62 protein-coding genes (2 of these 62 cut by a window edge) are annotated in these 54,678 nt (G+C 63.3%); 31 read left to right on the top strand and 31 right to left on the bottom strand.

What is annotated here, in order from left to right; all coding sequences use genetic code 11:
* From M2427_RS31700 to M2427_RS31710, 3 genes are all read right to left on the bottom strand, one after another.
* Positions 1-666, bottom strand: the 5' end (the start) of a protein-coding gene (locus M2427_RS31700; protein WP_280710798.1) for an RNA degradosome polyphosphate kinase. 1,524 nt of this gene lie to the left of the window's left edge; the window shows 666 of its 2,190 coding nt (coding positions 1-666); its start codon is at positions 664-666; its stop codon lies off the left edge, out of view.
* Positions 667-798: 132 nt separating this feature from the next.
* Positions 799-1,476 carry a DnaA/Hda family protein gene (locus tag M2427_RS31705; protein ID WP_280710799.1) on the bottom strand — a complete coding sequence of 226 codons (678 nt, stop codon included), beginning with the start codon at positions 1,474-1,476 and terminating at the stop codon, positions 799-801.
* Between the two features lie 158 nt (positions 1,477-1,634).
* Positions 1,635-2,177 carry a CDP-alcohol phosphatidyltransferase family protein gene (locus tag M2427_RS31710; RefSeq protein WP_280710738.1) on the bottom strand — a complete coding sequence of 181 codons (543 nt, stop codon included), beginning with the start codon at positions 2,175-2,177 and terminating at the stop codon, positions 1,635-1,637.
* A gap of 154 nt (positions 2,178-2,331) precedes the next feature.
* Here M2427_RS31710 and purM point away from each other — a divergent pair, with 154 nt between their 5' ends.
* Together purM and purN are read left to right on the top strand one after the other, a co-directional pair.
* On the top strand, positions 2,332-3,405 hold the full coding sequence (purM, locus tag M2427_RS31715; protein ID WP_280710739.1) for a phosphoribosylformylglycinamidine cyclo-ligase: 1,074 nt from the start codon (positions 2,332-2,334) through the stop codon (positions 3,403-3,405).
* The gene (gene purN / locus M2427_RS31720) at positions 3,405-4,058 is read left to right on the top strand and encodes a phosphoribosylglycinamide formyltransferase (RefSeq protein ID WP_280710740.1); all 654 of its coding nucleotides are present in this window, start codon (positions 3,405-3,407) and stop codon (positions 4,056-4,058) included. Before purM ends, purN begins: the two co-directional genes overlap by 1 nt.
* Positions 4,059-4,073: 15 nt before the next feature.
* Here the strand turns inward: purN and M2427_RS31725 are convergent, their stop codons facing one another.
* Entirely contained in the window at positions 4,074-4,415 is a 342-nt protein-coding gene (locus M2427_RS31725) for a DUF6678 family protein (RefSeq protein WP_280710741.1), read from the bottom strand.
* A gap of 77 nt (positions 4,416-4,492) precedes the next feature.
* Positions 4,493-4,699, bottom strand: coding sequence for a cold-shock protein (locus M2427_RS31730; protein WP_007591938.1), 207 nt, complete (start codon positions 4,697-4,699; stop codon positions 4,493-4,495).
* A gap of 376 nt (positions 4,700-5,075) precedes the next feature.
* Here M2427_RS31730 and M2427_RS31735 point away from each other — a divergent pair, with 376 nt between their 5' ends.
* Positions 5,076-6,236, top strand: a complete 1,161-nt coding sequence (locus M2427_RS31735) for an autotransporter outer membrane beta-barrel domain-containing protein (protein WP_280710742.1) — start codon at positions 5,076-5,078, stop codon at positions 6,234-6,236.
* A 7-nt stretch (positions 6,237-6,243) separates the two neighbouring features.
* Here the strand turns inward: M2427_RS31735 and M2427_RS31740 are convergent, their stop codons facing one another.
* The gene (locus tag M2427_RS31740; RefSeq protein ID WP_280710743.1) at positions 6,244-7,284 is read right to left on the bottom strand and encodes a LysR family transcriptional regulator; all 1,041 of its coding nucleotides are present in this window, start codon (positions 7,282-7,284) and stop codon (positions 6,244-6,246) included.
* Between the two features lie 71 nt (positions 7,285-7,355).
* Between M2427_RS31740 and M2427_RS31745 the strand changes: the two genes are divergently transcribed.
* From M2427_RS31745 to M2427_RS31765, 5 genes are all read left to right on the top strand, one after another.
* Positions 7,356-7,973 (top strand): hypothetical protein, encoded by a 618-nt coding sequence (locus M2427_RS31745; RefSeq protein WP_280710744.1) that lies wholly within the window; start codon positions 7,356-7,358, stop codon positions 7,971-7,973.
* Positions 7,960-8,580 carry a GNAT family N-acetyltransferase gene (locus tag M2427_RS31750; RefSeq protein WP_188096077.1) on the top strand — a complete coding sequence of 207 codons (621 nt, stop codon included), beginning with the start codon at positions 7,960-7,962 and terminating at the stop codon, positions 8,578-8,580. The genes M2427_RS31745 and M2427_RS31750 overlap by 14 nt, the downstream gene beginning before the upstream one ends.
* 25 nt (positions 8,581-8,605) lie before the next feature.
* Positions 8,606-9,160, top strand: a complete 555-nt coding sequence (locus tag M2427_RS31755) for an isochorismatase family protein (protein ID WP_280710745.1) — start codon at positions 8,606-8,608, stop codon at positions 9,158-9,160.
* Between the two features lie 34 nt (positions 9,161-9,194).
* Entirely contained in the window at positions 9,195-9,362 is a 168-nt protein-coding gene (locus M2427_RS31760) for a hypothetical protein (protein WP_280710746.1), read from the top strand.
* A gap of 157 nt (positions 9,363-9,519) precedes the next feature.
* Positions 9,520-10,902 carry an aspartate aminotransferase family protein gene (locus M2427_RS31765; protein WP_280710747.1) on the top strand — a complete coding sequence of 461 codons (1,383 nt, stop codon included), beginning with the start codon at positions 9,520-9,522 and terminating at the stop codon, positions 10,900-10,902.
* 44 nt (positions 10,903-10,946) lie between these two features.
* On the opposite strand, the gene rnd is transcribed toward M2427_RS31765, so the two are convergent.
* The 7 genes from rnd to M2427_RS31800 all read right to left on the bottom strand — a co-directional run bounded on the left by rnd (position 10,947) and on the right by M2427_RS31800 (position 19,799).
* Positions 10,947-12,095, bottom strand: a complete 1,149-nt coding sequence (rnd, locus tag M2427_RS31770; protein WP_280710748.1) for a ribonuclease D — start codon at positions 12,093-12,095, stop codon at positions 10,947-10,949.
* A gap of 726 nt (positions 12,096-12,821) precedes the next feature.
* Positions 12,822-13,739, bottom strand: a complete 918-nt coding sequence (locus tag M2427_RS31775) for a hypothetical protein (RefSeq protein ID WP_280710749.1) — start codon at positions 13,737-13,739, stop codon at positions 12,822-12,824.
* A gap of 95 nt (positions 13,740-13,834) precedes the next feature.
* Positions 13,835-15,271, bottom strand: a complete 1,437-nt coding sequence (locus M2427_RS31780) for an MBOAT family O-acyltransferase (RefSeq protein WP_280710750.1) — start codon at positions 15,269-15,271, stop codon at positions 13,835-13,837.
* A gap of 518 nt (positions 15,272-15,789) precedes the next feature.
* A complete protein-coding gene (locus M2427_RS31785; protein WP_280710751.1) occupies positions 15,790-17,121 on the bottom strand; it encodes an ABC transporter substrate-binding protein in 1,332 nt (443 codons plus the stop codon).
* Positions 17,122-17,132: 11 nt separating this feature from the next.
* Complete coding sequence (locus tag M2427_RS31790; RefSeq protein WP_280710752.1) at positions 17,133-18,002, bottom strand: carbohydrate ABC transporter permease; 870 nt, start codon at positions 18,000-18,002, stop codon at positions 17,133-17,135.
* On the bottom strand, positions 17,999-18,949 hold the full coding sequence (locus tag M2427_RS31795; protein ID WP_280710753.1) for a sugar ABC transporter permease: 951 nt from the start codon (positions 18,947-18,949) through the stop codon (positions 17,999-18,001). Before M2427_RS31795 ends, M2427_RS31790 begins: the two co-directional genes overlap by 4 nt.
* A 1-nt stretch (position 18,950) precedes the next feature.
* Positions 18,951-19,799 (bottom strand): phosphodiesterase, encoded by an 849-nt coding sequence (locus M2427_RS31800; protein WP_280710754.1) that lies wholly within the window; start codon positions 19,797-19,799, stop codon positions 18,951-18,953.
* Between the two features lie 265 nt (positions 19,800-20,064).
* Between M2427_RS31800 and M2427_RS31805 the strand changes: the two genes are divergently transcribed.
* Together M2427_RS31805 and M2427_RS31810 are read left to right on the top strand one after the other, a co-directional pair.
* The gene (locus M2427_RS31805; protein WP_280710755.1) at positions 20,065-21,075 is read left to right on the top strand and encodes a M23 family metallopeptidase; all 1,011 of its coding nucleotides are present in this window, start codon (positions 20,065-20,067) and stop codon (positions 21,073-21,075) included.
* 9 nt (positions 21,076-21,084) lie between these two features.
* Positions 21,085-21,399, top strand: a complete 315-nt coding sequence (locus M2427_RS31810; protein WP_280710756.1) for a DUF805 domain-containing protein — start codon at positions 21,085-21,087, stop codon at positions 21,397-21,399.
* 15 nt (positions 21,400-21,414) lie between these two features.
* Here M2427_RS31810 and M2427_RS31815 read toward each other — a convergent pair whose 3' ends face one another.
* Together M2427_RS31815 and M2427_RS31820 are read right to left on the bottom strand one after the other, a co-directional pair.
* Complete coding sequence (locus tag M2427_RS31815; protein ID WP_280710757.1) at positions 21,415-21,672, bottom strand: hypothetical protein; 258 nt, start codon at positions 21,670-21,672, stop codon at positions 21,415-21,417.
* 13 nt (positions 21,673-21,685) lie between these two features.
* Positions 21,686-23,158, bottom strand: coding sequence for a protein adenylyltransferase SelO family protein (locus M2427_RS31820; RefSeq protein WP_280710758.1), 1,473 nt, complete (start codon positions 23,156-23,158; stop codon positions 21,686-21,688).
* A 195-nt stretch (positions 23,159-23,353) separates the two neighbouring features.
* On the opposite strand from M2427_RS31820, the gene aspS reads away from it, so the two are divergent.
* Entirely contained in the window at positions 23,354-25,126 is a 1,773-nt protein-coding gene (gene aspS, locus M2427_RS31825; RefSeq protein WP_280710759.1) for an aspartate--tRNA ligase, read from the top strand.
* Between the two features lie 159 nt (positions 25,127-25,285).
* Here aspS and M2427_RS31830 read toward each other — a convergent pair whose 3' ends face one another.
* Positions 25,286-27,259, bottom strand: a complete 1,974-nt coding sequence (locus M2427_RS31830; RefSeq protein ID WP_280710760.1) for a hypothetical protein — start codon at positions 27,257-27,259, stop codon at positions 25,286-25,288.
* 246 nt (positions 27,260-27,505) lie between these two features.
* On the opposite strand from M2427_RS31830, the gene M2427_RS31835 reads away from it, so the two are divergent.
* Together M2427_RS31835 and M2427_RS31840 are read left to right on the top strand one after the other, a co-directional pair.
* Positions 27,506-29,815: an NADP-dependent malic enzyme gene (locus M2427_RS31835; RefSeq protein WP_280710761.1), complete on the top strand. Its 2,310-nt coding sequence runs from the start codon at positions 27,506-27,508 to the stop codon at positions 29,813-29,815.
* Positions 29,816-29,994: 179 nt separating this feature from the next.
* Entirely contained in the window at positions 29,995-30,447 is a 453-nt protein-coding gene (locus M2427_RS31840) for a DoxX family membrane protein (RefSeq protein WP_280710762.1), read from the top strand.
* A 3-nt stretch (positions 30,448-30,450) separates the two neighbouring features.
* Here M2427_RS31840 and M2427_RS31845 read toward each other — a convergent pair whose 3' ends face one another.
* The 4 genes from M2427_RS31845 to M2427_RS31860 all read right to left on the bottom strand — a co-directional run bounded on the left by M2427_RS31845 (position 30,451) and on the right by M2427_RS31860 (position 34,583).
* Entirely contained in the window at positions 30,451-31,005 is a 555-nt protein-coding gene (locus M2427_RS31845; protein ID WP_280710763.1) for a dihydrofolate reductase, read from the bottom strand.
* 7 nt (positions 31,006-31,012) lie between these two features.
* The gene (locus M2427_RS31850) at positions 31,013-32,014 is read right to left on the bottom strand and encodes a polysaccharide deacetylase family protein (RefSeq protein WP_280710800.1); all 1,002 of its coding nucleotides are present in this window, start codon (positions 32,012-32,014) and stop codon (positions 31,013-31,015) included.
* A gap of 165 nt (positions 32,015-32,179) precedes the next feature.
* Positions 32,180-32,746 (bottom strand): glutathione peroxidase, encoded by a 567-nt coding sequence (locus tag M2427_RS31855; protein WP_280710764.1) that lies wholly within the window; start codon positions 32,744-32,746, stop codon positions 32,180-32,182.
* Between the two features lie 91 nt (positions 32,747-32,837).
* Positions 32,838-34,583 carry a L,D-transpeptidase gene (locus M2427_RS31860; protein WP_280710765.1) on the bottom strand — a complete coding sequence of 582 codons (1,746 nt, stop codon included), beginning with the start codon at positions 34,581-34,583 and terminating at the stop codon, positions 32,838-32,840.
* Positions 34,584-34,790: 207 nt separating this feature from the next.
* Between M2427_RS31860 and M2427_RS31865 the strand changes: the two genes are divergently transcribed.
* The gene (locus M2427_RS31865; protein WP_280710766.1) at positions 34,791-35,339 is read left to right on the top strand and encodes a CreA family protein; all 549 of its coding nucleotides are present in this window, start codon (positions 34,791-34,793) and stop codon (positions 35,337-35,339) included.
* On the opposite strand, the gene M2427_RS31870 is transcribed toward M2427_RS31865, so the two are convergent.
* Both M2427_RS31870 and M2427_RS31875 read right to left on the bottom strand, forming a co-directional pair.
* Positions 35,329-35,523: a hypothetical protein gene (locus M2427_RS31870; protein ID WP_280710767.1), complete on the bottom strand. Its 195-nt coding sequence runs from the start codon at positions 35,521-35,523 to the stop codon at positions 35,329-35,331. The genes M2427_RS31865 and M2427_RS31870 overlap by 11 nt on opposite strands.
* A gap of 230 nt (positions 35,524-35,753) precedes the next feature.
* Positions 35,754-35,942 (bottom strand): hypothetical protein, encoded by a 189-nt coding sequence (locus M2427_RS31875; RefSeq protein ID WP_280710768.1) that lies wholly within the window; start codon positions 35,940-35,942, stop codon positions 35,754-35,756.
* Between M2427_RS31875 and M2427_RS31880 the strand changes: the two genes are divergently transcribed.
* Together M2427_RS31880 and M2427_RS31885 are read left to right on the top strand one after the other, a co-directional pair.
* The gene (locus M2427_RS31880; RefSeq protein ID WP_280710769.1) at positions 35,941-36,105 is read left to right on the top strand and encodes a hypothetical protein; all 165 of its coding nucleotides are present in this window, start codon (positions 35,941-35,943) and stop codon (positions 36,103-36,105) included. The two genes, M2427_RS31875 and M2427_RS31880, sit on opposite strands and share 2 nt — an antisense overlap.
* Before the next feature lie 33 nt (positions 36,106-36,138).
* Positions 36,139-36,504 (top strand): hypothetical protein, encoded by a 366-nt coding sequence (locus M2427_RS31885; protein WP_280710770.1) that lies wholly within the window; start codon positions 36,139-36,141, stop codon positions 36,502-36,504.
* A gap of 15 nt (positions 36,505-36,519) precedes the next feature.
* On the opposite strand, the gene M2427_RS31890 is transcribed toward M2427_RS31885, so the two are convergent.
* Positions 36,520-36,777: a DUF6719 family protein gene (locus M2427_RS31890; RefSeq protein WP_280710771.1), complete on the bottom strand. Its 258-nt coding sequence runs from the start codon at positions 36,775-36,777 to the stop codon at positions 36,520-36,522.
* 68 nt (positions 36,778-36,845) lie between these two features.
* On the bottom strand, positions 36,846-38,303 hold the full coding sequence (locus M2427_RS31895) for a PLP-dependent aminotransferase family protein (RefSeq protein WP_280710772.1): 1,458 nt from the start codon (positions 38,301-38,303) through the stop codon (positions 36,846-36,848).
* 76 nt (positions 38,304-38,379) lie between these two features.
* Between M2427_RS31895 and M2427_RS31900 the strand changes: the two genes are divergently transcribed.
* The 7 genes from M2427_RS31900 to M2427_RS31930 all read left to right on the top strand — a co-directional run bounded on the left by M2427_RS31900 (position 38,380) and on the right by M2427_RS31930 (position 44,883).
* Complete coding sequence (locus M2427_RS31900) at positions 38,380-39,105, top strand: pyridoxamine 5'-phosphate oxidase family protein (RefSeq protein WP_280710773.1); 726 nt, start codon at positions 38,380-38,382, stop codon at positions 39,103-39,105.
* A 52-nt stretch (positions 39,106-39,157) separates the two neighbouring features.
* Positions 39,158-40,435: an ArgE/DapE family deacylase gene (locus M2427_RS31905; protein ID WP_280710774.1), complete on the top strand. Its 1,278-nt coding sequence runs from the start codon at positions 39,158-39,160 to the stop codon at positions 40,433-40,435.
* Positions 40,436-40,704: 269 nt separating this feature from the next.
* Complete coding sequence (locus tag M2427_RS31910) at positions 40,705-41,514, top strand: alpha/beta hydrolase (RefSeq protein ID WP_280710775.1); 810 nt, start codon at positions 40,705-40,707, stop codon at positions 41,512-41,514.
* A 34-nt stretch (positions 41,515-41,548) separates the two neighbouring features.
* On the top strand, positions 41,549-42,388 hold the full coding sequence (kynA, locus tag M2427_RS31915; RefSeq protein ID WP_280710776.1) for a tryptophan 2,3-dioxygenase: 840 nt from the start codon (positions 41,549-41,551) through the stop codon (positions 42,386-42,388).
* Positions 42,389-42,397: 9 nt separating this feature from the next.
* Entirely contained in the window at positions 42,398-43,600 is a 1,203-nt protein-coding gene (kynU, locus tag M2427_RS31920) for a kynureninase (RefSeq protein ID WP_280710777.1), read from the top strand.
* Positions 43,601-43,720: 120 nt separating this feature from the next.
* Positions 43,721-44,119, top strand: coding sequence for a PaaI family thioesterase (locus tag M2427_RS31925; protein WP_280710778.1), 399 nt, complete (start codon positions 43,721-43,723; stop codon positions 44,117-44,119).
* Positions 44,120-44,271: 152 nt separating this feature from the next.
* On the top strand, positions 44,272-44,883 hold the full coding sequence (locus M2427_RS31930; RefSeq protein ID WP_280710779.1) for a GNAT family N-acetyltransferase: 612 nt from the start codon (positions 44,272-44,274) through the stop codon (positions 44,881-44,883).
* A gap of 88 nt (positions 44,884-44,971) precedes the next feature.
* Here M2427_RS31930 and M2427_RS31935 read toward each other — a convergent pair whose 3' ends face one another.
* From M2427_RS31935 to M2427_RS31945, 3 genes are all read right to left on the bottom strand, one after another.
* Positions 44,972-45,277, bottom strand: a complete 306-nt coding sequence (locus M2427_RS31935; protein ID WP_280710780.1) for a hypothetical protein — start codon at positions 45,275-45,277, stop codon at positions 44,972-44,974.
* Positions 45,278-45,362: 85 nt separating this feature from the next.
* Positions 45,363-45,662 carry a putative quinol monooxygenase gene (locus M2427_RS31940; RefSeq protein ID WP_280710781.1) on the bottom strand — a complete coding sequence of 100 codons (300 nt, stop codon included), beginning with the start codon at positions 45,660-45,662 and terminating at the stop codon, positions 45,363-45,365.
* Positions 45,663-45,687: 25 nt separating this feature from the next.
* Positions 45,688-46,374, bottom strand: a complete 687-nt coding sequence (locus tag M2427_RS31945; protein ID WP_280710782.1) for a DUF2161 family putative PD-(D/E)XK-type phosphodiesterase — start codon at positions 46,372-46,374, stop codon at positions 45,688-45,690.
* A 131-nt stretch (positions 46,375-46,505) separates the two neighbouring features.
* Between M2427_RS31945 and M2427_RS31950 the strand changes: the two genes are divergently transcribed.
* A complete protein-coding gene (locus tag M2427_RS31950; protein ID WP_280710783.1) occupies positions 46,506-46,853 on the top strand; it encodes a GrlR family regulatory protein in 348 nt (115 codons plus the stop codon).
* Here M2427_RS31950 and M2427_RS31955 read toward each other — a convergent pair whose 3' ends face one another.
* Positions 46,854-47,534 carry an SDR family oxidoreductase gene (locus M2427_RS31955; protein WP_280710801.1) on the bottom strand — a complete coding sequence of 227 codons (681 nt, stop codon included), beginning with the start codon at positions 47,532-47,534 and terminating at the stop codon, positions 46,854-46,856.
* 24 nt (positions 47,535-47,558) lie between these two features.
* Entirely contained in the window at positions 47,559-48,302 is a 744-nt protein-coding gene (locus tag M2427_RS31960; RefSeq protein WP_280710784.1) for a tyrosine-protein phosphatase, read from the bottom strand.
* Positions 48,303-48,350: 48 nt separating this feature from the next.
* On the opposite strand from M2427_RS31960, the gene M2427_RS31965 reads away from it, so the two are divergent.
* A complete protein-coding gene (locus tag M2427_RS31965) occupies positions 48,351-48,677 on the top strand; it encodes an MliC family protein (protein ID WP_280710785.1) in 327 nt (108 codons plus the stop codon).
* A 111-nt stretch (positions 48,678-48,788) separates the two neighbouring features.
* Here M2427_RS31965 and M2427_RS31970 read toward each other — a convergent pair whose 3' ends face one another.
* The gene (locus M2427_RS31970; protein ID WP_280710786.1) at positions 48,789-48,992 is read right to left on the bottom strand and encodes a DUF2735 domain-containing protein; all 204 of its coding nucleotides are present in this window, start codon (positions 48,990-48,992) and stop codon (positions 48,789-48,791) included.
* A 534-nt stretch (positions 48,993-49,526) separates the two neighbouring features.
* On the opposite strand from M2427_RS31970, the gene M2427_RS31975 reads away from it, so the two are divergent.
* From M2427_RS31975 to M2427_RS32000, 6 genes are all read left to right on the top strand, one after another.
* Entirely contained in the window at positions 49,527-50,561 is a 1,035-nt protein-coding gene (locus M2427_RS31975; protein ID WP_280710787.1) for a glutamine synthetase beta-grasp domain-containing protein, read from the top strand.
* A 198-nt stretch (positions 50,562-50,759) separates the two neighbouring features.
* On the top strand, positions 50,760-51,461 hold the full coding sequence (locus M2427_RS31980; protein ID WP_280710788.1) for a GrlR family regulatory protein: 702 nt from the start codon (positions 50,760-50,762) through the stop codon (positions 51,459-51,461).
* Positions 51,462-51,479: 18 nt separating this feature from the next.
* Positions 51,480-52,163 (top strand): substrate-binding domain-containing protein, encoded by a 684-nt coding sequence (locus M2427_RS31985; protein ID WP_280710789.1) that lies wholly within the window; start codon positions 51,480-51,482, stop codon positions 52,161-52,163.
* Positions 52,164-52,195: 32 nt separating this feature from the next.
* Positions 52,196-53,017: a tetratricopeptide repeat protein gene (locus M2427_RS31990; RefSeq protein WP_280710802.1), complete on the top strand. Its 822-nt coding sequence runs from the start codon at positions 52,196-52,198 to the stop codon at positions 53,015-53,017.
* Positions 53,018-53,097: 80 nt separating this feature from the next.
* On the top strand, positions 53,098-53,565 hold the full coding sequence (locus M2427_RS31995) for a hypothetical protein (protein ID WP_280710790.1): 468 nt from the start codon (positions 53,098-53,100) through the stop codon (positions 53,563-53,565).
* A gap of 72 nt (positions 53,566-53,637) precedes the next feature.
* Positions 53,638-53,787 (top strand): hypothetical protein, encoded by a 150-nt coding sequence (locus M2427_RS32000; RefSeq protein WP_084292415.1) that lies wholly within the window; start codon positions 53,638-53,640, stop codon positions 53,785-53,787.
* 572 nt (positions 53,788-54,359) lie between these two features.
* Here the strand turns inward: M2427_RS32000 and M2427_RS32005 are convergent.
* Positions 54,360-54,678: the 3' portion of a hypothetical protein gene (locus tag M2427_RS32005; RefSeq protein WP_280710791.1), read on the bottom strand. 104 nt of this gene lie beyond the right edge of the window; 319 of the gene's 423 nt are visible here — the last part of the coding sequence; its start codon lies off the right edge, out of view — the gene reads right to left on this strand; it ends in the stop codon at positions 54,360-54,362.

The raw sequence follows: 54,678 nt of genomic DNA on the forward strand, positions 1-54,678 counted from the left end.
TTGCTCCAGCGAGATCAGGCGGACCTTGCCCTCGGCCGGCAGGCGGATGAAGCGATCGATCTTGCCGGGCATGCGGATCAGCGCATTCATCGGCTTGCCGTCGGCCTCGCGCGTGAGCTGAAGCGCGATGGTGAAGCCGAGGCTCGGGATGAACGGGAAGGGGTGGGCCGGATCGATCGCCAACGGCGTCAGCAGCGGGAACACGTTGTTGAGGAAATAATCCTCGAGCCAGGTCCGCTCCGCCTTGGTGACGTCCTTGCCGTCGACCAGCACGATGCCGACGCCGGCGAGCGTGCCACGCAAATCGCCCCAGATCGCCTGCTGATCGCTGGCGAGCTGGGAGACGGTGCGGTTGATCAACGCGAGCTGCTCCGAGGGCGTCAGGCCGTCCGGCGCGCGTTCGGCAATGCCCTCGCGCACCTGTGCCTTGATGCCGGCAACGCGGACCATGAAGAACTCGTCGAGGTTATTTGCCGAAATCGACAGGAAGCGCACCCGCTCCAGCACCGGATGGTTGGTGTTGACCGATTCCTCCAGGACGCGGCGGTTGAAGTGCAGCCAGGACAGCTCACGATTGATGAATCGCTCGGGGCTCGAGGCGATCGCCGGCAGACCCTCGGTCTCTGTGGCTTTCTCTTTACTTTCAACAGCTTGCACGGAGTCCATGAGAAGTCGGTCCATCCAGTTCGCCCCAATTTGCGACTTATGCGCAAAATCGGCCGGAGCATGTGTTAATGCGATGACGTTTCGATGACATTCATGTTCCACCACCGCCCCGCGTCAAGCGGAGCGTGAGGATCAGGCATCGCGAAGCAGCTCTGCGGCGAGCGCCCGGGTAACGGGGCGGCCGAGCCGCAGCGCCTCGCTGTCGAGCTGCTCCACCGCGCGGCGGGCGGCGGCTGACGAGCGCTCCAGCCGGGTTGCGAGGTAGCTGACCACGCTTTCATCGACGTTGAGCTGGCGGTCGGCGCAGAACTTGACGATCAGGCCGCGGAACAGCTGGTCGTCCGGCTGGGCGAGCGAGATCACGGGAATGGTCCGAAGCCGCGAGCGCAGGTCGCGGAGTTCGACCTCGATCGCAGCCGGCGCCTCGCGGCCGGTGAACAGCACATAAGCCCCGTCCTCGCGGGCGAGGTTCATCAGGTGGAAGAGGGCGCGCTCGTCAAAATCGCCCGCCTTGAGATCCTCGACCACCAATGCGCCGGTTGCGAGCGCGCCAGGGACGTCGGCTGCGGTCAGCGCATTGGCGGTGGTCGAGCGGGCGCCGGCCTCCTCGGCCCAGATCGCGGCCAGATGGCTCTTGCCGGAGCCTTCGGGGCCGGCGAGCCACATGATCCGGTTCGGCCATTCCGGCCAGCCGTCGACCAGGGCGAGACCGGCGGCATTGGCAGGGCCCTCCAGGAAATTGTCCCGGCTGAGGCTCTCCGCATGCGGAAGCGAAAATGCCAATTGTCGGGGGTGAACGCGGCCTGCCACGCTTGCTTTGCTCCGTGCCGGCGCGCCGGCCTTGTCTGAAGACATTCGATTTATTCGATCGAGACTTGTTATGCGATCGGGACTTGGCCTTTTGCGGGGCCGTCTCCCGGTTCATTTGGCTTCGATCGTGCAACTTGGCTTCAGCAACTTGGCTTCAGCTACTTGGCTTCAATAGTACTCATGTGCCGCAGCCACTCGACCAGGTAGAGCGACACGGAAGACAGGGTGAACACGGTGACGAGGCCCATCAGAATTATATCATAGGGCGCCGGCTTGAAGCCGAAGGCGAGGGCGGCCAGCACCAGCGCCGCATAGGCGACCTGGGCCGCTGTGTTTAGCTTGGATACCTTCGAGGGCCTCATCTTGACCGGCTTGTCGAACAGCCAGGACACGATCACCGCGGTGACGATCATGATGTCGCGGGAGACCACCAGGATCACGATCCAGCGCGGGATATCGCCCCAGATGCCGAGCGACAGGTAGATCGACACCAGCAGCGCCTTGTCGGCCAGCGGATCGAGCAGGGCGCCGAGCTCGCTGGTCATGTTGAAGCGCTTGGCCAGGAAGCCGTCGACGGCGTCGCTGATGCCTGCGATCAGGAAGACGGCGAACGCCACCTCCATTTGGCTCGATACGATGGCCCAGACGATGATCGGGACCAGCATGATGCGGCCCAGGGTAATGATGTTCGGAATACTCACGCGGCGCTTCCCGGCACCCGGCCTGACCTTGAAACCCGGCCCTTTGGGGGCTGAACCGGTTGATATCTACATAGTATAGGCAGGCGCGCCACGCTTGCCATTGCGCGTCCCCGGAATTCGACGTAACCAGCCGCAAACCCACTGGAAATCGGGCATGACCCTCCGCAAAAACGGCCTCACTTACGCCGATTCAGGCGTTGATATCGACGCCGGCAACCGCCTGGTCGACCTGATCAAGCCGATGGTGCGCGCCACCGCACGGCCCGGGGCAGACGCCGAGATCGGCGGCTTTGGCGGGCTGTTCGACCTCAAGGCGGCCGGCTTCAAGGACCCCGTCCTGGTTGCGGCCACGGATGGCGTCGGAACCAAGGTCAAGATCGCGATCGAGACCGGCCTGCATGGCGGGATCGGCATCGACCTCGTTGCCATGAGCGTCAACGACCTCGTCGTGCAGGGCGCCGAGCCGCTGTTCTTCCTGGACTATTTCGCCTGCGGCAAGCTTGATCCGGAGGCCACCGCCTCGATCGTCGCCGGCGTTGCCGAAGGTTGCCGGGAATCCGGCTGCGCCCTGATCGGCGGCGAGACCGCCGAGATGCCCGGCCTCTATAAGGACGGCGACTACGACCTTGGTGGCTTTGCCGTCGGCGCCGCCGAGCGTGGCACGCTGCTGCCGCGCAAGGACATCGCCGCGGGCGACGCGGTGATTGGCCTTGCCTCATCCGGGGTGCATTCCAACGGCTTCTCGCTGGTGCGCAAGATCGTGGAACAGTCCGGCCTCGGCTTTGAGGCGCAGGCGCCGTTCGCGCCGGTCATGACACTCGGTGGCGCGCTGCTGACGCCGACGCGGCTCTACGTCAAATCGTGCCTGCGCGCGATCCGCGAGACCGGCGCGGTGAAGGGCCTCGCCCACATTACCGGCGGCGGCTTCACCGATAACATTCCGCGCGTGCTGCCTGATCATCTCGGCGTCGGCATTGACCTCGCGCGCCTGCCGGTTTTGCCGGTGTTCAAATGGTTGGCGGCGCAAGCCGGCATCGCCGAGCTCGAAATGCTCAGGACCTTCAACTGCGGTATCGGCATGGTTGCGATTGTCGAGCCCGACAAGGTCGATGAGGTCGCGCGGGTCTTCACCGACGCCGGCGAGACCGTCGCGCAGCTTGGCACCGTGATACCGGCCGAGGGCGAACATCGCGTTGTCTATAACGGCCAGCTCGACCTGGCGCTGTGATGAAGCGCCGCGTCGCCATCCTGATCTCCGGCCGCGGTTCCAACATGTCCGCGCTGATCAAGGCAGCCACCGCGCCGGATTTCCCGGCGGAGATTTCGCTCGTCATCTCGAACAAGGCCGACGCATTCGGGCTCGAACGAGCCAAGGCGGCTGGCGTGACCACGCTGGTGATCGAAAGCAAGCCGTTCGGCAAGGATCGCGCCGGCTTCGAGAAAGTGCTGCAAGACGCGCTCGACCAGCACGGCATCGAGCTGATCTGTCTCGGCGGCTTCATGCGCCTGTTCACCGCGGAATTCGCGAGGGCTTGGTACGGGCGGATGCTCAACATCCACCCGTCGCTGCTGCCGTCATTCCCGGGCCTGGATCCGCACGGCCAGGCTTTGCGCGCCGGTGTGAAACTGTCTGGTGCGACAGTGCATTTCGTGATCCCCGAGACCGATGCGGGCCCGATCGTGATGCAGGGCGCGGTGCCGGTCAGCGATCACGACACGGCGGAGACGCTGTCGGAGCGCATCCTCGAAGTCGAGCACCGCATCTATCCCGCGGCGCTGAGCCTGCTTGCGAACGGCAAGGTCAAGATCGAGGGCGACGTCTGCACGACGGCGGGCAGCGGGAGCCTGGAGAACTATCTGGTCTCGCCGGTGCTGTCGTAGGCCCAAGCCGAGGATTCACTCAAGGTAGTCCGCGGCTTCACCGTTGCGAAGATAACCATAGATGCGGAAACCCTCGGCGGTCTCCTCGCCTGCAAATCGGATGCGCTTCAGGATTGCTCGGACGACATCACGCCGTAAGGCCTCCTTTGCCGACAATTCGACCCATTCGATCCGGTCCCAGCCGATTTCCAGCCAATGGTAGAACCATTCGCCATCCCACTGGTCGACCTGGGAGCATTCCAAGCTCTTGCACCGAAACTTGGGACGAACAGCATTATCTAGGTCGAGCATCGCGGCCCGCAGTTCGCGCCATTTCGTGTCATTAGCGGCTGAGTAATAGTTGGACTGCTCGGCCAAGCGTTCCCCCCAAACAAAATCCCCCGGCAGAGCCGGGGGCCAACGTCATGTTCTCTCGCGCTGAGCTTTGAGAGAAATCAGGAGACCTTGAGGTTTTCCGCGGACGCTTTGCCGCGGTTCTCCACGAGGTCGTATTCAACCACCTGGTTCTCGTTGAGGGTCGAGAGTCCGGCACGCTCGACGGCCGAGATGTGGACGAACACGTCCTTATCGCTGCCGTTCGGCTTGATGAACCCATAACCCTTGGTCGGGTTGAACCATTTGACGGTGCCCTTTTGTGGCATCGTTAGTCTCCTCCGCTAGATACTAAAAAGACGCGGCCGCTTTTCGCGCGCCACGTCACAAACGGGCTTCCGGAAGTCTGTTCGAGTCTTGAGTCTGTCGCGAAACGCACAGCCGAGCGGCCAATTCCGATTGTGTACGATATTCCAACACGAAAATCGCGCGGTAGCAAGCCGCGTACGAATTTCAAGATCAGGCCGGAGATATTCCGCTGCTATTTGCGACCTGTGGCATTGGAACCACAGCCCGCCGCAATCGCCTGCGCGATAGCGTGTCAAACGGTTGACCCTCTGTGGCAGTTCGGCACAAATCGTCGCACTTGCTCGCTGTGCGTGGTGTATTTTTGCGGGCTGCCTTTTTTCTTCAGGATGTGTCGTCATGCGCTGCGCCTCGCAGCCCACCGGGATACGGCAGACCATCGGGCTGGACCGCGTCCACCGGATCGTGACTGCGATTGCCATGACACTCGCAATCGTCATGATGATGCCGGCGACATCAGGCTTTGCGCAGACCCCGACGCCGGCTGCGTCTCCGAGGCCCAGGCCGTCGCCGACCCCGACCCCGAGCCCGAGCCCGACATCGACCAACGTCGACCAATCGGCTGGCAACGGCACGCTCAACCTCGGCTCGAATTTTCTCGAGCGGCTGGGCAACCAGGCCTCGAGCGGCATAAACCGGGCATCACGCACCAACGCTGGTGGCGGCGGCGCGTCGGAGAGCGCAGAGGATCCCCGCTATCGCACCTGGTACGAGGGCTATGGCATCTCGGTCCGGACCGATGCGCAGGGCGACTTCGTCGGCGACAAGCGGAAGACCTTCGGGGGCGTTGCCGGCTTCGGTGCGCGGATCGTGCCTGACGTCAATCTCGGTTTCTCGGTCGATCAGAGCCATACCGACGTCGACGTGCCACTCGCGCTGCAATCGGCGACGCTCGATCTGACCCAGATCGGCTTCAACGGCTCCGTCGACAAGGGACCTTGGACCTGGGCCTTCGCTCTGGTGCACGGTTTCGGCAAGGTGCATTCCAGCCGTGACACCGGCTTTGGCCTGGCGGTCGCGGGCTATCACGCCACGGTCGACGGCGCGCTGACCGAGATCAGCTATTACTGGACCAAGGACCAGATGCGTATCGTGCCCAAGGGGGCGCTCGAATATGTGCGCGCCACCAGCGCTTCATTCCAGGAGGCCGGCGGACTCGATCCGCTCAACGTCGGCTCGAGCGCGCTCTCTCGCGCGCGTGTCATGATCGGCGCCGAGGTCGGGCGCTATTTCATCTTCGACCAGAAGATCCTGGACCTCTCGGCCTACGGCAAGTTCGTCGACAATTTTTATCAGGATCTGGGCGCGGTCCAGGTCAGCCTGGGGGCCCAGAATATCATCGTCCCCGGCATCGGCGAGAGCCGCTATGGCATGGACGCCGGCGCCTCGGCGTCGCTCAGCCTGACCAACACCGCGCGGCTCTACGTCAATTACGACGGCAAGTTCCGCAACGAGCTGACCTCGCACCAGGGCACGGTCGGTTTCGAATATCGGTGGTGACGCCCACTTACGTCGGCGTCGCCGCAACGTAGCCGGACAATCCAAAGCCCTCGCGTGCGGCCGTCATCATCGGCACAAGCGCGTTCGGATGGATGAATTCGTCGCGGAAGCAGGGATAGGTCTTGGGATCGAAGATCTTCTTCAGCCAGTCGACCACGATCTTGTGCCGCTCGGAGGCGCGGAACTCCTTGTGATAGGTGAGCCAGAGATCGGCGTGGTGGCTGACGCCGAGGTCGACGGCGACAAGCGGCGCACCGAGCGCGATCGATACCGTCGGCAGGAAGCCGATGCCGGCGCCGCGCTCGACCGCATAGAGCACGCCCACGGACGAGTTGGTCTTGATCCCGACGATGCCTTCGAGCGACTTGAGCCCCAGGATGCGCGCATAGGCGCTGTCGTCGACCTGCGGCGCACTCTGCTTGACGATGCGATGGTTCGGCAATTCGGCAAGCGTGGCAGGCACGCCGTAGAGGTTTGCATAGTCCCTGGCGACGAACGGATAGATGTGCAGCCGGCCGAGCTTGGCGACGATGAGGTCGGGATTGGTCGGCGGCTCGAGCTGGATCGCGATGTCGGATTCCAGCCGTGCGACGTCGGCCTGCTCCATCGCGCAACGCAGGTCGACGGTGATCTTGCGATAGGTTTTCTGGAAGTCGATCAGCCGCGGCAGGATCCAGAAATTGCCGGGACCTTCCGTCACCGCGACGCGCACCGTGCCTGTCGTGTCGCTGGACGTGCGCGATGCGCGACGGAAGACGTTGAAGGCGTGACGCTCCATATGCGCGACGTCGGCAATCATCGCGGTGCCTTCGTCGCTGAGCGTGAGCCCGCTCTGGTCACGCAGGAAAAGCTTGCAACCGATACTCTCCTCGAGCCGGTCGATCCGGCGCATCAATGTGGTGGAGGTGAGCCCGAGCTCCTCGGCCGCGTTGCGAAAACTTTTAAATTTTGCGCAAGCTAAAAACAGCTTCAAATCGTCCCAGGACGCATTTAGCGGATCTTCATGGTGCTGCATCATTGCAGCACCCCGGTGCAATACTTGCTGCATACTCCTGATCTCCAGCCGCTAAGCTTCTGCTCGTAACGGCGTACAAAACTCCTGAATGGTAGAGGGACGACATGAGTATGGAAAGGGGCTCGTTTGCCGCAAGGCATGATTTCGACGCCTTGCCGCTGAGCCCCGACGTGGATGTCCGTTGCGCGCAATTTTCCGAAATCGCCGCGCTTTCGGAGATGGCGCACCGGCTGGTGCCGGGAGTGCAGATCGGAGCAACCGAGCTTGCGAACTATCTCGCCTTCGATCCCGAGAGCATCCTGACTTTCGCACGGAAAGGCCATCTGCTCGGCGGCATGGCCTTCCTGTTTCTCAACGAGCGCGGGCATGATGCATTGCTGCTCGACGATATCTGCCTGACCGCGCCCGAGAGGCACTATCTCGCTTCTGCCAATGATGACGTCGCAGCCATCTACATCTGGGCGATCGCAACGACTGGCCGCGGTATTGCCGGTCTTGGCAAGGCTGCGGCTCATTTGCGGCAGATAAGATTTCGCGGCGCGGATTGCTACGCGCAGCCGTCAACCGTGGCCGGACGCGAGATCATGAGGGCAACGGGATTTGTGCCCGTTTCGAGCTTCCAGCCCGACCTCTGGTGCTACGAGCGCCCATGGCATCGGCAGCCCATGCGCATGCCGGGTGCGATCATCCAAGCAAGGAGTTACGCAGATGCACGGCACTAGGATTCCCCTCGCCAAGCCCGACTCCCGCGCCATCACCATCCGCCTTGCGCGCAATCCGAGTGACCTCATGCTGGTCACGGCGATTCGCTCGGCGGTCTATCTTGCCGAGCAGGATTGCCCGTTTGACGAGGAGTTCGACGGCAACGACATGGTTGCCGCACATTTCATTGGCTACATCGGCAACGAGCCGGCGGGATGTCTGCGCGTGCGCTTCTTCGGCGACTTCGCCAAGGTGGAGCGGCTCGCGGTGCGTCACCAATATCGGCGCTCGCGCCTCTCGTTCAAGCTGGTGCAGGCGAGCATCGACTTCGTGAAGCGCAAGGGGTTCCGCAAGATCTATGGCCAGGCCCAGGATCGGCTGGTCGATTTCTGGGCTCATTTCGGCGCCAAGCCGCTCGGCCATAACCGCAAGATCACCTTCTCGGATTTCTCCTACACGGAAATGCTGCTGGAGATCGAACCGGGGCCGGACGCCATCACGCTGGACAGCGATCCCTACGTGATCATCCGTCCAGAGGGCGACTGGGACCGTCCGGGCGTGCTCGATGCCTCGTCGGGGCGGGCGGTGACATCGCCGCTTCGGGACCTCGCACTCGCTGACCGCTGAAACGAGTGCAGGTCCGCGCAAGAAAATGCCGGTCTCCGTCAACGACGATCCGCTGGTGCTGGTCTGCGCGGACCTCCAGGTCGAATATCTGCCCGCCGGGGGGTGTCACGACGGCGACGCCGCCATGATGCGCTGCCTGGAGCTGCTCGCGGTGTGGCGCAATCGTCGCTGGCCGGTGATGCATTTCAAGCGCATCGCGCAGGCAGCCTGGTTCAATCCGTCATCCAGGTTGACCGATTGGATCCCGGAGGCGAAGCCACAGCCGGGCGAGATGACGTTCGAGCATCCGTTGCCGTCGGCCTACAGCTCGTCGCGGTTTGCGGACCATATGTCGAGCATCCGCAATGTGCGCTGCGTGGTGGCAGGCTTTTCCCTCGACGAGACCATTATCGCCACTGTCGTCGATGGGTTTCACCGGAGCCATCGCTACCAGGTCGTCGGCGATGCCGTGGCCTGCCGGCAGCCGGCCACGGGCGACGTGGCCGACTACAAGCCGTCGGTGATGAATGTCATCGCCAATTTTGCTACACTTCGGTCCAGCGCCGAACTGATCAGGGCCAGTGGCGCCATCGCGGTCTGAGCAAACGCGGTCGGCGGATGGACGGGGTGAGACATTGTCTCGGGAGGACGAACTCAAGGAGCTGGCGAGCGACCTCTCGCGCGCCGTCGAGACGGCGCGCAGGGTCGGCTTGCCCACGACTGTCTATTTGCTCTCGATGGCGCTGGTCGAGGTGAGGGAAGCCGCCGCCGACCAGGACGGGAATAACAACGGGGCGGCCTGAGCACCATCTTGTGTGCGGCTTTGTGCAACGCTGCCGAGCGCTTGTTGCCGACGAATTAGCGTTGCAAGTTCGGTCCCGTCGCAATAGCCAAGTAGCTCGATGATAGAACGGCGACGCTGGCCGCGCCGGCGACGTGATGACTCAAGGGATCCCGCAAATGTCCATGCTGCCCAATTCGCAAGAAGCCCGGGATGTGGCCTACCAGCTCCATGCCTACACCAACGCCCGCGCGCATCAGCAGGCTGGTCCTCTGGTGATCGAGCGCGGCGAGGGGCCCTACGTCTTTGACGCGTCGGGCAAGCGCTATTTCGAGGCGATGGCGGGTCTGTGGAGCGTCGGGCTCGGCTTCAACGAGAAGCGGCTGGTCGAGGCTGCGCACAAGCAGATGCAGGCGCTGCCGTTCTATCACACGTTCTCGGCCAAGTCGCATGGGCCCTCGATCGACCTCGCCGAGAAGCTGGTCGCGCTCGCGCCTGTGCCGATGAGCAAGGTGTTCTTCACCAATTCCGGCTCGGAAGCCAACGACACCGTCCTCAAGCTGATTGCCTATCGCTCGAACTCGCTGGGCCAGCCCCAGAAAAAGAAGATCATCAGCCGCATGCGCGCCTATCACGGCGTCACCATCGCATCCGCAAGCCTCACTGGCTTGCCGAACAATCATCGCTCGTTCGACCTGCCGCTGCCGAACATCCTGCACACGGGCTCGCCGCACTTCTACAAGGACGGCGCGCCCGGCGAGACCGAGGAGGCGTTCGCGACGCGCCGGGCCGAGGAGCTCGACGCGTTGATCCAGAAGGAAGGACCCGACACGATCGCGGCCTTCTTCGGCGAGCCGGTCATGGGCGCGGGCGGCGTCATCGTGCCGCCGGCGACCTATTGGGACCAGATCCAGGCGGTCCTGAAGAAATACGACATCCTGCTGATCGCCGACGAGGTGATCTGCGGGTTCGGCCGCACCGGCAAGATGTTCGGCTGCGAAACTTACGGCATCAAGCCCGATGCGATGGTGGTCTCCAAGCAGATCACCTCGAGCTATTTCCCGCTGTCGGCGATCATCATGAACGACCGCATGTTCGAGCCGATTGCGGACGAGAGCAACAAGATCGGCGTGCTCGGCCACGGCTTCACCGCCGGCGGTCATCCGGTGGGCTCGGCAGTCGCGCTGGAAAACCTCAAGATCATCGAGGAGCGTGGCCTCGTCGCGCATGCCGCCGAGCTCGGCGGCTACATGCAGGGCCGCTTGCGCGAACTCACCAGCCATCCGCTGGTCGGCGAGGTTCGCGGCGTCGGCATGATCGCAGCGCTCGAGCTTGTGCTCGACAAGGGCCGCAAGACTGCGGCCGCGACGCCCGGTGCGGTCGGCGGCATGGCCAGCCGCATGCTGCAGGAGCGCGGCGTGATCGCGCGCAACATGCTCGACGCCATCGCCATCTGCCCGCCGCTGATCGTGACTAAGGCTCAGGTCGACGAGCTGGTCGCGGCGATTACGGGCGTGCTTGATGACATGAAGCCTGAGGTCGCGAAGCTGCCGCAGGCGTAGGGGGCTCTCTTCGCTCGCAGTGGCGGCGGGGCAGGCAGCGGGCTTTAAGCCCGCTGAACCCCGATCACGCGACCCTTCTCGATCGCCAGCGCCAGCTCGCCGCGCTTGAGCTTCAGCGCGGCATCGCCGAACAGCTCGCGGCGCCAGCCGCGGAGCGCCGGGACGTCGGCCTCGTCATCGGCTGCGATCTCCTCGAGATCGTCGACGGTCGCGATCACCTTGCTCGCCACCGCATGGCGTTCGGCGGTCATGCGCAGCAGCACCTTCAACAGCTCGACGGTCGCGGCGCCATTGTTGTTGTTGCGCGGCTTCTCCAGCTTCGGCAGCGCCGACAGATCCCGCGCCAGCCCGCGCTCGACGGCGGCGACGATATCCGCGCCCCATTTGGACTTCTCAAAGCCCTTCGGCACCGAGCGGAGATGCGCAAGCTTCTCCAGCGTGTTCGGCGCGTGGGTGGCGATGTCGCTGACGGCTTCGTCCCGCAGCACGCGGCCACGCGGCACGTCGCGGCTCTGCGCTTCCTGCTCGCGCCAGGCCGCGACCTCCATCAGCACCGCGAGGTCCTTCGGCTTGCGCACCCGCGTCTTCAGCCGCTCCCAGGCGCGCTCGGGGTGGAAGTCGTAGGTCTTGGGCGAGGTCAGGATTTCCATCTCGATGGAGACCCATTCGCTGCGGCGGCGCTTCTTCAGATCGGCGTCGAGCGCGGCGAACACGTCGCGCAAATGCGTGACGTCGGACACCGCGTAGTGCATCTGCTCTTTGGTCAGCGGCCGGCGCGACCAGTCGGTGAAGCGATGGGTCTTGTCCGGGCGGTGGCCGGTCACCTTCTCGACCAGCGCGTCATAGGCGATGCTGTCGCCATAGCCGAGCACCATGGCCGCGACCTGGGTGTCGAACACCGGGTGCGGGATGATGTTGGCCTGGTGCCAGATGATTTCGATGTCCTGGCGCGCGGCGTGAAACACCTTCAGCACGGCCTCGTTGGCCATCAGCTCGAAGAACGGCTTGAGGTCGATGCCCTTGGCCAGGGTGTCGATGACAACAGCTTCCTCGGGGCTCGCCATCTGCACCACGCACAACAGCGGGTAGTAGGTGGTCTCGCGCAGGAACTCGGTATCGACGGTAATAACGGGATGCTTGGCCAGCCGGCTGCAGGCAGCCGCGAGGTCAGCGGTGGTGGTAATCAAATCCATGAACGGCCCATGACACTTGATATCAGCCGTTCTGCCGAAAGCGCTGTGATGTCAAGGGGCTCTAAGCGAATTCGAGCCTTGCATCCGCCCGGAATCGCTTCCCTGGGCCGAAATTCCTATTCGTAGCGGACCCGGCCGGAGGATTTCCGGGCGCAAGGCAGCGCCACCACGATCAGGCACATGCCAACCAGCGCCAACCCTAAGAACTCGAAAACCAACAAATCCACGGCGGAAATCTCCAGAAACATCGGTCAATTTGTCGGGGCGGCGTTGAGGGTCTGTTAATTCCGATGGTTACCGGCGGCGGGCCGGTCGGGATGGTGGACGGGGGGTTAATGGGGGGCCAGCCCGGAGCGATGCGGGGCGGTTGCTTCCCTTGCGGGCTCGCGCTCCGGCAAGAAATGAAAAACAACCCCATGCACAGTAGACGCGCGATTGCTCGCCGGTGCGAGGTCCGCGCGGCCAGGTCATTGCAGCGTCGAGCAAATCGGCGGCAAACGGGCAGGGATCGCGGCATCTGCGGCGCGGGTTCGTTTTCGCGATCAGCCTGCCGTCAGTCGGTCGCGATTTAGAGTTGCGAGATTTCGTATTTTTCGAATATCGTTTGACGCGTCGGGCAAAACAGTGGCATTATTCCATGCTCGCGCCGGGGATAACGCAGCCGAACGGTGATCTGCTGAATGGCCGTTCAAACTGAAGGCTGAAGGCTCACATTGAGCCGATGCTTTACGGGACAGCATCGGCAGACACGCAATCGGTGATCAGAGAATCGATTCCGCGTATGAATGTCCCTGACCAACGTTGGGCACTTGACCAGGTCAGATGGGAGGTGTCGATCGTTTCCAGTCCGGTTAATTCCGGCAATTCCGCCCGCGTACCCAGAAGATGGCTGAGTTCGCGCGTATAAGGCTTGGCTTCGTGGACCGAGTTCGGAACGTGGGTCAGGACCACGCATTCTGGCCGCGCACCGGCCGTCTCCAAAAAACGCCGGGCATTTTCTTTCCATGCTAGGGCGTGGTCGCGTCCCAGCACCATCCGCTTGGATCCGTCATTCGGGATGCGCCCGGCTTCAGGTGGTTGATACAGGTCGCGCCAAATCCAGGAGCCATCCTTCTCTGATCGATATATGACCTTAAACTGCGAGGAGCAGAGCATAGCGAGCAGGTCACAGGCTTTCGGTTGCAACCTGTTGAAATAGCTTTTTGTCAGGTAATCCCATCTGGTCCGGATCAGCCTCAGGGCGCGGCCCAGAAAGGACCCGGACTGATCGACAAGAGGAAACGCGACCTCAGATAATTCGTTGTCGAAGAACGGGTCGGTGTCGATCACCAGAACCTTCGGCTTCAAATGGTACTTCTCGATCAATCTCGTTGCGAAGCCGCTCGATTCTCCATAAGCAAATCCGATGATGTAGAAGGGGATCGAACGCTCGTTGAAATAGTTTCTTATCTCATCTGTGGAGAAGCCGAACTGGGCTCGGCTGTTTCCCAGAAAAAGCACTTTGGCTTTCTTGAGTTCTTCGACTGCCTCAGGCTCCAGGTCCAAATAATAGGCACCGTGTTCGTAATCTCCGTAGCGGGGGGATTGGCAAAACGCCAGGAAGGTTTTTGGCTCTCGATATAGCTTGCAGCCCGCGACATCCATTCCCCAATCTAGGAGTCGATACGTCAGCCCCGCGGTCACGCCGGTCGTTATGAACAAGACAAGATAGATGAGTAACGCTTTTCGGCCAGGCATGGCTAAAACCGGAAATACAGAAACACCGTCGGCTTCGTCAACATACCTGCAATAGCGACGCCAAACAGGCATCCAACCGCAATCGCCCAAGGTCCACTTGGTCGCCACCTCAACCACGTCGCAGAACCATTTCGCCAATCAAGCGAGAAGATCTCCTGGCTGTTGGGCGCGAACAGGGCGATGGAAGACAATGCCACGATCCAGCCCATCATCGTGTGAAGACTGGCGATGGTGGGGCCGGCAAATCCATGCAGCCCGAGCATGCTCCTCCAGAGCAGAAGCGCTGAATCGAATGTCTCGGCGCGGAAGGGCACCCACGCAACGGCAACGAGAAGAAGAGTGAGAGCCCAACTCAGCGGGCGCGGCAGTGTGGACCGCAACCGCTCCGGGAGCTCTCGCCAAAGGTGGTTGAGCAGAAGTCCAACGCCGTGAATCGCGCCCCAAATGGCAAAATTCCAGCTCGCCCCATGCCAGAGCCCGCCAAGCACCATCGTGATCATTAGGTTGACGTGACGTCGCAACGGGCCTTTGCGGTTTCCGCCAAGCGAGATGTAGAGGTAGTCACGCAAGAAGCGCGATAGCGTCATATGCCACCGCCGCCAGAATTCGATCAGCGAATCGGCCTTATAGGGCGAGTTGAAGTTGATCGGGAAGGTGATGCCCATCATCAACGCCAATCCGATTGCCATATCGGAATACGCGGAGAAGTCGAAATAGATCTGAAGAGCGTAGCTGATGACGCCGGTCCAAGCATCGCCAAAGGTCACCGGCGAGCCCGCTGTTGCCATTCTGAATGGCGCCTCAACGTAGGTCGCAATGCTGTCAGCAAGCATCACCTTCTTGAAAAGTCCCGCCGACAACCAGGCCAAGCCGTGCAAAAGGGAGGTCAACCGCGGTTGAAAGACTTCCGGATTGTTGAATTGCGGCATCATCTCCTTGTGATGCAAAATGGGGCCCGCAATGAGATGTGGGAAGTAGGTGACAAATAGGCCGTACTTCAACGGCTCATACTCACGCGCAACCTTACGATACGCGTCGACCAGGAATGCGATTTGGGTGAACGTGTAGAAGGAGATGCCGATCGGCAGGGGAATGTCCACATGAGGGACCGAGAGTCCCGTCAACCATCCAAAACTGCCAAGCAAAAACGATGTGTACTTGAACACGCCAAGCAAAAGAAGATTTCCAGTGACCCCAATAAACAGCAGCCGCCTGCTGTTGAACCGAGCCAATTCGCGTCCGACGAAAAAGTTGAAGGTGGCAGACGCGAGGACGAGAGGCACTAGTCGCCAGGGATTGTCCCATCCGTAGAAAACAAGCGACGCCAAAAAAGCCCATCCGATGGCAGCCTGGCGCAATCCGAGCAATCCCAAAAAGAAAAAGCCGATCAATACGATGGGAAGAAAGGCAAAAATGAATTGCACCGAATTGAATAACATAATGAGATTCCACTCTGCCCGTGGCAGCAACCGGCTTTGAGCGCTTTGGGAGAGACGATCCGGGGGGCTTTGCCATCTGCTGTGACGATCATCGCAAGTTCATTAGCTCCAGCGATGATCTCTCGGGCACTCGCTTCAATGTGATAGTTCAGAGTTGACGATAATCAGCGCGGTCCGACGAGCAAAGTGAATTGTTTCTTTCAGCCCCGGCGCTGCTGAATCGTCAGCGTCAATCACTGACCGGCTTGCGCCTGACGCCGGGTGACAGTGGTTGGCGTTGCGATAGCTTGCTTCTGCCGCTTGTGCCCGCGCTCGCTGGCTTGAGGACGCGTACGGTCTGGCGCTTGATCCAGGCGCGAAAGCGGTCGAGTCGGTAAAGCCGCTTGGTCCGCCGTTGCTCGACGAGCGAAAGCGGAAGTGTGCCACTATCGCTCAACAAATAGAAAAGGTGGGCACGACGCTTGCGCGCCTTTGCCCACCCTTGAGAGACCGCGTTCGTGGCTCGGAGCTACCCAGCCTTACGGCAGCTTCAGCGAGGTCTCGGCGTTGTACGGCTTCAGCGTCTCGTCGGCGGCCTTCTGGGCGGCGACGAGGGCTTCCTTCGGCTGCTTCTTGCCGTTGAGGACCAGCATCACCTCGTCCTCGAGGTTCTTGCGCACCGGCACGGTTTTGTAGGTCGCGAACCACGGCTTTGCGACGTCGAGCTGCTCGACGGCGGTCTTGGCGTCCGGGTTCTTGTTCAGGAACTCGACCATGTCAGGCGTCTTGTAGGCGGCCATGTTGGGCGCGAAGTAACCCGTGGCGCGGCTCCACCAGGCGCTCTTCTCGGGCGAGGTCATCCACTTGATCAGCGTCCAGGCGGCCTTCTGCTTGTCGGCTTCGACGCCCGCCGGAATGATCAGCGAGGCGCCGCCGATCGGCACGGCGTTGCGGACGTTGCGCGGGATGAACGCGACCTTGTAGGCGAACTTGGCGTTCTCACGCACGTAAGTGAGCGAGCCCGTCGACAGCATCATCATCGCGGCATTGCCCGAGATGAAGGAGGTGCTGACGGCAGGGCCGGGCGTGGCGCCGGGCGGGTGGACCTTGTGCTTGCTGACGAGGTCGTTCCACCAGGTCAGCGCGCCGAGCATCGAAGGCGTGTCGTAATAGACCTCGCCGCCGAACTCCTCGTTGTAGTAGCGCCCGCCATTGCTCATGGTGAGCGTTTCCATCATCCAGCCGCAATAGTCATAGGCGCAGGGGATCGCGATACCCCATTGGGTGACCTTGTCGCCCTCGCGCTTGGTGAGCTTCTTGGCCCAGTCGGTGAGCTCGGCCCAGGTCTGCGGCGGCTTGCTCGGATCGAGACCGGCTTCCTTGGCCTTGTCGGCGTTGATGTAGAGCAGCGGCGTCGAATTGTGGAACGGCACGCCGTAGACCGAGCGGTCGATCACCGCGTTACCCTGCAGCGCCGGGAAGAACTGGCCCAAGAACTTTTCCTTGGTGCTGCCGTCGGCGGCGATGAGGCCGTCGAGATTGGTCAGCTCGTTCTCGATCTGCATGTCGAGCAGGAAGTTGGCCGACATGATCACGGCGGCCGGCGGCTTGCCGGCCTTGATCGAGGCGCGCGTCTTGATCAGCGTGTCGTCATAGGAGCCGGTGTAGACCGCGGTCGCCTTGACGTCGGGATGGGTCTCGTTGAACTCCTTGATCAGCGTGCCCATGTCGCGGGCGAGCTTGCCGTCGACGGGCACGGGGAAGAACAAGTCGATCTCGGTCGGACCTTCGGCCATTGCCGGGACGGCGAGGGCGCTGGCAAAAGAGCCTGCCATGGCGAGGCCGAGCATGAGCCTGCGGGAGAACAGCATCGGATAATCTCCTATTTGATGCCTGAGGTGACGAAAGAGCTGATGAAACGCTTCTGGAAGATCAGGAAGGTGATGAGCAGCGGCGCGATCACCATCAGCGTGCCGGCGGCGATGGTGCCCCAGGCCTGCGTGCCTTCGGCCGTCTTGGTGAAGACGGAGAGGCCAACCGTGAGCGGTCGCTTGTCCGGCGAGTTGATCACCATCAGCGGCCACAGGAAGTCGTTCCAGTGGCTGGTGACGGAGATGATCGCAAACGCCGAGAAGCTCGGGATCGACAGCGGCACGTAGATATGGCGGATGCGCTGGATCAGGCTGGCGCCATCGATCAGCGCGGCGTCCTCGAGCTCGGTCGGAATGGCCTCGAAGGCCTGGCGCATCAGGAAGGTGCCGAAGGCCGAGGCGAAGAACGGCATCATGACGCCGGCGAGCGTGTCGTAGAGGCCGAGCTGGACCACCAGGCTCAGGTTCGGCACGATCAGCAGCACCGGCACCAGCATCAGCTGCATCAGGAACAGATAGAAGATCGGCGTCTTGCCGGCGAAGTCGAGCCGCGCAAAGGCAAAGCCCGCGAGCGTGATCGTGACGAACTGCACCAGGAGGATGCCGGTGCAGATGATCGTGGTGTTGAGGAGGTAGCGCGGGAAGTCGCCGATCTCCCAGGCATCCCTGATGTTGTCGAGCGTGGGTTTCAGGCTCGGCATCAGCTCGGCCATCAAATTAATGCCGTCGGAGGCCGGGCGCAGTGTGGCCACGCCCATCCACAGGAACGGGATCAGCCAGGCGAGCGCGAGCAGGATCGTCAGCAGGAAGCCGAGCTTCGGTGTGATCTCGTTGCGCGTCGCGAGCGGGGCGTCCTTGTAGAGCTTGTCGATCAGCTTCATGGCCCGCCCTCGCGCTTCGCCATGGTGCGGAAGGAGAGTGCGGTGAGGGCCATCAGGGCTGCGAGCGTCAGCAGTGTCGCGGCCGAGGCCTTGCCGACGTCGAAATTTTCGACCGCCTGCTGGTAAATGTAGAACAGCACGAGATTCGTGGAGTTCGACGGACCGCCCTGGGTCAGGACGAAGACGTGGTCGACCTGCGTCACCGCGTTCAGCGTGGCGATCACGATCACGAACAGGAAAGTGGGCTTGAGCTCCGGCAGGATGATGTAGCGCAGCCTCTGATACGGACCTGCGCCGTCGAGATACGCGGCTTCCATCACGTCGTCCGGGACAGCCTGGAGGCCAGCCAGGAAGAACAGCATGTAGTAGCCGGCGTTCTTCCAGATCGTGATGATCATGATCGCGTAAAGCGCGATGTCGGGGTCGCCGAGCCAGTTCGGCAGCACCGGCAGCAGGCGGCCGATGTAATAGTCGAGCAGGCCGACATTGGGCAGGAAGATGAACAGGAACAGCGCGGACGCTGCGACCATCGGGATCAGCACCGGCAGGAACAGCGCGGCGCGCAGCGCGCTGGTCACGACATTGGTGCGCGCCAGCGCCAGCGCGAACAACAACGCCAAGCCGATGCTCGGGATCGCGGTGCCCAGTGCATAGATGAGGTTGTTGACGACGGCGCCGGTGAAGGCGGGGTCCGCCAGCACCGCGGTGATGTTGTCGATGCCGACGAAGCGCAGCGGCGCCTTCGGCGTGGCGCGCTGGTAGAGCGCATCGATCAGCACGCGTCCCATCGCGCCATAGGTGAACAGCGCGAGGAAGATCAGCGAGGGCAGCAGCAGCAGATAGGCGGGCAGCGAGGCTTTGAAGCGGGTGGTGAACCGCGTCACGATGTTCAGGCGCGGCGGCACCGCAGCCGCGACTGGGAGAGCCGCGGGGTCAGCGAGGCTCATGTCACCGTGCCGCGAACTTGAGCGCATAGTCGCGGCCGTCCACGCCCGCAGGCGGCTCGAACGGGAAGCGCAGGCTGGTGTCGAGGAAGTCGTGGCTGTGCACGACGAGGTTTTCGTCGTCGATCAGCACGACGCCATAGGCCGGCGGCTCGTGGCTCGCCAGATGCGGAGCGCTCGCATCGAGCTCGAACCAGACCTGGTGGTTGGTGCCGCGCAGCGTCGAGAACGGGATCTTGCCGTAGCTGCCGAAGATCGGCCGGTGCACATGGCCGAAGAAGAGATGGCGGATGCGCGCGCGATAGGGCGCGATCACTTCGGCAAACTCCGCGCTCTGCTTGAGCGCGATCTCGTCCATCGCGTGGACGCCGACCGGGAACGGCGGATGATGCATGAACACGACGAATGGCTGGTCGTCAGGCGCGGCGGCGAGCGTCTTCGCCAGCCAGTCGAAGCGCTTGGCGCACATTTCGCCGGCATGGCTGGTCTCGTCCAGCGTGTCCAGGAATACGAACAGGCCGTGCTCGGTGGTCCGGGTGCCCTGGACAAAGCCGTTGGGATCGCGCGGCGCGGCCTTCAGGCCGTCGAGGCAGGCCACGCGCTTGTCGTGATTGCCGACCATGGCGATGTACGGCATCTTCAACGCGGACATCGCGTCGGCGAAATTGGCGTAGGATTCAGCCTCGCCCCAATGGGTGAGATCGCCGGTCACGACCGCGAAGGCGGCATCGGCCTGGTGCTTGTTGATGTCGGCGATCGCCGCATCCAGCCGCGCGCGCGGGTCGAGACCATAGAGCTTCAGCCCCGGGTTCGCCAGATGCGTGTCGGTGATGTGGATGAACTTGAAGGGCATGGCACGCTTGTCAGGATTTTGGAGGATGGGCGCCTCCGGCAAGACGGCCCTGACAGGCGGTTAGAGCGCGTGTGTATCAGTTTGATGACAGCGGTTCCGGCAAGCGCGCCGAAGGTGTGGACATACGCTGGAATGCCTCAGCGGAGCGCGCTTCGCCGGCAAAGACCTCTCGTGATTGAGTTGCGCTCGACGATCTACCTTGCCGCGAAGATGGCGTCATGGTTTGCTAGGGGCACTGGTCGAATTTGCATCACGAGACCTCTGAATGTTGCCGTCGCATGTCCGCAAGCTGGCTTCGCTTGCTGCTTCCCTGCTGCTCATCGCCCTCTGCGCCGTCCCCGATGCGGTGCGCGCCGAATTCAACTTTGCTCGCTACAAGGAGACCGATCTCGACGAATTCCTGGCAAGGCGGCGGCCCGCCACCGGCCTCGACGTCTATCCGATGTCCCCTGTGAAGCTCGATGTGACGCTGACTTCTCTGGGCGGGCCGTGTGCGAGCGAAGGCCTCAAGCGATCCCTGTTGATGAGCGGCATGCCCAGGCAGGATGTTGACGGCCTGCAGGCGACCAACTGCATCACCGTGCGTTCCGCCCGAGGGCGCGAACTCAAGGTCTTCATTCAGGACGTGGTCTACGGCTTTCTCCCGCAGGAGGTGCCCGTCGGAGACAAGCTGTCGCTCTATGCGATCCACGTCTACACGGCGCCCGAAGGGCCGGGCCTTCTCGTCAACGAATTCCTGACGCCCAAAAGCGCTCCGCGCGCCGATACGCCGCCGCCGAACAAGGCGATGACGTCCTGCGGATGCTGGACCCAGGACGAGCATCCCGGCGTCGATTTCAGCGTCGACAAGGTGGGCGATCCCGTGCCAGCGATGGCGGACGGCGTCGTCGTCAAGATCGAGAACAGCGAGCAGGCCCCGGCTGACCTGCCAGTGATCGGCGGTTGCGGCCGCTATGTCGTGCTCAAGCACACCTACCCCAATGGCGGCGTGGTCTACACCCGTTACGTCCAACTCGGCCGCGTGGTTGGCCCGAACGGCGCGCCGCTTGCGCTGGGCGTGAGCGTCAGGGCCAGGGACGCGATCGGCGAGATCGGTCCGAACAAGGTGCTGCATTTCGAGATCCGCCCCGTCGCGCCCGGCACGACGAGGACCGACAAGATGTGGGCCGAGCGCTACGGCAACATGCCGGACATGGAATGGTCGCGCTATAATCCGGTCGACCCGCAGAAATTCGATGCGGCCTCGTTCGGCGGCGTGAAGAAAGCGACGAAGTAGGGGCGCGCAATGGAAATCCTGCGCTTCTTGTTCTCATTCAGCGGACGCGTCAGTCGGTTCAACTATGTCTTTCGCTTCCTGATCCCGCTGGCTGTCGCTCATGCTGCGGTGATCGCTCTCGTCCCGCCGCTTCAGTTTAACGTGGCATTTGGAGCCCTCGTGCTGCTCTCGCTCTGGCCCAGTTGGGCCGTCGGAGCCAAACGTTGTCATGATCGGGGGCGCTCAGGGTGGTTTCAACTGATCGGGCTCATTCCCTTCATCGGGCCGTTGTGGCTCACGATCGAGCTGGTTTTCCGGCGGGGTGTGGAGGGAGCTAGTTCTTAGGCGGGATTGGCTACGTTAACGTCCGATCGCGCGCAACCGCTCAATCTCAGCGATGAGTCTTGGAATGTCCTGCCGCGCATGGGCGATGAACTCCTGGTCGGCGAGCGTCGCGCCGGTGAGGTAGATGTCTTCGCCTCCGGTCTGGACGAAGTCCGAACCGCTGAATCTATCGCGTTTTTCGATGAACGATTGCCAGGGACCAGCTGTGGCCTGCTCGCAGCGTACCTTTATTGCCTCGATCTCTTCATCTGTGAGGGCAGAGAGCTGAGTCATCTTACAATCCAGATCACGTCCCGCAAAACGTCTGCAGCACGCGCTGGTCCGGCAGGGGTGGATCGGCGTAGGCGGCGTAGTCCGGCTGGTCCTCGTAGGGCCTCGCCAGCACCTTCACCAATTCCTCGAACGGCGCGTAGTTGTCATCGTTCACCGCGGCCTGGATCACGGCCTCGACGCGGTGGTTGCGGGGGATGAAGATTGGGTTGACGGCGTGCATCGCCGCTTGCCGCTCGGCCGCGGTCTGCGGCTCCAGCGCGATGCGGGCGCGCCAGCGGCCGGCCCATTCGTCGAAGGCTGCGGGCTCCATGAATTGCGCGCGAACATCGGCGCTGTCATCGCTTGCGGCGTCGCCGAGCTTGCGGAATGTCAGCGTGAAGTCGGCCTGGTTCTTCGCCATGCTGTCGAGCAGGTCCTGGATCAGGGCTTCGTCGCCGTCGCGCATCGTGAACAGGCCGATCTTCTTGCGCAGGCCGGCCTGATAGGCGGCGCTGAACGTCTCCGAGAAGGCGCCGAGAATGTCTTGCGCTTCCGCGACCGCCTTCTCCTGGTCGTCGGAGAACAGCGGCAGCAGGCATTCGGCCAGGCGCGTCAGATTCCACAACGCGATGCGCGGCTGGTTGGCGTAGGCGTAGCGGCCCATCTCGTCGATCGAGGAAAACACCTGCGACGGGTTGTAGGCGTCCATGAAGGCGCAGGGGCCGTAATCGATGGTCTCGCCTGATATGGAGGAGTTGTCGGTGTTCATCACGCCGTGGATGAAGCCGACCAGCAGCCAGCGCGCGATGAGCTCGGCCTGGCGCGCGACGACGCCCGCGAGCAGCGCGTGATACGGCCGCTCGGCTTGAAGCAGGTCGGGATAGTGCCTGGCGATGACGTGATCGGTGAGCCGGCGGATCGCGTCGGTGTCGCGGCGGACGGCGAAGAACTGGAAGGTGCCGACGCGGATATGGCTCGATGCGACGCGGGTCAGCACGGCGCCGGGCAGCGCTGTCTCGCGGATGACGTGCTCGCCGGTGATGACGGCGGCGAGCGAGCGCGTGGTGGGAATGCCGAGTGCGTACATGGCTTCGCTGACGATGTATTCACGCAGCACAGGCCCCAGCGCGGCGCGGCCGTCGCCGCGGCGGGAGAACGGGGTGGGGCCCGAGCCCTTGAGCTGGATGTCGCGGCGGATGCCGTCGATGTCGATGACCTCGCCGAGCAGGATCGCCCTTCCGTCGCCGAGCTGGGGCACGAAATGCCCGAACTGGTGGCCGGCATAGGCCATGGCGATGGGATCGGCCCCGGTGGGAACCGTCTTTCCGGCGAGGATCGCCGCGCCTTCAGGGGTGTCCAGCATGTCAGGATCGAGCCCGAGCTGGATCGCCAGCGGCCGGTTCAGCTTGATCAGCCGGGGCGCGGCAACCGGGGTCGGCGCGACGCGGGCAAAGAAGCTGTCCGGCAGCGCCGAATACGAGTTCTGGAAGGGGAAATGGACTGTCATGGCCTCAAGATAGGCTTCGAACGCCTGATGGCAAAGGCTCGGGCCTGGATTGGCCAAAAATGGGCGTTCGGAGCCCAAAAACAGGTCGTTCCCTTGGTTGCCGCTTCGGTCCTCCCGAGGTAAACCCTGCCGCAACGTCGGACCGGTCGTTTCAGGCCGTCCGATTCGATCCTCAGACATTATTTTGGGACGACCATGCATCGCTACCGGTCACATACATGCGGCGCGCTCCGCGAGAGCAACATCGGCGAGACCATCCGCCTCTCGGGCTGGGTCCATCGCGTTCGCGACCATGGCGGCGTGCTGTTCATCGATTTGCGCGACCATTACGGCCTGACCCAGTGCGTGGTCGACCCGGATTCGCCGGCGTTCGCGCTGGCCGAGAAGCTGCGCTCGGAATTCGTGGTCAAGATGGACGGCAAGGTCCGCCGTCGCCCCGAAGGCACCGACAATGACGATCTGCCGACCGGCAAGATCGAGATCTATGTCAACGAGATCGAGGTGCTGGGCCCGGCCGGCGATCTGCCGCTGCCCGTGTTCGGCGACCAGGAATATCCTGAGGACATCAGGCTCAAATATCGCTTCCTGGACCTGCGTCGCGAAAAACTGCACCAGAACATCATGACCCGCGTCGAGATCATCAAGTCGATGCGCAGGCGTATGGAGGGGCAGGGCTTCTTCGAGTTCAACACGCCGATCCTGACCGCGTCCTCGCCGGAAGGCGCGCGCGACTTCCTGGTGCCGTCGCGCATCCATCCGGGAAAATTCTACGCACTGCCGCAGGCGCCGCAGCAGTACAAGCAGCTCTTGATGATGTCGGGCTTCGACCGCTATTTCCAGATCGCGCCGTGCTTCCGCGACGAGGATCCGCGCGCCGACCGTCTGCCGGGCGAGTTCTACCAGCTCGACGTCGAGATGAGTTTTGTGACTCAGGAAGACGTCTTTGCGGCGATGGAGCCCGTCATCACCGGCGTGTTCGAGGAGTTCGCCAAGGGCAAACCGGTGAGCAAGAACTGGCGCCGTATTCCGTTCGCCGAAGCGCTACGCAAATACGGCAGCGACAAGCCTGATCTGCGCAACCCCATCGAGATGCAGGACGTCTCCGAGCATTTCCGCGGCTCCGGCTTCAAGGTGTTCGCGCGCATGCTCGAAGATCCCAAGAACCAGGTCTGGGCAATCCCCGCGACGGGCGGCGGCTCTCGCGCGTTCTGCGATCGCATGAACTCCTGGGCGCAGGGCGAAGGCCAGCCGGGTCTCGGCTACATCATGTGGCGCGAGGGCGGCGAGGGCGCAGGTCCCCTTGCGAACAACATCGGGCCTGAGCGCACCGCTGCGATCCGCGCGCAGATCGGCACGAAGGAGGGCGACGCCGCCTTCTTCGTCGCTGGCGACCCCGACAAGTTCTGGAAGTTCTCTGGGTTGGCCCGCAACAAGGTCGGCGACGAGTTGAACCTCACCGACAAGGAGCGGTTCGAGCTCGCCTGGATCGTCGACTTCCCGATGTACGAGTACAACGAGGAGGACAAGAAGGTCGACTTCTCGCACAACCCGTTCTCGATGCCGCAGGGCGGCCTCGAGGCGCTGAAGGGCCAGGACCCGCTGACCATCAAGGCGTTCCAGTACGACATCACCTGCAACGGCTACGAGATTGCCTCGGGCGGCATCCGCAACCACGTGCCGGAAGCGATGGTGAAGGCGTTCGAGATCGCGGGCTACGGCGAGCAGGAAGTGGTCGATCGCTTCGGCGGCATGTACCGCGCATTCCAGTACGGCGCGCCGCCGCATGGCGGCATGGCCGCGGGCGTCGACCGTATCGTGATGCTGCTCTGCGGCACCACCAATCTGCGCGAGATCTCGCTGTTCCCGATGAACCAGCAGGCGATGGACCTCCTGATGGGCGCACCGTCGGAAGCCACGCCGAAGCAGCTCCGCGAGCTGCATGTGCGGGTGAACCTGCCGCAGAAGTGAGGGGCGTGCATTTTCGTGCGCGCGGGGAGCTGGCCACGAATTCGTCATGCCCGGGCTTGTCCCGGCCATCCACGTTTTTGGCCGGGCCGCAACAAAAGACGTGGATGGCCGGGACAAGCCCGGCCATGACCGTGGTGAGAGCGTGTGCTCCTGACCTCCCTACAGCCCCGTCGACGCCTCGATCCTGAACTGCGCCAGCGCGACGACCGGCTCGTTGTTCAGGGCGCCCATGAGCTGAAGCAACGGCACGTTGCCGAGCGGCGTCAGCTTGATGGTGAGCGTTTGTCCCGAGGTCTCGACGAAGCTTGCGAGCGCATCCACGGCGGGCTTGGCATCGACATTCGAGGCCGCGATCTGCTCGCCTTGCGTCCGGATCATCTCGACGATGGCCCCCCGCGCGGCCTCGCGACTGAGGTTCTGAGTGCGCGCGAACTGCGCCACAACCAGATCGACGACGCCGTTGTCGCGCAGAGAAAGCTCGATCGCGCCGGCATCGATCTGCTTGGCCTGGCCCATGACCTGCGCCGGATCGAGCGAGAACACGTCGCGAGGAACGTTGGCGAGCGCGAGGCGGGCTTGAGCTCTAGCGATGCCTCCGATGTCGAGCGTCGCGGGCGCCAGGGCAAAGTCGTTGGATGGCTCGGTCCAGGCTGCACCGAGATCGAAGTCGATCGCGAGCTTGTCGATGCCGGCCGCGACCAACGGGCGCTGCTTCGGTTCGGATGGATCGGTGGGCGTGACGAATTTGGCGACCGCATGCGCCTTGGTCGGGATCGAGCCGACCAGCTGTCCCCAGTCGAGGCTCAACGTGTCGATCGTGAGCAGCTTCTTGGTATTCTTGAACGGCGCCGTCACGCCCTTGATCTCAGCGCCCGCGAGCACGCCGAACAGCCCGAGCATCTGATCCGGCGAGGGCGGCCGCCCGACGTTCTTCGCAAGGTCCGCGGCCCAGCGCATCAGGCTCGGGACGCTGAAGGACTTCAATGCGAAGCGCTCCATCCTGACTTGCCCTTGCGGCGACGGCGCATCGAGGCCTTCCAGCGCAATCTCGCCATTTGCGTATCTGATGGCGTTGAGGTTGGCGGTCCCTTGCGGCGTGCTGACCGATACTTTGCCGACGCCGACCTCGCCGACACGCACGCCCTCGAAGAGCACCGCGAACTGCTCCAGCGCCTGCGGTGTCTCCGTCGGCGTCGGCGGCGTCGAATGGTCCTTCATCAAGGCCCGGATGTCGATCAACTGGAGCTTGGAGGGTTGCACGGCGATGTCGTTGATGCTGAACCTGTCGATCTGTGCGCGCATCCCTTGCGCTGAGGTCATCACATAGGGCCCTGCCGAGATTTGCCTGTAGATCCGGTGATAGCTGTCATCATTGACCCTCTTGGGGTCCAGGGCGGCGGCCAATGCCGTTGCATCGAAATCGTCGGTGGTCGTGTTCGAGAGCTCGAGAGTAAGCTTTTCGGATTTGCCCGGCTGTTGCAGGCTTACGACGTGAACGGTGCGGTCAACCTTGGCGGCATCGACTTTGCCGCGGTTGATGTTCAGCATCGTCACGCCGGAATAGGTGATCTCGGTACCGCCGCTGGCCGATTTGCCAGTGTCGGGGTTGACGGAGGCGCTGATGGTCGGAGCCACAACCGAGGACGCGGTGATGCCGACGAATTGTTCGAGAACAAATCGGTACAGATCGATCAACGAGTCTGATGCCAGCGAACCCTGAATGCGAACCGCGCCGGCAAAGTCGCGCACCGAAAGCTGTGGAACCTTGTAGACGGCATTCAGCTTCGTCTCGCCCATGACGCTGCTGTATTTGATCTCCGTATCCGACAGCTCGATGCTCTCGGCCGAGACCCTGGTGTCGTCGATCTGGCGAACGCCGGCCGCCTTCATGCCGGCGATCTTGACGCTGGTCTGCGCGCCGCGCTCGACGGCAATGTCGTCGATGGTCAGCGTCCGGGTTGCGAGGTCGAACGCGATCCTGCCGTGGCTCGCCTTGCCGCCCCCTGAGCGCACCTGCTCGAACGCCGCCTCGACCTCGCTGGTGACGCGGTGCCGGACGTAGAGATTGAAGCCGAACCATCCGCCCGCGGCGAGCACGGCAACTGCGATCAGGCCGATCAGGATCCGCTTCATTCCCAGCTCCAGTTGCTCGTTGTGCACTGCGCAACTTGCCATATTCGGGAAATGCCGCGCGGTCCAGGGAAAGCTAGTGCTGTCAGATATTTGAAGGTGCGCCCTGTTGATGGGGCCGCAATCGGATGTTGCCACCGGGCCTTCGGCCGTGCTTGATCCCGTTTCCACGACCCGGAAATAACGTCCGCTTGGATGATCGCTCCGGATGTTGCATTTTGAGGCCGGTAACGCGAGGCAAGAGACCGCATGTCGTCCTATTCTGATGATCTCCACCAGGCGGCGCTGGCCTATCACCGTCTGCCGCGCCCGGGAAAACTCGAGATCCAGGCGAGCAAGCCGCTCGCCAACCAGCGCGACCTCGCGCTTGCCTATTCTCCGGGCGTCGCTGCCGCCTGCACCGAGATCGCCAAGAATCCGGCCGAGGCGGCGACCCTGACCACCCGCGCCAATCTGGTCGCCGTGGTCTCCAACGGCACCGCGGTGCTCGGCCTCGGCAATATCGGCCCGCTGGCATCCAAGCCGGTGATGGAGGGCAAGGCCGTCCTGTTCAAGAAATTTGCCGGCATCGACGTGTTCGACATCGAGATTGCCGCCGACACCATCGAGCGCGTGGTCGAGACGGTGGCGGCGCTGGAGCCGACCTTCGGCGGCATCAACCTGGAAGACATTCGCGGACCGGAATGCTTCGAGATCGAGGCGCAGCTGAAGGAGCGCATGAAGATCCCGGTCTTCCATGACGACCAGCACGGCACAGCGATCATCGTCGCTGCCGCCATCACCAACGGCCTGAAGCTGAACGGCAAGAAGCTGTCCGAGGTCAAGATCGTGGCGTCGGGGGCAGGGGCCGCCGCGCTCGCCACGCTCAACCTTTTGGTGTCGATGGGCGCGCAGCGCAAGAACATCTGGGTCTGCGACATCGACGGCCTCGTGCATGAAGGCCGCAACACCACGATGGACCGCTGGAAGGCGGTCTATGCGCAGAAGACCGACAAGCGGACGCTTGGCGACGTCATCGGAGGTGCCGACATCTTCATCGGACTTTCGGCACCGGGCGTGCTCAAGCCGGAGATGGCTCAGGCGATGGGCGAGAAGCCGCTGATCATGGCGCTCGCCAATCCGACGCCGGAGATCATGCCGGAAGAAGCGCGAAAAGTGCGCCCCGACGCGATGATCTGCACCGGCCGCTCCGACTATCCGAACCAGGTCAACAACGTCCTCTGCTTCCCCTTCATCTTCCGCGGCGCGCTCGACGTCGGCGCCAGCGCCATCAACGAGGAGATGAAGCACGCCGCCGTCGAGGCCATCGCGCAGCTCGCGCGCGAGGCGCCGTCGGACGCGGTCGCGCAGGGTTTTGATACCGGCGAGACGCAAGGCTTCGGTCCGGGCTCGCTGATCCCGAGCCCGTTTGATCCGAGGCTCATTCTGCGCATCGCGCCGGCGGTGGCGAAGGCCGCGATGGAATCGGGCGTTGCGACGCGGCCCATCACCAATTTCGACGAATACACCGCGCTGCTCGAGCGCTTTGCCTTCCGCTCCGGCCTCGTCATGAAGCCGATGTTTGCCAAGGCCAAGACCCAGCCGGTGCGCGTGATCTACGCCGAGGGCGAGGACGAGCGCGTGCTGCGCGCCACCCAGGTGGTGCTGGAGGAGAAGCTGGCGCGGCCGATCCTCGTCGGTCGCCCATCGGTGGTGGAGGCGCGCATCAAGCGCTTCGGCCTGCTGATCCGGGCCGGCAAGGATTTCGACCTCGTCAATCCCGAGGACGATCCGCGCTACCGCTCCTATGTGCAGTCCTATGTCGAGGTCGCCGGCCGCCGCGGCGTGACGCCGGATGCGGCACGGACGGTGGTGCGCACCAACAACACTGTCATCGCGGCGCTCGCGGTCACGCGCGGGGAGGCGGATGCGATGCTTTGCGGCGTCGAGGGCCGCTACATGCATCATCTGCGGCATGTCCGCGAGATCATCGGCTTCGCGCCCGGGGTGAACGACTATGCCGCGTTGGCGCTGCTGATCACCAGCAAGGGCGCCTTCTTCATCGCCGACACGCAGGTGCGGCCCAATCCGAGCGCGGAAGAGCTCGCCGAGATCGCCTCGCTCGCGGCGGTCCACGTCCAGCGCTTCGCGCTCAAGCCCAAGATCGCGTTCGTCTCGCATTCCGATTTCGGCAGCTACGACACCGACTCCTCGCGCAAGATGCGGCGGGCGACCCAGCTGCTGAAGGAGAAGCATCCGGAGATTGAGGCCGACGGCGAGATGCAGGGCGATACGGCGCTCTCGGCCGCTGCACGCAAGATGGTGTTGCCGCACTCCAAGCTGGAGGGTGAGGCCAATATCATGATCATGCCGAGCCTAGATACCGCCAACGTGGCCTATCAGATGATCAAGTCGCTGGCCGATGCGTTGCCCGTCGGCCCGATCCTGATCGGTCCGGCCCGGCCCGCCCACATCCTTACCCCGTCAGTGACCGCGCGCGGCATTCTGAACATGACCGCGGTTGCGGTGGTGGAAGCCCAGGAGCGCGCCGCCCGGCAGCAGCCGACGTTGTTTACGTAAGGGCTGACGCTGCCGTCGCCTTTCCCCGCAAGCGACCGTAAGAACGGGGAGAGGGGGCAGCAACACCACCGCTTTTGAATAACTGGTAGTTTTCCATTTCCCCGTTTGAAAACCGCAGACGGACTCTTCATAATCCGCCGGCGCGTCCCGTGCTTTGTGCTTTGCCAAGAGGCCTATCCATGCCAGCGTTCGTGACGTTCGGACGAATCCTGTTCGCCGTGCTGTTCATCTACACGGGCGCGACCAAGCTCGTCGCCATCCAGGCGACAGCCGATTTCATCGCCGGCAAGATCGTAGTGCCCGATGTGATCGTGCCCTACGCCAAGCAGATCGAGGCGGCGACCGCGATGACGACCCCGCAGCTTCTGGCGATCGCCATCGGCGGGCTCGAGATCATCGCAGGCCTGATGATCGCGCTGAATTTCGGCGCGCGCTTCTTCGCGATGCTGATGGTGATCTACGTCGCGGTGTCGACCGTGCTGTTCTACGATTTCTGGAATCAGGCGGCGCCCGAGAATGCCAAGATGGTGGTCGACGCTCTGAAGAATCTCGCGATTATCGGCGCGCTGTTCATGGTGATGGGCTATGGCCGCGCGACGCGCTCGGCAGAGACGGCCTACGGGGACGTGTAGGCGCTAGCTCGACCGCCGCCACGGCGTGACCGTGACGTCATGTGCCGCATCGAGCAAATACGGCGTGCCCGGCTTCATCCCGTGTGACGCCAGCACCTCGTGCGGCGTTCGCTTCGGCACGTCGACGAAACAGCCTTCGCCGCCGGGCAATTGCACATGTGGCGCTTCCGACAGCCAGAACGTGTCGTAGCGATCCATGAACATCTCGAACACGACGGGGCCGCCAATAACGGCGACCCGCCCTGAAGCGACATCGGCAAAGGCGCAGGCCTCCTCGAAGCTCGCATGATCGGGATTCCACAACGTCGCGTTCGGCATCTCCGGATCGACGGTGAGGGCCTTGATCTTGCGCGTCGTGATCAGCCGCTTGCGCTTGGGCGAGTTCGGCTGCTGCTCATGCGAGTTGCGGCCGTGCACGACGAGCGCGGCGCGGTCCAGCGCCTGCTCGAAGAACAGCTTGTCGCCTTCGAACTTAAGGCTATCGGGCATGACGCGGCCGGCGTCGGCAAGCATGCCGTCCGCCGAGACGATGACGTAACCTTCGAAATGGAGAGACAAGCGACGTCTATTCGGAAACGGTCGTCACCACGGAATTGACCGGACGCGTGCTCACCGTCGGCAGCTTGACGTCCTTCATCAGCTCCTGGTCGTATTCGGGGAGCGAGGCGACCGGCGCCTTGGCGCGCATCGCTACCACCTTGTAGCCGCCGGCCTTGAGGCGATTCAGAAGTTCGGGCAGGGCTTCCGCCGTGTGCTTCTGGAAATCGTGCATCAAGATGATGCCTTTGCCCTTCTTGTCGAGCCCCTTCATCACGGCCTCGATCACCTTCTCCGGCTTGGAGGCCTTGAAGTCGAAGGAGTCGATGTCGCAGGAGAAGATCCCGACGTTACGGTTGCCGAGATAGGTGACCATCTCCGGCGGATGTTGCAGCGCCGGGAAACGGAAGAACGCCGCAGGCGAGATTCCGCCGAGCGCCCATTTCACGGCGCTGATGCCCTTCTCGATCTCTTCCTTGCGCTGTGCTTCGGTCAGCTTCTTGTTGTTGAGATTGGCATGCGACCAGGTGTGGCTGCCGATGGTGTGACCGGCCGCGTAGACCTGTTTCAGGATCTCCGGCTCGTAGGTGGCATGCTTGCCGATCGAGAAGAAGATGCCGGTGGTGCACTGATCGGCGAGCGCCTTCAGCACGGCGGGCGTGTTGCGCGGCCATGGACCGTCGTCGAAGGTCAGGACGACCTCCTTGTCGCGCAGGAAGTCGAGCTCCTTGAAATGCTCGAAGCCGAAACCGGGACCGCCTGTCGTGTCGATCTCCACCGTGCGGGCGACGCCCAGCGCGTTTGGATTGTTGCAGGCGGCACGTGCCGGCTGTGGCGCCTGTTGCGGCGGCGGCGGGAAGGCGGCGCTCGGCTGCGCCGCGGCTGCTGCCGGCGCCGCGGCAGCCGGAGCAGCAGCCGGTGCGGCCTGCGTGGCGGCTGCCGGTTTTGCAGCCGGGGTCTGCGACCACGCCACGCCTGTCAGCGCAACGGAGATCGCGCTTGCCAAAATCAGTTTTGCCGCCACACGCATGGTGTTGTCCTCGAGATTGATCCCGTTGTTCCGCCGTGGCTTTTTTGCCTCCGGCAAAACCTGTCCTGCCCCTCACCATCCTAGCCTAGATGGTGGCCCATCGCCATTGCAACGGCTGTTTGGCGCTTCGCCACATTTGTGCCCAACCGCGTGACGGCTGATCCGTCAAGTGTCGGCCAACGCCCGGGCAATCGCGGTCTTGATGCGCGTGTCGGCGGGCTCCACAGCGGATGGAAAGACCTCGGCGATATAGCCGTCGCGGCCGACCAGGTATTTGTGGAAGTTCCACTTCGGAACCTCCTTCGGCCGCGCCTCGGCGGCCCATTTGTAGAAGGGATGCGCCTTAGGCCCTGTTACGATGGCCTTGGCGGCGATGGGGAAGGTAACGCCGTATTGGTGGTGCGCGGTTTCCGAGATCTCGCTGGTGCCGCCCGGCTCCTGGCCACCGAAATCGTTGGAGGGCACGCCGATCACGGTGAGCCCTCGCTCGCGAAACTCGCTCCAGAGCTCCTGCAGTCCCGCATACTGCGGGGTGTAGCCGCACAGCGAGGCGGTATTCACGACCAGCAATGGCTTGCCGGTGAAGGCGGCGAGGCGAATGTCGTCGCCGGATAGCGCGGCGAATGAGAAGGCATAGGCCGGGATCCGGCTCATGCCGTTGTCGGCCGGTGCGCGCGTTGCAGAGGCGGTGGTCGCCAGCATCGCGGCAAGCATGGTTCGGCGGTTCAACATGGCGGCGTCCCCCGGATGTGATCCGGCACGCAGTCTACGCCCGCGATGCGAGAGGTCTGCTCAACACCGCGTTATCCGAGACAGGACGTGCTCAGTACAGACGGACGATGAAATCGGTGCCTTCGCCGGTCTCACCCTGGTTGATGCCCTGGTCGGAGACGATCACCGAGCCACCGGTGGTGAGCATCTCGTTGATCTTCGCCATGACGTCGGCGGGGATCGTGATGCGATCCAGTGCCTCGGCGGGGCTGTCCGGCGTCACGACCGGCTTTGCAGCGACCGGAATGACTGCAGCGTTGCGCTGGCGGCGTGTCACACGACCGTCGTCCTCGCGCGCGGCGGCGCGGACGGCGACGGGCAGCGACACCACCGACCAATGCAGTGCGTTGGAATCGGTCTTGTCGACTTCGGCCGTGAAGACATGGGTGCCGAGTGGCCGATCACTTGCCGCGATCGTCACGGGCACATCGAACAGCGGCGCAAAGTTCTGCCGCACATAGAGCTTGGAATCCTTGCGGCTGATGAACACCGCGATCTGGCCGGTCCGCTTCGGCAGATCCGGCTTGATGGACGGTGCGGGATCGGCGACGCGGGTCTGGTCCTTCTTCGCCTCAGGCGATGGCGCTTGCGCGGGAGCCGTTGCCGTCACAGGTGCGTCGGGCTTCTTCTCGGGCGCGGCAGCCTCAGCCTTGACCGGCTCGGATTTGACCGGCTCGGACTTGGCAGGCTCGGCCTTGGCAGGCTCGGCAGCGACTTCCGTCTTCGGCGCGTCGGCCTTCGGAGCTTCTGAAGGCTCCGACTTCGCTGCCTCGACCTTGTCGGCTGGCTTCTCATCTGAGATCGCCTCGTCGGTCTTCGCTGCCGCGTCGTCAGGCTGCTTCGCCGGCTCCGAGGCCTCGGCGGATTTTGTGTCGCTTTTGGCCTCAGTCTTGGCCTCAGTCTTAGCCTCAGTCTTGGCGGCTTCCTCGCGAACCGGCGCATTGCCCGTGGTCACATCCGACATCACGACGTGGCCGACCGTGGAGCGCAGCTCGAGCACGCCGTCAGCGCTCGCGGTCTTCGTCTCAAACGATTTGGTTTCGACGGGCTTGGCGTCGGCTACCTTGGAGTCGGGCGCACCCTTGTCTGCCTTGTCGCCAACGCTCGTCGTCGGCTCGAGGCTTGCTGCCGGCTGCGGCGGAACGCGCACCGAGGCGAGCATCGGATGCGAGAAGCTTTGCGGCGTCATCTGGCCGGGTGACACGATCACGCGCGCGCCCATCTTCGTCCAGTTCCACATCTTCACCGCGAACGCCATCGGCATGCGGATGCAGCCGTGCGAGGCCGGATAGCCCGGAAGCACGCCGGCATGCATCGCGACACCGGACCAGGTGATCCGCTGCATGTACGGCATCGGTGCGCCGCTATAGATGTTGGAGTGGTGGAATTTGTGCTTCTGGATGACGCTGAACACGCCCATCGGCGTTGAGTGGCCCTTCATGCCCGTCGACACCGGCGACTCCGCGAACACGCCGTTGGAGTCGTAGATCGTCACCTTCTGCCGCTCGATCGAGACGACGATGACGAGCGGACCTTGCGGCTTTGCGCCGGTCTCCTTCTCGACGAGTGCTTCGTCTTTTTGCTTCGCGGCCGAGCCGCGCTTCTGCGGCTTCTGGCGCAGTTGCTCGGGATGCCGCTCTTGCGGGTAGTAGTAGGACGTGCCCGAATAATCCGGTGTGTAATAGAATGCTGCTTCCGCGTGGCCCGTCGTACCGATTGCCCCCGCCGCCGCCAAGATCGCGACCTGCCACAGTCGTGCCGGCGCGGTCGAAAAATGGGACCCGTTCACGCTATTCATCCTCGAATCCATAATCCAAATCAGACGTTAGTGTCGCAGAGGGGATACGCGTTCACCAGCGCGGCGGTTCTGCCGTCCGCTACTTTTGTCCAATCCGTAGCAAAAAAGCCTCACAGAGCGGTAAACGGCGGCCGCGCTCGCTGCCCGTCACCTTTCCGACGGGACCTCCCATGCCTACATTGTGGGGACTTGTTACCGGAGAACTTCATGTCATCTCGTTTCCCCGGTCTTTCCGGCATCCGCTTGAAAGGCCTTGCTTTATTCCTTCTGGCATTGGCCATGCCCGCGGCGTCCGCGCAGGCTGCCGACGAACCGGATCTGATCTTTCGCCGCTCCACCGTGTTCAAATGGATGAGCCCGAACGACAAGCTCGCGACCTATGGCCTCGACGACCCCGAGGTCGAGGGCGTCGCCTGTCATTTCACGGTGCCCGAGAAGGGTGGCTTCAAGGGCTGGCTCGGCCTTGCCGAGGAGGTTTCGGACATCTCGCTGGCCTGCCGCCAGATCGGTCCGATCAAGTTCAAGGACAAGATGGAGCAGGGCGACGACATGTTCCGCAAGCGCCGCTCGCTCTTCTTCAAGAAGATGCAGATCGTGCGCGGCTGCGACGCCAAGCGCAATGTGCTGGTCTACATGGTCTATTCGGACAAGTTGATCGAGGGATCGCCAAAGAACTCGACCTCGACGGTGCCGATCATGCCGTGGGGACCGGCGGACGGGAACGTCCAGAAGTGCGCTGACTTCTTCACTCAGTGATGTGAGCGCGGGGGCTGCGCGGTTTCGCAAGGTGCGAGCCGCTCAGCCGGACGAAGGCTTGCGGCGTAGCCTCATAGCCGCGGCCTGATTGCAGCGCCATGGGGCCGGCCGAACCGGTCGGGAGATCGGCGCGGTCCGTTTGTTGGGCCGGCTCGCGCGCCGTTGCGCGATCTTGCGCCATCATGATGGCCATTCCTCAAATGTGTGAGCCCGGTTGATGGGCATTGGTTTTCGAAGGCTTCGGTCGTGCCCAACGAATCCTGGGTTCATCTCCCTCGTTCATCGCCGGGACCGGCCTTCGTTTGGGCTCTCTTCAGCAGAAAACCGTAAAATGCATGTGAAGCGCGGACGTCGCCGATGTGACCGCGTCGCTTCGTCTTGTGCGGACGGTCGCTGCCATGCAGGTTCAAGCCGTCAAGCGCCACATCTGAAATGATTGATGTTTTCCGGGAATTGTTTCGTCGCATCACGGGCGACGAAACAATTCTCACCGGGAACGAAACCATTTTGGGCTTTGGGCGCATCACGGAAGAAACCGCTGATGGTTATCAGGTTGACAACGACGGCGGCACTGCCGGCCACGCAATTCGGAGACAAGTCCATGCGCGCGCTCAGCTTCATCCTTGCTTTCGGTTTCGTGCTCGTCGGTTCCTCGTTCGCAGGTAGCCCGGACGGTAGCCTGCCCGGCATTGGCACCTTCCAGTACAGCGGCTCGCCGATCACCACTGCGGCGCCGCAGCAGATCGTCCTGGCTGCGCGCTTCTGATCAGCAGCAGACAATCAGCCGACATAGGCCACCATGTATTTTCGTCTCTGCGCCGCGGCGTTCCTCTCCCTCCTGACCATCAGCCCCGTCGAGGCGCAGGTGCGTGCAACGAGTAGGTTGCCCGATCCGCGCACTGAGTTCGTGAGGCAATGTGCGCCGCGCATGCTCGGGCGGTGGGAGCATCCGGAAGAGGTCTGCGGCTGCTTGCACGATCACGCCGCGGCCATGGTCGAGGACCGAGACCTGCGCGAGGCGCTGCTGCGCGGCATCAGCGAGACCGGAGTGCCCACGATCGAGACCGATTGGGTGCCGGCGGCAAAGCAAAGCGAGATCGGCGCGACCTTCACCAAGATCGCCAAGCCGACCCTGCAATGCATGTTCGACCCGGCGAAGTCTTAGGCCGTCACTTCGACTTCATTTCGATTTGGGACCAAATCGCGCTACGCAGGATGACGTTCGCACGACGCCCTTGTCCGTCATCTTCGAACCGCGCACTTCCTTGACCTGCCCAGCCGGGCAGGTTCCGTCATCCACGAGCACGCGCTGGCCGAGCTTCAGATCGACGATATCCTGATCACGTCCGACCGTGGTCGCGGAGGCCGTCGAGGCAAGCGTGGTGGAAATCAGCAGCGAGAGGCGGGCTGCGCGGCCAAGCGTCGTGACAAGTGACATGATGAGATATCCCGGAATCGATGTCGCGATGTTACGGAGCGGCCGGCGATTTTGATAGTGAACCTTTGTCACCCCGGCCGCGCCGATTTGCTGCGCAAGGCGGCGCGCGCCTCCTGCGCAAGCCGTTCGGCGGCGGTGACGAGCTCTGGAACCGCGTGCCCGGAAAATCCCAGCACAAAGCCGGGGAGTGGACGCGCCCGCGCATAGGTGTCGGCGAGCAGCCAGCCTTCCGCGCTTGCCGCCTGCTTCGCCTCAGTCGCGATCACCGGGGCAATCGACGGATCGAACCGCGCGACGAGGTGCAGGCCCTGCGACGGCACCGGGACTGACAGCACCCCATCCGACGCCGCTTCGAGCGTTTCGGCCAGCGCATCGCGCGCCTCGCGATAGAGTTTTCGCACGCGCTTCAGGTTCGCTGCGAATGCGCCCGAATTGAGCATGTCGGCGACAGCGCCTTCCATCAGCGTCCCAGGAAAACGGTCGAGCGCAGCGCGCGCGGCCGTGACGTCCGCAATCAGGCGCTCGGGCAGGGCGCAATAGCCGATGCGCAGGCCCGGAAACAGCGTCTTGGCGAACGTGCCCATGTAGATCACGCGCTGGAGCTGATCGATGCCGGCGAGCGACATCAAGGGCGCACCGTCATAGCGGAACTCGCTGTCGTAATCGTCTTCGAACACGAAAGCCCCGGCCTGCTTCGCCCAGTCCAGCAGCGCGAGTCGGCGCGGCATCGACATCTGCACGCCCAGCGGAAACTGGTGCGATGGTGTCACGTAAGCCGCGCGCGCGAACGGCGCTGCGGTGCGTCCTTTCGAAACTTGCAGGCCGTGCGCGTCGACCGGGATGGGCACCGTGCGATAGCCGCTTTGCGCGATGGTCCTGCGCGCGATGGGGTAGCCGGGGTCCTCGCACCAGACCTGATCGTTGGCCTTCAGGATCGCGCCGAGAGCGATGCGCAGGGTGTGCAGCGTTCCCGATGTCAGCATGATCTGGTCGGGGTCGCAGCGGAGCCCCCGCGCCGACAGCAGATGATCGGCGATCGCGACGCGCAATTCGCGGCTGCCGCGCGGATCGCCGTAATGCAGGTGCTCGCTGCCGAAGGCGCGCATGCGCCGGCCGACGAACGCGCGAAAGCGCTGCAGCGCGCGCTCGTCGATATGCGTGCAGCCGAGTGCGAGCGCGCCTTGCCGCGGGGCCTCGACCACGACCTTCGGTTTCTTCGCGGCTGCGGCGCGCGCGGGAATGCGCGCGGCCACGAACGTGCCCGAGCCGACGGTCGCTTGCGCAAATCCGTCGGCGATCAGGCGCTCATAGGCGGTGACGACGGCATTGCGCCGAAAGCCGGTCTGCCTGGCCAGCGTGCGCGACGGCGGCAGCGGCTCTCCTGATTTGACGAGGCCGCCGACGATCATCTCACACAGCGCCTGATAAAGCCGGTGCGCCGAGGAGCCGCCGGCGGTGATATGCGGGCCGGCCAGGTCGAGCGGCAGCTCGGCTTTGGCTGGAGAATTGGTCGGAATTTTTTGCATGGAATTGGCACTATCGCAGACCAAATGCGCCGCTACAACTGCGCTGGACGAGTTCCAGACACGATGAGGAGCGGCCGTGAGCCAGACCGAGAGCCAAAATTCCTATCCGACGTCGGCGCGCAACCAGGTCAAGCGCCGGCACGACCGCGGCTTCTACGATCACGCGACCGTTCACCGCATCCTGGATTCCTCGATGATGTGCCACGTCTCCTATGTCATCGACGGGCAGCCCTATTGCACGCCGACCTTCTTCTGGCGCGAAGGGACGAAGCTCTACTGGCACGGCTCCAGCGCAAGTCGCATGCTGCGCAACCAGACCAAAGGCGAGCGCGTCTGCCTGACGGTGGCCCATCTCGACAGCCTCGTGCTGGCGCGCTGCGGCTTCAACCACTCGGCCGACTACCGCGCGGTGATGGCGTTCGGCACCGCCTATCTCGTCACGGACCCTGCGGAGAAGGAGCGAGCCGTGGTCGCGATGGTGGATCGCTTCTTCCCGGATCGCACGGCGAGCCTGCGGGCGAGCAATCCGCAAGAAACCAAGGCGACCTCGTTCATTGCGATGGAGATCGAGGAGGCCTCGGCAAAGGTCCGCGCCAAGGGCGTCGCCGATGACGAGGAGGACTACGAATTGCCTGTTTATGCCGAGCGCATTCCCGTCCGCACCGTGCTCGGTGCGCCGGAGCCGTGCCCTCGATTGCTCGATGGGGTGAGCCGGCCTGCGACACTCAATGGCTATTCCGAAGGCCGACTGCTCGAAGATGCATTGCGGGATGCATATTTTGTGGAGTACCCGAACGGCTGAAATCGGCTAGCTTGCGCGCACCCTTGACCGTTGGATGCCCGGAGTTTGCCTGATGAATGCCGAAACGCAGCAGAGGATTCTTGACGCCGTCGATGCCGGCTTCGAAGCCCAGCTTGCGACCACCCGTGATTTCGTCGCGATCCCTTCGACCCGCGGAGCGGAGGGACCGTGCCAGGACATGATCGGCGACCTCCTGCGCGCGCGCGGCTATGAGGTCGACGACTGGCATATCAATGTCGACGATCTCAAAGATTTGCGCGGGTTCGGCCCGATCGAGCATGATTTCTCCAAGGCGCGCACCGTCGTCGGTACCTATCGCCCGACCACCGAGGCCGGCAAATCGCTGATCCTGCAGGGGCATTGCGATGTCGTGCCGGCGGGGCCGCTGGAACTATGGGACACGCCGCCGTTCTCGCCCGTCATCAAGGACGGCAAGATGTTCGGCCGCGGCGCCTGCGACATGAAGTCGGGCACGATTGGTGCGCTCTATGCGCTGGATGCGATCAAGGCGGCCGGCCTCAAGCCGACCGCGCGGATTCACTTTCAGTCGGTGATCGAGGAGGAGAGCACCGGCGTCGGCGCACTGTCGACGCTGCAGCGCGGTTATCGCGCGGATGCCTGCTTCATCCCCGAGCCCACCGGCGGCAAGATGGTGCGCTCGCAGGTCGGTGTGATCTGGTTTCGCCTGAGGGTGAAGGGCCATCCTGTTCATGTCGCGCATGCCGGCTCGGGCGCCAACGCAATCATGGCGGCGTATCACCTGATCCAGGCGGTGCAAAAGCTCGAGATCGAATGGAACGAGCGGGCGAAGGCCGATCGCCACTTCAAGGCGCTCAATCACCCGATCAACTTCAATCCTGGAATCATCAAGGGCGGCGATTGGGCGTCCAGCGTGCCGGCCTGGTGCGACGTCGATTGCCGCATTGCCGTGTTGCCGGGCTGGTCGATCGCGGACCACCAGAAGGAAATTCTGGCGTGCGTCGCGGCGGCCTCGCGCAACCACCGCTTCCTCGCCAACAATCCGCCTGAGGTCGAATGGTCGGGCTTCCTGTCGGAAGGCTATGAATTGACCGACTCTGCCGCGCCGGAAGCGGCATTCGGCAAGGCCTTCAACAGGGTTTATGGCGGCGCGGTCGAAGACCTCGTCTTCACCGCGCTGACAGACACGCGCTTCTACGGCCTCAACCACGGCATCCCCAGCCTGTGCTTCGGCGCCAGAGGCGGCGAGATGCACGGCTTCAACGAATATATCGATCTGGACTCGCTGAAGAAGACCACCAAGGCGATGGCGCTGTTCATCGCGGAGTGGTGCGGGGTGGAGAAGGCGTAGCGAGCCGCCTCGCTCTCTCTCCGTCATTTCGAGGAGCCCTTGCGACGAAGCAATCCAGACTATTGCCGCGGAACGGTTCTGGATTGCTTCGCTACGCTCGCAATGACGGCGTTGACTGCCAGATCCGTCTTGGCGGCAATATCCTGCCGATCTGGTGCCCGAAATGCGGGCTCCTCAAAATCCTTTAAGCTTAAAAGAAAGACTAGGATGCCGCCTTGAGCGGTGGCAGACTGGCGCCTGGTTCGCTAGACGAGTCCCAGGGAGAGAAGATGCGCGATTGGGATGATGCTTATGCCAATTCGGCCCATATCCCGGGCTCGGACAAGATGCCGGCGCAGTGGGCGGAGCGGGCCGCGGCTTACCGGGCAGGGCTGAAAAGCTTTCGCCCCGATATCGCCTATGGGTCCGGAGAGCGCCAGCGTTTCGACCTGATCCTGCCCGATGGCGACAGCAAGGGCCTCGTCGTGTTCGTGCATGGCGGCTACTGGATGCGCTTCGACAAATCGACCTGGACCGATCTTGCCGAAGGCGCGCGGCACCACGGCTGGACCGTTTGCCTGCCGAGCTACACGCTGACACCGGCCGCGCGCATCTCCGACATTACCGCCGAGATCACGGCGGCAATTGCGAAAGCGGCCTCGCTCGTCGCCGGTCCAATCCGGCTCGCCGGCCATTCCGCCGGCGGTCATCTCGTCACGCGCATGCTCTGCGACGACAGCCGGCTCGAGCCTGCTGTCTTCAACCGCATCGCCGGCACGCTCTCGATCAGCGGCCTGCACGATCTGCGCCCGCTGTTGAAGACCAAGATGAACGAGACGCTGCGCATGACCATAGAGGAGGCGATGCTCGAAAGTGCTGCGCTGCATCTGCCGCGCGGGCATTCGCCCGTGACCGCCTGGGTCGGTGGCGGCGAACGGCCTGAGTTCATCCGCCAGTCCGATCTGCTGGCCAACGTCTGGACCGGATTCGACGTGCCGACGCGCCTCGTCGTCGATCCCGGGCTGAACCATTTCACCGTGATCGATGGTCTGAAGGATCCAATGTCGCCGATCACCGCGCGCCTGATCGGGCTCGACTGACTGACGCAGGGATGATCGATCGAGAGGGCTTGTCATGACGTCCAGCGATTACGATCCCGCAAAAGAAGGTGCCGAGACCGATTTCACCCAGCGCATGTCCTATGGCGATTACCTCGCGCTGGATGCGATCCTTGGGGCGCAGCATCCGCTGTCGGAAGCGCATGACGAGATGCTGTTCATCATCCAGCATCAGACCACCGAGCTGTGGATGCGGCTTGCCATCCACGAACTCAGCGCCGCGCGTCGCGCTATCGCCCGGGACGAGGTGTCGCCGGCGATGAAGATGCTGGCGCGGATGTCGCGCATCTTCGAGCAGCTCAACAACGCCTGGGATGTGCTGCGCACGATGACGCCCAGCGAATACACCCGCTTCCGGTCCCAGCTCGGCCAGTCCTCTGGATTCCAGTCGCGCCAGTACCGCCTGATCGAGTTTCTGCTCGGCAACCGCAACCACGCCATGTTGAAGCCGCACGCGCACGATCTGGAAACGACCAGGCTGCTCGAAGCCGAGCTCGCGACGCCGAGCCTCTATGACGAGGTGCTGCGATTGGCGGATCGCAACGGGCTCAAGATGCCGGCGACCGTGCTGGCGCGCGATGTCCGCGAGACCCATAGCTTCAGCGAGGGCGTGCTGCAGGCGTGGCGTATCGTCTATGAGGCGCCGGAGACGCACTGGATGTTGTACGAGCTCGCCGAGAAGCTGGTCGATTTCGAGGATTATTTCCGGCGTTGGCGGTTCAACCACGTCACGACGGTCGAACGCGTCATCGGCTTCAAGCGCGGCACCGGCGGCACGGGCGGCGTCAGCTATCTCAAGCGCATGCTGGAGGTCGAGCTGTTCCCCGAGCTCTGGCGCGTCCGCACCATTCTGTAGAGATTGTTCATGATCAGGCTTCGCGTCTACGACGACACCAGAGCGCTGTTCCATTTGCCTCACGGCGTGATCTATCTCGACGGCAATTCGCTCGGTGCGCTGCCGCGAGGTGTCGCCGAGCGCGTCAATCGGGTGATCACCACGGAGTGGGGCGTTGAGCTGATCCGTGCCTGGAACACCGCGGGCTGGTATGCCCAGCCGCGCCGTGTCGGCGACCGCATCGCGCGACTGATCGGCGCGGAAGCCGGCTCGGTGATGGTCGGCGATACACTGTCGCTCAAAGTTTATCAGGCACTTGCCGCGGCGCTCGACATGAGCGCATCGCGCAAGGTCGTGCTGTCAGATACCGGCAATTTTCCGACCGATCTCTACATGGCTGAAGGCCTGATCGCGACGCTTGGACGCGGACATCAGCTGCGCCTGGTGGCACCGGAAGAGATCGAGGCTGCGCTGTCGGAAGAGATCGCGGTGTTGTACATCACCGAGGTCGATTACCGTACCGGTCGCCGCCACGACATGGCGAAACTGACGGCAAAGGCGCATGCGCTTGGGATCGTCACCGTTTGGGATCTCGCGCATTCGGCCGGCGCGCTGCCGGTCGATCTCGCCGGCTGCGGCGTCGATTTCGCCGCCGGCTGTACCTACAAGTATATCAATGCGGGCCCCGGCGCGCCGGCCTTCCTCTACGTCGCGCCGCGCCATGCAGATGGTGCACGCGCCGCGCTGTCGGGATGGATGGGGCACGCTAAACCCTTTGCGTTCGAGCTCGGCTATGCGGCTGCCGGCGGCGTCGAACGGATGCGCGTCGGGACGCCGCCGGTGCTGGCGATGGCGGCGCTGGAGGCTTCGCTCGATATCTGGGACCGGGTCGACATCAAGGAGGTCCGCGCGCGTTCGCTGGCGCTCGGCGATCTCCTGATCGCCGAAGTCGAACGCCGCTGTCCGTCTTTGAAGCTTGTCACCCCGCGTGCGCACGAGCGCCGTGGCTCACAAGCCTCTTTCGCCTTCGATGGTGGCTACGCTGCCATGCAGGCCCTGATCGCCCGCGGCCTCATCGGCGATTTTCGCGCGCCCGACATCATGCGGTTCGGGATCACGCCGCTCTACATCGGCGAGAGCGAGATCATGCGGGCGGCCGAGATCATCGAGGAGGTGATCGCAGGTGAGGTGTGGCGCCGGCCGGAGTATCAGATCATCAACGCGGTGACGTGAGCAGGGCGCGCGTTCTCCACGGCGCGAGCGCCGACGTCACGGCGGCCATTACCTCGGACGTCATTGCTTTGCCGCGCGAACCAATTCACGCTGAGACAACAACGAATTGGGAGGGGATCGATGACGCCGCTCGAAAAGCTTAAAGCGATGAAGATGCCGTTTGCCGAGCTCAAGGGCGTCGAGTTTGTCGAGGCCGGGAAGGATCGCGTGGTGGCGCGGATGACGGTGCGGCCGGATCTGTGCACACTGCATCACACCATCCATGGCGGCGCGGTGATGGCACTCGCCGATTCCGTCGGCGCGGCCGCAACCGTGATCAACTTGCCTGAAGATGCCAAGGGCACGACCACGCTGGAGAGCAAGACCAACTTCATTGGCGGCGCCAAGGAGGGGACCATCGTGATCGCCACCGCGACGCCCGTTCACCGGGGGCGCCGGACCCAGGTCTGGACCACCCGGCTGGAGACTGAGGACGGCAAACTGGTCGCTGTTGTGACCCAGACGCAGCTGGTCCTGTAAGACTACGGGGCCTTGATTTTGTTAACGAATTAGTCGTTCCAGCTGCCTCAAACTTGAGCAGGTTTCCGTCTTGAAAAATTTGCTGCGACGCACAATATTGGAGGCCTAGGGATTCGAACGCCTCCTTGAGGGACACCAAGAGGAGTTTTGACGTGACACTTGAAGAGACCGCTCGCGCGACGTCCGTTCCGGGCTATGTGCGAACCCTGAGCCAGCAGGAAGAGTTGCCGCTTTTGCGCGATCACCTGCTCAGGCTCGATGCCGAAAGCCGGCACGACCGCTTCAACGGTTTTCTCGACGACAGTTTTATCGAGCGCTACGCCGCCCGCTGTGCGGATGATGGCACCGTCATTGTCGCCTATATCGTCGACGGTGTGGTCCGGGGGGCGGCCGAGCTGCATCCGCCGGAGGGCGATTCGCTGCCCGAAGTCGCCTTCAGCGTGGAAGCCTCCGCCCGCCGTCAGAACGTCGGCACCGTGCTGTTCAGCCGCCTGATCGCGGAGGCGCGCTGGAAGGGCTACAAGAGCCTGCGCATCACCACGGGCGCGGAGAACCACGCGATGCGTGCGCTCGCCAGGAAGTTCGGCGCGCACTTGCAATTCCGCCACGGCGAATCCACCGGCACGATCGATCTGACCAAGACGCCCGAGGACGAGCTTGCCGATCTCGCAGCCGCGCCGTTCAAGGTCGGCCGCGCGCTGCTCAGCTTCAACTCGACCTGCTGGAAGCTGATCTCCAGCATGTACGGCAATCGCGCGGCCTGACATCAAAGGCCTGAAATCAAAGATCCTGGAATCAAAAAGCGGACCGGCGAGACCGGTCCGCTTTTGTTTTGGGGCAGGGGATGAGCGCTCAGGTGCCCGTGCGCTTGTCATTGCCGAAGCGACGGACAACGCGGCGCTCGACCACCACGGAGCGCTGCGCGCCCTGTTCGCCGGCAATCACGCGCGTCGCGGTGATGCGGCTGTTGGTGCGGGCCTGCTTCTTCACTTCGGCCTGAACGATTTCGAGCGGCATGCCCATCAGAGCGGCGGCGATCTCGGCCTGTTGATCCTGGTCGTCGGTGATGCCGATGGCGGCGAAGATTGCCTCGTCCAGGGTGGGCGGATCGTGGCGCACGCGCCGCGTGCCATATTTGGTATTCCAGTCTGCGCTCATAACGGCCTCGTTTTGATGCCGGGATACCTAGTGCCGGAGATGTTGCATTGCAATATGAAATTGGTGTGGCATCTCAGCTATGCACTCAAAGCTTCTCAAGCCTGGTCGCGTCGTAAAGTTCGAGGGTCGTTGGTCCCGCGGCAAGTGAGCGCAAGCTCCTCACGAATTCACCGGACGTGGGTACCGCAAAATGGGTCGCGAGCGCCGCGCGGTCGGTCCATTGCTCGAAGAACACCAGCTTGAGCGGATTCTCACAGTCGACGTGCACTGCATGGGAGACACAACCGGGCTCCTGGCGCGAACGATGGACGTGTTCGAGGCTGAGGCGGCGAGCTTCCTCAAATGTATCGGGCCGGACCGTCACACTGCCAGTCACCACGATCATGCTAGTTCCCCCAAAGTGAATGCCACTAGGGCACGGATGCCTCGCGCGCGATTGTTTTGACCAGCGCCTGCGGCCAGCGCTTCAGTGCGGCGTGGCCGGCCTCGGTCAGCCGGTAGATTCCGCGGTCGGCGCGCTCGAACCAGCCATACACATTGTTAAGCAAGATCTTGCCGGCATCGGGACAGCGCTCGCGCAGTTCGCGTACGCGCCGCGGGCCAGCGGCAAGCTCTGATGCGCAGGCCAGCGCCTGCTGCCGATAGGCCGTCATGATCGGCGCGCGGGTGCTGCCGCCGAGCACGGGATCGCCCTGGCGACGTTGATGCTCGGCAACCAGCCGCGAGCGCGTCTTCGGCTCGCGGCGGGGAGCAGTCGTCGGCGGCTTCACCAGCACCTCGACCTGGCCGTTGTCGGTTACCCCGAGCATACCGAAGCCCAGGCGGCGGCAGAGATTGCGATAGCGTGCGTCGCTCTCGCGCCCCTTACCTCGTGCCGAAATTTTTGCCGCGATCCAGATCTCGTCGCCTGCCGGCGCGCGATCGACGGCCTGCAGGATCAGCTCGAGGTTGAAGGCGAGCTTGAGCTCGCCGATCACCACGATCGGAGGATCGCCGGCGCTCAGGCCGACGAGATCGCAGCCGCGGATCTCGCCCTTCACGTCGAAGCCGAGCCCTTCGAGGAATCGTTTGACGGGGAGATAGAGCGCGGTTTCCAAGGCGAGTTTCCGATCGGAGAATCAGCTGTGGCCAGTCTAGCCCGGATCGGACCAAGGGCTGATCGGCATTTGCCCGGATGCGGTGAAGCCAGCTATATCCACGCGCGGGGAACTGGTGAGCGCTCGCGAATATGACGATCAGGAACGGGCTTTATCACATCCGGATCGAGTTCCTGGATAGCGTCCAGGGCGGCAATCAGGGCGTCATGGTGCTGCGCGATGGCACCATGCGCGGCGGCGACTCGTTTTTCTTCGCCTATGGCAGCTACGCCTGCGCCGACGGAAAGTGGAAAGGCGAGCTGACCAACGAGGAGCATTCGCCCACATTCGACGAACGACCGGTGTGGGGCCGCAAGGTCGTGACCATCGGCTTCAGCGGCACCTATACCGACGAGACCGCTTATGGCGAAGGCATTGCGCTCGCGGGCAAGCAGAGCATCCGCTTCAAGGGCAATCTGCGGCTGCTGGTGCCGGATTGATCACACTCGTCCGCTCACCGGAATGAGCGCGCCTGTCACCCCGCTCGCGGCGTCGCTGACGAGGAACAGGATCACCTCGGCAAGCTCCTGCGGTGTCACCCATTTGGCGAAGTCCGCTGTCGGCATGTCGGCGCGGTTGGCCTTGGTGTCGATGATCGACGGCAGCACCGCATTCACGGTGACCTTGCCCTTCCATTCATTGGCCAGGGCCTCGGTGAGGCGATGTACGGCTGCCTTTGACGCCGCGTAAGGCCCCATGCCAGCGCCGGCCTGGAGCGCGCCGATCGCGCCGATATTGACGATGCGGCCCGCCTTCGAGGCGGCGAGATGCGGCAGGGCCGCGTGCGAGGCGTTGAGGGCCGTCAGCACGTTCAGCGCATGCATGCGGTGCCACGTCTTGATGTCGCCGTCGCCGACGGTCTCGAAGGCAAAGCCGCCGGCGATGTTGACCAAGGCATCCAGCCTGCCGAAATGCTTCACGGCGGCTTCAATCGCCGCCTTTGCCTGCGCGGAGTCGGACAGGTCCACGCCGCCGATTTCGATGCGCTCGGTCGTCGCCGGCACCTGCGACGGCGCATGATCGATGGCAGCAATGCGGGCACCGCGTGACTGGGCGATTTCCGCGACGACCCGCCCGAGCGCGCCAAGCGCCCCTGTCACGACCAGAACCTTGCCTTGCATCATCGCTTCTCCCGGCGTTGCGGCCTATGCTTGCAGATAGCGCGCCTTCAGCGCAGTTCGTTCTGCTGTGCCGAGCTTGAGCCCGTCGCGCAAGTAGGCTTCGATGTCGCCATATTCACTGTCGATCGCTTGGAAAGCCGCTTCGAGATAGGAAGCGTTGACCGAGCCGATGGCGTCCAGGACGTCGGCAGGCAGATCCGAGACGCTCGACACGTCGCGCTTGTAGTGGCGATTGGTCAGCAGATAGTCTTCCGCGATGACGTCATCGGGCACGCCGAGCGCGTGCAGGATCAGCGCGCTGGCAAAGCCGGTGCGGTCCTTGCCGGCGGTGCAGTGGATCACGAGCGGGGCGCGGTCCTCCAGCAGATGGCCGAACAGCATGCGGAAGCTGTGCGTGTTGTGCCGGACATAGTTGCGATAGGACTCGCGCATCAGCTCGAGCGCGACCGGCCCGGTTAGCGCGCCCCTGGCGAGCTCGGCGCGGAGCGACGCCACCACCGTCGGTTCGATCGGCAGCGAATGCACGGTGATCTCGTTCACGACGCAGACGCCGCCCGTGCGCTCCTCAACGCCGCGGAAGTCGAACGCGCTCTTGACGCCAAGTGCGCGGACCATCTCGATATCTCCGGCGGTAAGCTGGCCGAGATGATTGGAGCGGAAGATGTGGCGCCATTGCGTCGTGCGGCCGTCTGTGGTGGCGTAGCCGCCGAGGTCGCGAAAATTGCTGGCGCCCTGCAGGGCGAGATGACGGGCAGGGGAGTCTGACATTGGATCTGCTTTTGTTATGTTGCCGACGGACCATTACAGGGGGCGATCATGGGCCGGCACAAGGCCATTCTTTTGGGGATCATCATGCTGTCGGCTGGAATTTCCGGCGCGCGGCAGGCCGACGCACAGACGTTCCGAACCTATCGCTGCGCTGATGGTACGCAGTTCATCGTGGGGTTTTATGACCAGGACACTCGCGCCTTCCTCCAGATCGACGGCCAGCCGGCGACGCTTGCCAAGCGCCTGACGGTTTCGGGCACGCGCTATTCGGGGGCGGGCATCACACTGAGGATCGACAAGAGCGGAGCCACCACGGTCAAGCATTTGAAACGACCGATCACGGCTTGCACAGTGATCGAAAAGCCCGCGCTGTAGACAGACGTCCAGCCAGAATCAAAAAGGGTCGAAACTCCGTTGTTTCGACCCTTTTTCAAACTTCCGTCGAGCGCTTGAGAGGGCGCGGCGGTCTCAATCCTGACACTGGCATTAGCGTTCCCATTTGGGCTTTGCTTCGTCGACTGCGTCCTGGTGGTACCAGCTATCGCTGCAGACCGATGCATTCGCGGGTAGCGAAGCGTGATCGGCGGGAATGCGGGTCTCGCCATAGCGCCGCCCCGCGAGAGCCGCGCGGCCCCCGACAGGGAATTGATAGATCTTCGCAGATCCGTGGCTTAGTCCGTTGTTCAACATTGTAAATGCTCCTGACTCGAAGCGCCTTGGCCTCCATGGTGCGCCCGACTCGTTCTGATGTGGTTACTGGAATTCCCATATCGGCCTCGCACTCCGAAATGCAAAGTGCTGAAAAGGAAATCAGTTTCCGCCCAATTCTTGAGCAAACGGCGGTCTGCACGCCCTAAGGCACCGTGCCGATGACTAACGCCTAGGCCATTCCAAAGGTTGCTAGGCAGGGGCGGGCGGCTTTTCGAAAGTTGCCGGACGTTGATGCGCCTTTGATCGGTAACCTCCGGCAGGAGATGGCCTGCTCCAGAATCAGGCGTTTTCCGCGGAATTTTTGCAGCGCAGCTTCACGGAAAGGTGCGCCGCTATGACGCACGCCGGTGGGGACGATTTCCGCCCTCGGGTGGCGGCTGCCGGCGGTGGAAAACGTCCTGCATTGCGGCCTATTGGCACGCAAAATGCTTGTAGGGGGGCGGCCGATGATGGCCGGGTACAAACGTGCGGGGCTCTCAACCCCACCTTTCGCATCATCTACAGAGAGGCTCAATGACCAAGTATAAGCTCGAGTACATTTGGCTCGACGGATATACGCCGACTCCGAACTTGCGCGGCAAAACCCAGATCAAGGAATTTTCGTCGTTCCCGACGCTCGAGCAGCTTCCGCTGTGGGGCTTCGACGGCTCCTCGACCCAGCAGGCCGAAGGCCACAGCTCCGATTGCGTGCTGAAGCCGGTCGCTGTGTTCCCGGACGGCGCCCGCACCAACGGCGTGCTGGTGATGTGCGAAGTCATGATGCCCGATGGCAAGACGCCGCACTCGACCAACAAGCGCGCCACCATCCTCGACGACGAGGGCGCGTGGTTCGGCTTCGAGCAGGAATATTTCTTCTACAAGGACGGCCGTCCGCTCGGCTTCCCGGCTTCCGGTTATCCGGCGCCGCAGGGTCCGTACTACACCGGCGTCGGCTATTCGAACGTCGGCGACATCGCGCGCAAGATGGTCGAAGAGCATCTCGACCTCTGCCTCGCGGCCGGTATCAACCACGAAGGCATCAACGCGGAAGTCGCGAAGGGCCAGTGGGAATTCCAGATCTTCGGCAAGGGCTCCAAGAAGGCCGCTGACGAAATGTGGATGGCCCGCTACTTGATGCTGCGCCTGACCGAAAAGTACGGCGTCGACATCGAGTTCCACTGCAAGCCGCTCGGCGACACCGACTGGAACGGCTCCGGCATGCACGCCAACTTCTCGACCGAGTACATGCGCACGGTCGGCGGCAAGGAGTACTTCGAAGCGCTCATGGCCGCTTTCGACAAGAACCTGATGGACCACATCGCCGTCTACGGCCCGGACAACGACAAGCGTCTGACCGGCAAGCACGAGACCGCGCCGTGGAACAAGTTCAGCTACGGCGTGGCCGATCGCGGTGCGTCGATCCGCGTTCCCCACTCCTTCGTCAACAACGGCTACAAGGGCTATCTGGAAGACCGTCGTCCGAACTCGCAAGGCGACCCATACCAGATCGCTTCGCAGATCCTGAAGACGATCGCCTCGGTGCCGACCGAGAAGAAGGCGGTCGCCTAAGATCCTCCCGGCCCGGGCTGGGGGGCTGGCCCGGGTTGCCTTTCATTCCGCCGGAGCTGACAAGCTCCGGCGGATTTTTGCTATCCGATGACAGCGCTTTTTGTGGGTCTGGCGGCCATGCCGGCGTGAAGCCTGTCCATCCCGGCTGAAACCGGGATAGAGTGCCGCAGGATGTGCGCGGAGCCGGGGACACGGCGGGTGTTTGAAGGCTTCTACAAGGTTCGGTTTCAGCTTGGCGACAATGTCGGCCGAAGCGTGATGCATGCCGGCAATGGCAAGATGCTCGGCGGCAACTCGGCGTTCGCCCATATCGGCACCTACGAGAAGACCGCCGACGGCGTCGACATCGTCATCAAGACCGTTCGCCACAATCCCGATCCGAACTACCGCGCCATGGCCGGCACCGATGATGCGACGCTGATCGCGAAGGGCTGGGCGGATGGAGACCTCTATCGCTTCAAGGGCGAACTGAAGGAGCTGCCCGGCGTTCCCTTCCAGTCGGTGATGACGCCGATCACCGAGGACGAGGTGCCGATCGCGGGCAGCGTCGGCGAGGCCGGCATCACGAACGGCCTTTACTCCATTCACCTGCGCATGCTCGATGGCGTCGATGGCGGCCTGACCGGCGTGATGCTGCTCAACCGGGGTCGCATCCTCGGCGGCGATGCCGCGTTCTATTATCTCGGCAGCTACACCGCCGCGAACGGCCGTTGGAAGGGGCAGATCCTCAACCAGGAGCACACGCCGGCCAAGGACGATCCGATCTTTGGCGGCCACGAGGTCGGCATCGGCTTCGCCGGCAGCTATGATGACGATCAGGCGGTGCTGGAAGCAACGGCGCTGGCCGGCAAGCGCAGCCTGCGCCTGACCGCCGCGCTCAAGCTGATGCATCGCGCCTGATTATCAGGGACATCGCCCATGGACAAAGTTCGCATGCTCTCGACGCTCGGCCTGATGGGCGCGATGCGCAGCCTGTCTTCGGCGTTCGAGGCGGCGAGCGGCATTCACGTCGATGCCGACTTCGCACCGACGCTGGCGCTGTTGAAGCGCCTGCGCGCCGGCGAGGCCGCCGATCTCGTCATCCTCACGCGCGAGGGGCTGGATGAGGTGATCGCCGAGGGGCGCGTGATCGCAGACACGGCGGCAGACCTCGCGCGCTCCTATGTCGGGCTTGCCGTGCGGGCAGGGCAGCCGCATCCTGATATCGCCACTGAAACCGCGCTGCGCCGGACGCTGCTCGCGGCGCGGTCCGTCGCCTATTCGCGTCTCGGCGCGAGCGGCGTGTACTTCGCCCGGCTGATCGCGCGCATGGGCATCGCAGATGAGATCAACGCCAAGGCCACCATCGTCGAGCAGGGATTTACGGCGGAACGGCTCGTCAGCGGCGAGGCTGATCTGGCCGTGCAGCAGATCAGCGAGCTCAAGCAGGTCGAAGGCATCGAGGTGATCGGCCCGGTGCCGCATGATCTGCAGACGCCAGCCGTGTTCTCCGCGGGCCGCATGGTGGATGCGAAGCAGGCCGCAGCCGCGGACCGGCTGTTGCGATTTCTGGCCTCATCCGAGGTCGTGCCCGTGCTGCGCCAGTCGGGACTCGAGCCTTGAAAACGCCGGGACGGAGATGCAATTTGGCGCCTATGCGCGTCTATCTCCTTGCAGCTCTCTTCGCTCTTGCGGCGCCCGTCGCCGCTCACGCGCAATCGGCCGATCTCGTCCTGTGCGACCGTGTCGCCGCCGATCCCAGCGACCCCGACAAGCCGGCTGACGTGAAAGGCGTGTCTGAGATCGCTGCCGCCGACGTCACGACCGCCATCAAGTTCTGCAAGCAGGCGTCAGCATCGTCGCGCCGGGCGATGTATGCGCTCGGCCGCGCCTATGCGGCCAACCGGCAGATGGCGGACGCGCTCGCTGCCTGGCGCAAGGCCGCCGACAAGGGGTCGAGCGCGGCGATGGTCGAACTCGGCGTCGCCTATGGCACCGGCGCCGGCGTTGCGAAGGACGAGGCGCAGGCGCGAAAGCTGTTCGAGAAGGCGGCGCAGGCCGGCAACCCTCGCGGCGTCTCCAACCTCGCGGCGCTCGGCAGCGCCGGTGGCGGGGGGCCTGCCGATCCCGCGCAGGCGCGCACGCTGCTCGGCAAGGCCGCGGAGACCAATGCGGAGGCGCAGTACCAGCTCGGCCTGATGCTCTCGAACGGCGATGGCGGCGAGAAGGACGACGTCGCGGCACGCGCGCTGTTCGAGAAGGCGGCCGCGCAAAACCATCCCGGCGCGCTGGAGCGGATGGGCGCCTTCGCGCAGGAGGGCCGCGGTGGTCCGAAGGACAAGGACGCCGCCAAGGCCTATTACGAGCGTGCCGCGGCTCTCGGTGACGAGGACGCCAAGAAGGCGCTGGAGCGGCTGCGCTGCCCCTATGCGATCAAGGACAAGCAGGGCAGGCTCGTCACCACGTTGTGCTTCTAGCTCGCGGTCCTTGATCAGGCGCAAGCCCTTCGGGGGCGGCGCGTCGTAGACTGGGTCTTCAAAAAGACTGGAGACTTGCAATGATACTTCGAGGGTGGGTGCTGGCGCTGGCCAGCCTGGCGGTGGCCACGACCGTGGCGGCGCAGGACCTCAAATCACCGTCCGCGGATCAATACGTGCCGCGGCTCGGCGACATCATGGGCGCCGCGCAGACGCGACATCAGAAGCTCTGGCTGGCCGCGCGGGCGCAGAACTGGGAGCTCGCCGCCTTCGAGCTGAACCAGCTCAAGGCGAGTCTGGTCGAGGCTGCCTTGCTCTATTCCGGCATTCCGGTCAGCAACGTCACGACACTCGAGCCGTCGTTGCAGGCGGCGTCCGACGCCATTGCGGCAAAGGACGGCCGCAAATTCGCAAAGGCGCTGGGTGATCTGACGGAGGGCTGCAACGCCTGTCACCGGTCGATGAAACGCAGCTTCGTCGTCATCAAGGTTCCGTCCGATCCGCAGCCCTTCGCCAATCAGCAGTTCGCGCCGCAGGCCAAACCGTGACGGACAGCCCTGACGGAACGGACCGCGCGCGAAGCGGGTTGACCTGGAAAGCAGCAAACAGGAGGCGCAAGCATGATCCGCAAGCTCGCATCCGGCGAATACCGGCTCTACTCACGCAAGGTCAATCCCAAGACCGGCAAGCGGCGCAACCTCGGCACGTTCAAGAGCCGCGCGGCAGCCGAGAAGCACGAGCGCGACGTGCAGTATTTCAAGCGTCACTGACACCTGAGAAACGCCGCGCGTGGCTGCTCAACGCAAAGCGCGAAAACAACCCCATGCACAGTAGCCAAGTCGCTGACAACGATAGCCTAATGGCCACACGATCCTGATGTCTGCGGATTTTACGAAACTTTCTTGATCCGTCGGGCAAAACAGGCGTATGTTGGCATCGTGGCACGATCGGACGAACGGGATGTCCTGCGTACGTGCTGGACTATCGCCCGGACCCGCGCTTTGCTTCGATTGTGGCAGGCATTTTGTTCCGCGCAATGATGGCGTCGCGTACCAGGCCGACGTGTTCGCGCAGTATGTAGGCTTCGCTCGCGAATCCCGTCGGCGTGTGAATTCTCGCGACGGCGTCTTCGATGCGCGAGAGGTCGGCCAGCCAAGTGTCGATCGGCAAATCGCCCGTGCGTGCGGCAACGTCGCGCTCGAGCAGGGCGAGCTCGCCGTACCAGCGGAAAACGCGTGAGCGGACGAAAACCGGCGTTCGTCCAAATGTCGGCGGTTAGGGGTAAACCGGAAATCGCTGACGCGCGGCTAAATCGACGCGAATGACCCGGAGCAGTCTCTGTCTAGGCGGCCGGACTGGTGCTGGCGGCCCCAAAGGCGACGCGCTCTCGGCGAACGCTCCAAAGATAAATGAGTCCGGCAATGGTAAGCTTGATCAGATAGCCAATGACCAACAACATCGGCAGCGATCTGAAAATCCATTCGGTCGAAAGCAAGTAACTAAATCGGGCATAAACAATCGCAAGAGCAATCGGCAAGAGATAAAAAACTAGGAGTGCGACAATCACCCGCAACCATTTATAGGAAACATGCCAAAAGGCAGCCGCGGCAAAGCCAGCAAATGCAAGCCAGGAGGCGATATCCAAATACCCGGCGTAATGC

It is taken from the genome of Bradyrhizobium sp. BR13661 (genome assembly GCF_029892425.1).
Classification (GTDB): Bacteria; Pseudomonadota; Alphaproteobacteria; order Rhizobiales; family Xanthobacteraceae; genus Bradyrhizobium.

Coding starts and splice junctions, on each gene's coding strand:
- purM (WP_280710739.1), top strand. CDS start 2,332: ATGACCCTCCGCAAAAACGGCCTCACTTACGCCGATTCAGGCGTTGAT.
- purN (WP_280710740.1), top strand. CDS start 3,405: ATGAAGCGCCGCGTCGCCATCCTGATCTCCGGCCGCGGTTCCAACATG.
- M2427_RS31730 (WP_007591938.1), bottom strand. CDS start 4,699: ATGCCACAAAAGGGCACCGTCAAATGGTTCAACCCGACCAAGGGTTAT.
- M2427_RS31735 (WP_280710742.1), top strand. CDS start 5,076: ATGCGCTGCGCCTCGCAGCCCACCGGGATACGGCAGACCATCGGGCTG.
- M2427_RS31740 (WP_280710743.1), bottom strand. CDS start 7,284: ATGCAGCAAGTATTGCACCGGGGTGCTGCAATGATGCAGCACCATGAA.
- M2427_RS31745 (WP_280710744.1), top strand. CDS start 7,356: ATGAGTATGGAAAGGGGCTCGTTTGCCGCAAGGCATGATTTCGACGCC.
- M2427_RS31750 (WP_188096077.1), top strand. CDS start 7,960: ATGCACGGCACTAGGATTCCCCTCGCCAAGCCCGACTCCCGCGCCATC.
- M2427_RS31755 (WP_280710745.1), top strand. CDS start 8,606: ATGCCGGTCTCCGTCAACGACGATCCGCTGGTGCTGGTCTGCGCGGAC.
- M2427_RS31765 (WP_280710747.1), top strand. CDS start 9,520: ATGTCCATGCTGCCCAATTCGCAAGAAGCCCGGGATGTGGCCTACCAG.
- rnd (WP_280710748.1), bottom strand. CDS start 12,095: ATGGATTTGATTACCACCACCGCTGACCTCGCGGCTGCCTGCAGCCGG.
- M2427_RS31775 (WP_280710749.1), bottom strand. CDS start 13,739: ATGGATGTCGCGGGCTGCAAGCTATATCGAGAGCCAAAAACCTTCCTG.
- M2427_RS31780 (WP_280710750.1), bottom strand. CDS start 15,271: ATGTTATTCAATTCGGTGCAATTCATTTTTGCCTTTCTTCCCATCGTA.
- M2427_RS31785 (WP_280710751.1), bottom strand. CDS start 17,121: ATGCTGTTCTCCCGCAGGCTCATGCTCGGCCTCGCCATGGCAGGCTCT.
- M2427_RS31790 (WP_280710752.1), bottom strand. CDS start 18,002: ATGAAGCTGATCGACAAGCTCTACAAGGACGCCCCGCTCGCGACGCGC.
- M2427_RS31795 (WP_280710753.1), bottom strand. CDS start 18,949: ATGAGCCTCGCTGACCCCGCGGCTCTCCCAGTCGCGGCTGCGGTGCCG.
- M2427_RS31800 (WP_280710754.1), bottom strand. CDS start 19,799: ATGCCCTTCAAGTTCATCCACATCACCGACACGCATCTGGCGAACCCG.
- M2427_RS31805 (WP_280710755.1), top strand. CDS start 20,065: ATGTTGCCGTCGCATGTCCGCAAGCTGGCTTCGCTTGCTGCTTCCCTG.
- M2427_RS31810 (WP_280710756.1), top strand. CDS start 21,085: ATGGAAATCCTGCGCTTCTTGTTCTCATTCAGCGGACGCGTCAGTCGG.
- M2427_RS31815 (WP_280710757.1), bottom strand. CDS start 21,672: ATGACTCAGCTCTCTGCCCTCACAGATGAAGAGATCGAGGCAATAAAG.
- M2427_RS31820 (WP_280710758.1), bottom strand. CDS start 23,158: ATGACAGTCCATTTCCCCTTCCAGAACTCGTATTCGGCGCTGCCGGAC.
- aspS (WP_280710759.1), top strand. CDS start 23,354: ATGCATCGCTACCGGTCACATACATGCGGCGCGCTCCGCGAGAGCAAC.
- M2427_RS31830 (WP_280710760.1), bottom strand. CDS start 27,259: ATGAAGCGGATCCTGATCGGCCTGATCGCAGTTGCCGTGCTCGCCGCG.
- M2427_RS31835 (WP_280710761.1), top strand. CDS start 27,506: ATGTCGTCCTATTCTGATGATCTCCACCAGGCGGCGCTGGCCTATCAC.
- M2427_RS31840 (WP_280710762.1), top strand. CDS start 29,995: ATGCCAGCGTTCGTGACGTTCGGACGAATCCTGTTCGCCGTGCTGTTC.
- M2427_RS31850 (WP_280710800.1), bottom strand. CDS start 32,014: ATGCGTGTGGCGGCAAAACTGATTTTGGCAAGCGCGATCTCCGTTGCG.
- M2427_RS31855 (WP_280710764.1), bottom strand. CDS start 32,746: ATGTTGAACCGCCGAACCATGCTTGCCGCGATGCTGGCGACCACCGCC.
- M2427_RS31860 (WP_280710765.1), bottom strand. CDS start 34,583: ATGAATAGCGTGAACGGGTCCCATTTTTCGACCGCGCCGGCACGACTG.
- M2427_RS31865 (WP_280710766.1), top strand. CDS start 34,791: ATGTCATCTCGTTTCCCCGGTCTTTCCGGCATCCGCTTGAAAGGCCTT.
- M2427_RS31870 (WP_280710767.1), bottom strand. CDS start 35,523: ATGATGGCGCAAGATCGCGCAACGGCGCGCGAGCCGGCCCAACAAACG.
- M2427_RS31880 (WP_280710769.1), top strand. CDS start 35,941: ATGCGCGCGCTCAGCTTCATCCTTGCTTTCGGTTTCGTGCTCGTCGGT.
- M2427_RS31875 (WP_280710768.1), bottom strand. CDS start 35,942: ATGGACTTGTCTCCGAATTGCGTGGCCGGCAGTGCCGCCGTCGTTGTC.
- M2427_RS31885 (WP_280710770.1), top strand. CDS start 36,139: ATGTATTTTCGTCTCTGCGCCGCGGCGTTCCTCTCCCTCCTGACCATC.
- M2427_RS31890 (WP_280710771.1), bottom strand. CDS start 36,777: ATGTCACTTGTCACGACGCTTGGCCGCGCAGCCCGCCTCTCGCTGCTG.
- M2427_RS31895 (WP_280710772.1), bottom strand. CDS start 38,303: ATGCAAAAAATTCCGACCAATTCTCCAGCCAAAGCCGAGCTGCCGCTC.
- M2427_RS31905 (WP_280710774.1), top strand. CDS start 39,158: ATGAATGCCGAAACGCAGCAGAGGATTCTTGACGCCGTCGATGCCGGC.
- M2427_RS31910 (WP_280710775.1), top strand. CDS start 40,705: ATGCGCGATTGGGATGATGCTTATGCCAATTCGGCCCATATCCCGGGC.
- kynA (WP_280710776.1), top strand. CDS start 41,549: ATGACGTCCAGCGATTACGATCCCGCAAAAGAAGGTGCCGAGACCGAT.
- kynU (WP_280710777.1), top strand. CDS start 42,398: ATGATCAGGCTTCGCGTCTACGACGACACCAGAGCGCTGTTCCATTTG.
- M2427_RS31925 (WP_280710778.1), top strand. CDS start 43,721: ATGACGCCGCTCGAAAAGCTTAAAGCGATGAAGATGCCGTTTGCCGAG.
- M2427_RS31935 (WP_280710780.1), bottom strand. CDS start 45,277: ATGAGCGCAGACTGGAATACCAAATATGGCACGCGGCGCGTGCGCCAC.
- M2427_RS31940 (WP_280710781.1), bottom strand. CDS start 45,662: ATGATCGTGGTGACTGGCAGTGTGACGGTCCGGCCCGATACATTTGAG.
- M2427_RS31950 (WP_280710783.1), top strand. CDS start 46,506: ATGACGATCAGGAACGGGCTTTATCACATCCGGATCGAGTTCCTGGAT.
- M2427_RS31955 (WP_280710801.1), bottom strand. CDS start 47,534: ATGCAAGGCAAGGTTCTGGTCGTGACAGGGGCGCTTGGCGCGCTCGGG.
- M2427_RS31960 (WP_280710784.1), bottom strand. CDS start 48,302: ATGTCAGACTCCCCTGCCCGTCATCTCGCCCTGCAGGGCGCCAGCAAT.
- M2427_RS31965 (WP_280710785.1), top strand. CDS start 48,351: ATGGGCCGGCACAAGGCCATTCTTTTGGGGATCATCATGCTGTCGGCT.
- M2427_RS31970 (WP_280710786.1), bottom strand. CDS start 48,992: ATGTTGAACAACGGACTAAGCCACGGATCTGCGAAGATCTATCAATTC.
- M2427_RS31975 (WP_280710787.1), top strand. CDS start 49,527: ATGACCAAGTATAAGCTCGAGTACATTTGGCTCGACGGATATACGCCG.
- M2427_RS31985 (WP_280710789.1), top strand. CDS start 51,480: ATGGACAAAGTTCGCATGCTCTCGACGCTCGGCCTGATGGGCGCGATG.
- M2427_RS31990 (WP_280710802.1), top strand. CDS start 52,196: ATGCGCGTCTATCTCCTTGCAGCTCTCTTCGCTCTTGCGGCGCCCGTC.
- M2427_RS31995 (WP_280710790.1), top strand. CDS start 53,098: ATGATACTTCGAGGGTGGGTGCTGGCGCTGGCCAGCCTGGCGGTGGCC.
- M2427_RS32000 (WP_084292415.1), top strand. CDS start 53,638: ATGATCCGCAAGCTCGCATCCGGCGAATACCGGCTCTACTCACGCAAG.